The organism is Pseudomonas sp. A125, from assembly GCF_055409485.1.
Map to the genome: position 1 here is coordinate 1 of NZ_JBUZVP010000039.1, position 49,323 is coordinate 49,323.

A 49,323-nucleotide genomic window follows, 5' to 3' on the forward strand; every position below is an offset into this window, starting at 1 on the left:
TTCGAGTTCGACAAGCTCATCCGCAGTATCTACACACTGCGCTACCTGCGCGACCCGCAACTGGAGCGTAATGTTCACCGCTCGCAGAACCGCATTGAGCCCTATCACCAGCTACGCTCGACCATCGCCCAAGTCGGTGGGAAGAAGGAATTGACCGGCCGCACCGACATCGAAATCGAGATCAGCAACCAGTGCGCCAGGCTGATCGGCAACGCGATCATCTTCTACAACTCGGCGATCCTGTCCCTGCTGCTGACGAAGTACGAGGCAGCTGGCAATGCCAAGGCGCTGGCGTTGATCACGCAGATGTCGCCAGCGGCCTGGCGGCACATCCTGCTGAACGGGCATTACACCTTCCAGACTGACGGCAAGTTCATCGACCTGGATGCGCTCGTGGCGGGACTGGAGCTGGGCTGACGGAAATTTCTGGGATTCCGGCGTACAACCCCATACAGCAATCGCCCCCAACCAGGTATGGTCCTGGGACTGCACCTGGCTTCCTGGGCCAGCCAAGGGTACCTACTACTATCTGGTGATGATCCTCGACATCTTCAGCCGTAAAGTCGTGGGCTGGGAAGCCTTTCTGGGGGAGTCTGCAGCTAACTCACGCCGTGTCATTGAACGAGCCGTGCTGGCCGAAAACATGGTAGGCCAGCCTCTGGTGCTGCACGCTGATAACGGCAGCCCCTTCAAAGGCGTCACCTTGCTTGAGAAGCTGAGAGATCTGCAGATCCAGCCTTCGTTCAGTCGACCGCGTGTGAGCAACGATAACGCCTTCTCCGAGGCTCTGTTCCGCACCTGCAAGTATGTGCCGAACTACCCCGTCAGTGGCTTCGCTGACCTATCAGCTGCCCAGCGTTGGGTGCACGGCTTCGTCCAGTGGTACAACTATGAGCACCGCCACAGTGCTATCCGCTTCGTGACGCCGATGCAGCGCCACACAGGAGAAGACAAAGCCATATTAGCCAAGAGACATGCGCTCAACCTTGCAGCCAGAGCTGCGCATCCTGAGCGCTGGAGTGGTGACACCCGCAACTGGCATCCTGTGACATTAGTATCGCTAAACCCAGAGCGCCGAGTAGTTAGGGAGGTAGAGAAAATAGCTGCATAAAAATCAAACAGGGCGACAGATACCTTGACAGTTACCGTAAGAGACATCTATTTTTACACCTGTCATTCATCCAACACAGTCATGGTAGCTAAGCTAGCACCCCACTAACAATATCGCTATCAGCACATACCGCACCCTGTTCGAACTAATGGATTGTGATGGACACACCAAATAACTCACTGCATGAGGCAACCCATGAAAAAGCAATTAAAAATAATTCTGCTCGCGTCCCACCTGGCTCTGTTTGGCGCGGGAGTTGGGCTAGGGATCTATATACTTCCGATTTTGACAGCACAAGAAAACGCCACCATCGCCGAAATTGAAGAAGTGCAAAAGGTGGCAAAGTATAGCGGAGAGTTCAAGAAAGATCAGAAAGGCAGCGACGCCCTTCACTGGGCGAATGGACAACTTTTTGTTACGGATAACGAAATTGTATTTAAAGGTGATGTAGCACCTGGTCCAGACTACAAAATTTACCTGACAAAGAAACAAGCCACCGACAAAGAATCGTTTTTGGACATAAAGAAAGAAGCAATTCTGATTGGCGAATTGAAAAACTTCGGGAATTTCAAGAAAACCATTCCTGCAAGCGTCAACGTCAACGAGTTTACAACGATCCAAATATGGTGCGAGCATTTCTCTAAGTTCATCGGCTCCGCAAAATATCAGTAAACAAGCTTAAACTTGGATCTTGCCTGTTCACGAATAACATGCGCCTCATGCCAATGGAAATTAAAGTCTTGCCGGGCATGAGGCCTCCCCTCCACGTCTAGATTCTTGAAGTCAAAATTGACCTCAACCGACCCTCAGACACTGACTACGATGCCTGCATACCCTGAAGCGGTTCACCAGATGGGCTTGCGACAGAGATAAGTACGCGCCAACCTCAGATGCCGCTAAGGCTCTATACGCCGCCTTATCGGAATGGGTGGAATTTTGCGCGCGAGCGTCTAATGTTATCCAAGAGCGAGGGCTCTGATTAGTCCCGTCTCCCATGAAGATTCGCAGACTAAGACCCCTATTAAATCTGTAACATTTCGCTAGTTAAACGTTCATAGTGGAGATAAATAAAATGATTTCTTTACTGTGGGGTGAAATTAACCATATCGACAATGTTAGACCCATAGACGATGAGGACCTGCCATGTCTAAATGAAATATTTGAAATATTGAAAAAGCACAACTGCATAGACAGATTTGGCGTGGCACTACTGCACAAACACTTTGATCTACAAGAAGATGAGGTGGGGGTTTGGGGAGCAATGGAACCAAAAACCAACGTAAGCCTTACCACCTCCGCTCAGAGCCTTCTTCCTAGGCAATTCCCTCGATTGATCTTCCGTACTTTTCGAAAGTATTGCTTACGGCAATGTGCATCCGAGTTAATGTGGCCCAACACCACAATCTAGGAGCTGAACAATGAGCCAATCTGACCCGCAACACCCATCCCGCCGCATGCTGCTCAAGCGCGGAGCTGCCCTTTCCACATTGGCGATTACTGGAGTGGCCGGGTTAACTGTGCCTTCAGTGTCTTTTGCCGCAGCGCTTAGCAAAGAAGAGCGAGATAAAATGACGCCGGATGAGGTCATTGAAAGCCTGAAATCTGGCAATCTGCGTTTCCGTGAAGGCAAAATGCAGCAGCATGACTATTTGGCGCAAAAGCGCGCCAGTCAAAAGGGGCAGTATCCGTCAGCGGTAATTTTAAGCTGTATTGATTCGCGCGCTCCGGCGGAAATCCTGCTGGATGCCGGTATTGGTGAAACGTTTAACTGCCGTGTGGCTGGCAATGTGGAAAACGAAGACATTCTCGGCAGCATGGAATTTGCCTGTGCTCTGGCAGGGGCCAAGGTAATAGTGGTGATGGGGCATACCTCCTGTGGTGCGGTGAAGGGTGCCATTGCCAACGCCGAACTGGGAAACCTGACTGGATTGCTGAGCAAAATTAAACCGGCAATTACTGAAACGGCATACGCAGGTGAGCGTACGGCTGACAACTATGACTTTGTCGATTCCGTTGCCCGCACCAACATCAAGATGACGCTGGCCGATATCCGTCAACACAGCCCCACCCTGAATAAGCTCGAGCAGGATGGGAAAATAAAAATTGTAGGCGCTATCTATAAGCTTGTGGGTGGAGAGGTTGAGTTCTTTACCTGAGAATAAATAACCGTCAGCCTGGGCATGGCCGCTTTCGATCACAAACAGCTACAGGTCTTCCTCTGGATTACGCAGTGGCCGTAGCTCACCTCGGGCGACTTCTTCCGGTACCGCGAAGGAGTACCGTCCCAACATATTGATATGCTCGAAGATCAGCGGCGACAGCCGAACCAGATCCTCTTCCTGCACCGGGTAGCCGTGCTGCTTTAGCCGTTCCACAGCTGCCGTCATGTAGAGGGTGTTCCACAGCACGATGATGTTCACCACCAGGCCCAAAGCACCGAGTTGATCCTCTTGACCTTCGCGATAGCGCTGGCGAAGCTCGCCGCGTTTGCCATGGAACACGGCACGGGCCAGGCTGTGCCGACCTTCGCCTCGGTTCAGTTGGGTCAGGGTGGCGCGGCGCTTGGACTCATCATCGATGTAGGTCAGTGTGTGCAGGGTTTTCTCGATCCGCCCAAACTCTGCCAGCGCTTGGGCCAGGCGGGTCGGACGATCTCCCGTTTGCAGCGTGCGCATGATGCCGGTCGCCGGCACTCGACCGAGCTTGAGTGAACCAGCTAGGCGTAGTAGGTCATCCCAGTGTTCCGCGATCAGGTCGAGCTTGACCGACTGCCGGGCGAGTCCGTTGAGCTTGCCGTAATCCGCTTCTGGGCGTGTGCGCCAGAAGCGGGTGCCGCCGACATCGGCCAAGCGCGGGCAGAAGTGATAACCGAGCAAACGGAACAACCCGAACACCACATCGCTGTAGGCACCGGTATCGGTCATGATTTGTGTGGGCTGCAATTCGGTCTGTTGTTCCAGCACAACCGCAAGCAGTACCAGGCTGTCGCGCAAGGTGCCGGGTACTGTGATGGCGTTCAGGCCGGAGAACTGGTCGGAAATCAGGTTGTACCAGGTGACGCCCCGGCCGGTACCGAAGTATTTCGGGTTGGGCCCAGCATGCACGGTGCGCACTGGTACGACGAAACGCATGCCATCGGCGGAGGCCACTTCGCCGCCGCCCCAGATCTGAGCCAGCTCCAGTTGGCTTTGCGCCGACACCAGAATGGCGTTGGCTGCTGACAGGGTGTCGTCACGGAGATAGTTCTGGCTGACCCACGACAGCCGATCACGGCGCAGCGCTTGGTTATCGTTGCGGATCAATGGCTCCAGGCCGGTGTTACAGGCGCCTCCCAGCAGCACGGCGCACAGACTTGTCACCAGGTTGTCGGCCCGCGTATTGCGTTCGGATACATGGGTGAAGGCCTCAGCGAAGCCGGTACGGGCCGCGATTTCCAATAGGATTTCCGGCAGATCGACACGCGGCATCAAGTCGGCCACTGCTGCACGCAGTTGCAATAGCGAGTTTGGCTCCTCCAACTTGTCCAGCGCCCCGAGGGACAGCTCGGTTTTACCCTCTGCGCTCTCACTTAGCTGGATGGCCGGGTTGTCGGGAAGTCGGGCGGCAACCGCCTGCCACGTTGAATCCAGCTCAGCAGACAAAGCGTCCAAAGTGGTTTTGGCGTCGATGGTCAAGCCCAGTGAGCGGCAGATGATCGGTCGCGCCGACAGCCATTCTGCGCCATCGAGCAGACCGATACGCGGGTCGGCATAGCGCCAACTGGGTGCAACAAAGACATCGCGGCGGCGTAGGGCCGTGCGTAGTGCATCGAGCGTGCAGAAGACATAGGCGCCCATGTCGAGGGAGCCATCTTCGCGGGTGATGTGGTTCTGCCAGGCCTTGGCAACAATCTCCTGCGGCGCGTCATCCTCGGGCTTCCTGCGAGGTAGATTCAGTTGCAACCAGTCCAGACTAGCCGCCACCCCCTTGCCGGCGGGACTGAAGCCGAAGCGAATATGTTTCAGAAGATCGGGAAGGAAGCGGCGCACACTGCGGTAGCGCTCCTCCAGGGCGAGGTAAAATACATCGTTGGCCGGACGGATCAACGCAGTGACCTCTTCCAGGGCTTTCTCCAGCCTGACACGTGGCAGGTCGTTGAACAGCTGGGAACGGACGTTGTCATCGCTGATCGAGCTATCCAGCACGACCTTGCACGCAGCAGCGAGTGTTGCCGCCGAGCGATCCAGGTCTTTTAGGCTACGCAACCGGGCTTTCTTGTCAGCCTTCTCCGCATTGTTGAAAATATCACGTAGTAGCGCCTCCAGAACTTCCAGCGCATCGTCGTGCGCACTGGCTTCAAGGGAAACCGCGAACGCCACCAGCGTCGCCAACCGGCGCGACGCCGGCAGTCGATTGATGGCCGTGACCTTGGCCGTGTTGGAAAAGCGGGCCAGGGCTGCAATACGGCTGGGCGGGATATGTGCAGCCGGCGGCAAGGCGATACCCAACCCACGCACATCATCCAGCCGACGCAGCGCCCGAATCAGAGCAGGGCCACTGACCATCACCGGGCCGGAGCGTAGTTGATCCAGCCGGGAACTGCGGTTGCCTTCAGCCACCAGAAGCAAGTCTTGTAGGTGTTGTCTCTGTTCCTCGGTCACGCTGCGGCCTAAGGTGTACCAGAGGCGTTCTTCAACGCGGCTACGCAGTTGGGCAATGAAACGCTCTAACTGGGAAACCCCAGGCAATAGGACTTTCTGTGTGAACAGCCATGAGGCGGCTCGTTCAAACAGCACACCAGGCCGATCTGTGCCTGTCCAGCAGAGGGCATACAGCCATCGGCTCAAACGAAAGCCGATGCCAGGGTCTGTAAAGTGGCGATAGCCATAGCGCTCTTGAATATCGGCCGTATGTATCCAGCGACGATGATCGCTGTAACGCGCAAGACAGTCAGGGTCGGCGATTGCCAATTGCCGACAAAGTACATGCAGGACTTCCACCGGCACAGCAACGGGCTTGTCCGGCAAAACACCCACGAAGCGAACGGTAGTCAGCAGAACGGCATAGCCCAGGCGGTTATGGTTGCCGCGTAGTACCTGGACGGCTTCACGGTCTTCATCGCTCAGGTGGAAGTAGCGCTCCAGTTCATCACGGCTGGGTGCCTCGATGTAGCGACCAAAGCCGTCGCGCTGCTCCTGGGTCAGAAAGCCGACCGGCATGGATCACAGTACCTCGGCGCAGAACACCGCGGGGGTGACAATCCGCGTGCGTTCGATATGCCCGCGCTGCAAGAGGCCGGCGCGGCGATCACCGGTCACCAGATAGTCCGCATTGCCCGCCAAGGCCATGGCCAGCAGAAATGAATCATCCGGATCATCGGCTTCAACCTCGATGACCAAGCGCTCCAATACTACTGCGCGTTGCAGGTTGTTGATCATGGCTCCGACTTTGGCAGGCTGCAGGATGGCCTGAAGCTTGGGGTATCGACTAGCGCGCCGAATCTCATCGAGCTGTGCCCGTGAGGTTACTACCTCGAAGCGAGCCGAACGCCAGGCCCGATAGATCACATCAGGGGCCCCATGCGGTGAGATCAGCGCGCTGAATAGAATGTTGGTATCCAATACAACCCGCATCAGCGTTTACGTGCCCAGTCGAGCGCTTCATCAACCGCGTCGGTCAGCTCTGCCTCACTTAGATGGACGTTGAAAGCCTTGGCCTGTTCAGCGCTCAGTTCCAGGATGTGTGCCCGCACCGCCTCTTCGATGAAGCGCGACAGGTCGCCCTTACGGCCACCGCCTTGGCTGGCCAGAAACATGCGAAGCGATTGGTCGGTGTCGGTAGAGACGGCGACGTTCCAGCGAGTGGTGTTCATGACTTCTCCAATAACAGGTGTTTGTGTGTTTATACACCCGTTCCTTGCCGCTTCGCAATGGTTCGATAAAACCCTCGTTTTATAGAACTTTAACGGAAGACCAGCCCTGCTCTGAGTTAAGCCTCATTATGGTTTTAAATACTGGTATCGTTAATCAAGGTTCTATTTTCAATTTATCTGTTGAGTAAACGGTACTTCTGATGAAAATTGGCTATGCGCGGGTGAGTACTCGGGATCAGAACGCAGACCTCCAGATCGATGCTCTGAAAAAGGCAGGCTGCGAGCGGATCTATCAAGACGTTGCCAGCGGCTCAAAAAGCGCACGTCCGGAACTGGATAAATTATTGGTTCATGTGCGAGCCGGTGATGCCGTGGTGATTTGGAAGCTGGATCGTCTGGGACGCTCACTCAAGCACCTGGTCGAACTGGTCGGTGAATTGGCCGCTCGTAACGTTGGCCTGCAAAGTCTGAATGACCCCATCGATACCACTCACGCGCAAGGGCGCTTTGTGTTCAACCTGTTCGCTTCATTGGCAGAGTTCGAACGCGAGTTGATTCGTGAGCGCACACAGGCCGGCTTGTCCGCTGCACGGTCACGTGGTCGAGTCGGTGGCCGTCCGAAGGGGTTGCCAGCTCAAGCCGAAGCGACAGCTATGGCCGCAGAAACGCTGTACCGCGAGGGACGGTTAAGTGTGAGCGCCATTGGCAAGAAACTGCACATCTCCAAAAGTACGCTTTACCGCTACCTCCGGCATCGCGGCATAACGATCGGCGTACCCACAAAAATCTCCCTGCATCTCGACATTACAGTCCCACCGGCAGTGGACGATGCCGAACGGATCGCGACGGTCATATTGCGCCTGGCCGTCGAGAACAACAGCAAGTTCGTGCGTGGCAAAAAGCGGGCAAAAGAGAACATCGAGCGTTACTGCCTGGAACCCTATGGCATGAAGCCACTGGAGTCGGGCAACTACGCACTGAGCATTCCATATCGCAATGATGAGGCATTGGATAAGACGGTACATGATCTGCTGACCGAGATCAGCCAGGAAGCCGAGATGCGCAATTGTTTTATCGAGGCGGATGCCTGGGAAGAGGGCTCTGAGCGGAGGTGGTAAGGCTTACGTTGGTTTTTGGTTCCATTGCTCCCCAAACCCCGAATCGCCCAGCCGCGAAAGTTGCGTTAACCGCTGCGTAGGCTGCTAGCGCGGCGGGCATTTGAGAATGATGAACATGGGACTCGCTTGCAGTATGCACGTCCGTGAGCTCCCAAATATTCGGAGAGGCCTGGTGAACCCCCAGCCCGTTCAAAAGCTCTATCGCGTCAGCCGCATAGTTCGAGTTAGCGATCATTGTTTCTTCCACGGTCAAAGGTATTTCAGTCGTTAGCGGGCCTGGTCGTATATCTCATCACCGGCATCACGGGGGGGAGGTTGTCATTTCGACGCCGCCGTCCCATTCGGCTAACACTTCAGTTCCGCACGCAGAACAGGCTGTAGTGATCTCCGGTGTCAGCTCCATCAGATGCACCTGTCCAGCATGGCCACAGCCAGCGCAGCGGTAAACGTAAAGCACTATTGGTGCAGGAGCATCAGGTGAAACAACGACCCAACATTTCGCACCGTCATAATCGTTGCCACCTTCGGCGAGGAAGACATGGCCATCCTCGTCTACCGCGTAGACGCCTGGCCGCTCATGAGTAGCATCACGCAAGCAGTCTTTCCAGCCATAGACCGCCCCTTGCCACAGCAATACAACGCCACTCTGGTGCTCCTGGTTGCGTGTGCGCCACTCCGTAGCAATACCGCATAGCAGATCAGTAAATTGACTCATGCCTACCTCCTACGAAGCTGCAGGTGATGCCAACACGTGCAAAAGTTTCCCAAACGCAGCCTCCAATAGGTGAGCTTGCGAAGGGTTATCCAGAATGGCACGGCACTGGTCAGGCCCGATAAGTCGCAGCGCCTCAATTAGAGCTTGGTACTCAGCTTTGTCAAAGCGACTTGCGCCTGCATGCGGGATCTCGGTTTCACCAACAAGCGTGGCTGTAAGGGTTACGAAAGGGTGGCTACTCACGATGATTTTCCATCTCTAGGCTGCGGATCTCAGGACTGGTGCCTGAAGCTCCTTGGCAGCAGTCTGCAGGAGGAAGCTTAACGCTTTTGTTCTCAGGTAAGGCCCAGACCAATTTTTTCAGCATCGGGTGCCAGCGCAGCTTGTAGCAGTAGCGTCCGTGAAGACGACTGCTTTTGGTTCCAACGACCTCTGTGAACTCGTCGCCGGCACGAGCCATTCGCTGGCCATCAAATGGACCGCCGATCACGAGCAGCTTTTGGCTCTCATCCCTCGACATGTGATTCATTCGTTTTGAATGATTCAACGACAGAGACAAACATGTCCGTAAACAACAACACAGTCGATATGCACAGGAAACCAAACCCCAGTTGGCTCACCCAATGCAAACCCGTCTGCAGACCGGTTTCAAGCAAGCAAATTGCAAAAACCAGAAAAAGCACCATCGCTATAGTCAATTTCATATTCATTCCTTTGGAAAAGCGGACACTCGTAAATGGTGGTCCTTATACCTCAAAACCCCGCGAATGCAGGGTTCTTAGAGTCATCTTTGAGCTGTCAGTACCAACGCCGTGTCGGACCTGGCTGAAGGCTATCTGGTCCAGTATTGACCTGCTCTATTGAGGCTTTGATATCAACACAGCACCTGTCATTCACAATCCACTGAGGGACCTCCAACACAGCTTGCAGCTCTTTAGTCTGCTCAGTTGCGTACGAAAGAACGTCTTCGAGGCTCGAAAAATGCCCATTTTCAAGAGCAATTTTCAGGTCGCAGATCTCGTACATCCGGCCAGCCATTTCACGCTTATCCTCAGCGTCTGGGGTCATGAGTCTCATCGTAAAATATCTCTCCGTATGGCGCATTACACGTTGCTTGTCAGCGGTGAACCGAGGAGAGGGGCACCGCTGACGTGGGTAAAGGTTGGTCAAGCTGCTGACGGCCCCTCGCGCACGCTGAGCCTGGACACCAGTATCAGCGGGTCGGGTAATGAATGTTCATCCCGAACCAAGAGCGTTTTCCTCTGGGAGAATTCAGCCATGATCAGGTTTCGCTTTTTCAACATAGACGTGATGCTGGATTGAGTAACTTGGATCGTCTTTCCGTTGCAAGGAATCAGCAGGGACTCACCTGGTAGAAGCTCTGCAAGAGCTTGCGAAATATTGCCGCAGGGTATTTTCAAAGTCATGTAACGCTCCTAGACATCGCAGATCCGGGGTAGCCGCCCCGCCTGTAAATTAATGCGTACGTACGTACATACGTATATTAGGCTTTCGCCTTCAGCTTGTCACCAAAAAAGATGTCGATCAGGAGCCGGGTGCCCAAAGCTACAAAAGCGCAATGGAGGCTCGACTCCATCAAGCCGCGCTCAAGCTCCCTCCCGCTAAATTGCAATGCCATCCCATAGAAAATGAGGCCGAAGATTACAATGTAGGCCACGGCCATGCTGAGGCGGCGGATAGTGCGGATCAGGTTCAACACAACTGGGGTCATGGCGACTTCGCTCGTTTAGAAGTGAATTTGGCGGAAATTTGCGATCTGTCCTTTTTCAAGCATGCGTACCGCACCGCTTGTTTGTGGACGAAGGTACTTCAAGTCTTTGATATCGATTTTCAGCTTCCGCGCAGCCTCGTCCCAGTCAGCGGTAGCCAGATTCAGTAACAGAAGGGTGCCAGCGTTCTTGATAAAGTCTGAACTGAAATGAGCAGGCGACTGTCCCGCCAGAAGTATTGCAAGGCCGAATTTACGCATCTCAGTGACGACCACGTTGATCGGATTTGAGGCGTCTTCGTCATTGAATTTTTTGGACTCGTCCAGGACGATCAACCGACGCAGTTTTCCGTGGGACTCCCCACGCTGCATCATCTCCCGGATGATCGCGCGCATCCGGAATCTGACAAACATCTTCAACTCATCCTCGGACTGCGCAAGGGGTTTGATGTTGTGCCGGCGAATCCGCGCATTGCCGAAAGGGGGCGGATTGGGATTGAAAATCCCGGTCGCGATCAGGTTTTCCAGTCGAGTAATGACGCTTAGCATCACATCCTTGCTGTGGTACTTCATCGCGTCATCGAATTCTCGCCCTGTTTGCAGGTTGTTCAAGAACGTTTGGTGTGCCTCCGTCGCTTTGATTTTCGACGTGTCGAGACGCTTCTCCAGGGCTTCAATATCCCCATCGCCATTACGACCTTGCGACTTGGCCAAGTCCGCCCGGCGCTTGTTCATTGCAGCCATTGTTCTGCAGTAGTCCTCAAAGCAGCTCAATGCCTGTTTGCCGTCGTCCTGGTCGTCTATCCCCATCCAGAGGGCTCGCAACTTGCGTTTGGCCAGCCGCACAACATCGGAGAGGGTAGGGTAGACGGCTTTCAGATCTGCCCAGCGCTTGTGTTTGATGATGTCTTTGATTTCGTCATCGGAGGCTTCTCGACGCTGCCAAGTATGTGGCTTATCCACATAGATCCCGCGGGCTGCGTAAGCGTCGGTGAGCAGGTGGCGCAGAACCCCTTCCTGGTTGCCACCAAGCTTTCGGGATGTGCTGTTCATAGCTTCAATCACATCATTCACAGCCCTACGCACGCCCCCGTAGTGGGGGTCTGTGTTCAACACCAGTGGGTTAAACCCATAGCGTGTCGCTTCGCTGAAAAGGACAGTTTCTGCACCTGGTATCTCGATGTCACCGTGATAGTCGAAGATGTCGATTTCCACCTGCTCATCCATGTTGGTGACGAACTCCCGGATCCAGTGCGTCTTGCCTGCTCCGGAGGTTCCTGCAACACCGACGTGATGATTCGACACTGCATCAGGACGCCAATAAATAGGAAGTTCCACCTGGTCCTTGGTGTATTTCCAAAAGTCGTTGCCCAGCTTGATTGCTGTCATCGTGCCCCCTTATTAATCATATGCATCTTCTGGAATTTCAAAATCCTCCCCGTCGTCGCCGAGCATTTCCTCGGGTTCAAGATCGGGTTTCGGTTGGTGAAAATATCCAGTAAGGCCTTGAACTTCCGCTGCATGAAGCGCTTTTCTAGCCGCTTGGAATAACGCGATGCCACGCTGTTCAGCGGGCACGTCGAAACGCTGAATGCTGTCCAGGTGCCGCGCAGTTGCCACAACCTGATCGAGGATCGGGTCTTCGAGGGCTGGGTAGTAGGGTTTCTCGACCCGGCGAAGCTGGGCCGCGATGTAGTCGACAGAGTGGGTATCCTGCTTACTGATGCGCTCAGCACTTTGTGGCAGTCGGCTGAATTCCGGCCGCTCGACCTGCAGGAATCGGTTGATACGGGCAGAAAGTTTGCTGGTTTTCTTGTGATCGTCGGGGATGTAGAAGCTTGATGCTGGGATTACAGCATCTTTAAAAATCAGCATTCCCTCACCAGCCTGCAGTTTTTTCAGCTCCCCAAGCTCGATCTTGTTTCGTCGCTCGATGTTCGCTGCACCCTGCGCTTGGTAGGCACCACCGGTGTTCTGGTCGTAGCCGGTGAGCACGCTGTAGTAAGCCTCTCCACCGGCCTTGCGAATGTAATCGTACGTGTCCTCTGGGTCTTCCAAGGCCAGCACCCATTTCACTTTGGTGTTGGCAAGCATGGAAGGTGCCTCGTCGGCAGCCTCGCCTCGTTTAAGGCCCTGAATATCCTGCACGGCGGCGACCATCATGAAGCCAAGGCTTCGCGCTTGAGCAAACATTACTGCGATGCCTGCAGCGAAGTAATAGGCCAACTCATCGCTGATGATCAGGTACGGATTAGGGGCATTTGTAGCTTTGGTATCCAGGACGTCTGCCCGAGTACCTTCTAAGCGGTAGCCAAGATTTTGGGCCATCATCAGCCGGATTGATGAAATGTACAGCTTGCCCAGCGATGCTGCCTCGGACGCAGATTTTTCGAGAGTCGGGATCATGACTGCGATCAGCCGGTCGTTGAGGAGGACATCGAGCATGTCAATTTCCGGGAATTTGTCCGCAAAAATATGACCGTACGTGTCCATCATCATCGACAGAGTGCGAGCAAACTGGCCGGTCAAATAACCATGCTGGTTGAACACCTCTGCATCCCACTTCGATGGATCACCAGCGAGTTGTGGGTTGAAACCTGGTAGGCCGGTTTCAAAGTAGGCTTTGATCGGCAGGTAGGCCAGCTCAGGGATCAGCCCTTGCTGGCCCTCGATGTAAAATTGGACAAGGTTTTGAAGTGCCAGGTAATGACGGATCACCCCGATGGAGATTTCAAGTTCCCCTTTGGCGCGCTTGTAACAGAGCGTACGCAGCAGCGCATCGATCATGTTGAGAGCTTTTTGCTGCCATTGAGCGCCGTCACCGCTGGCTACGGGTAGCAAGGAAGCCATCAGCTGCAGGAGGAAGTCAGCCGCAGCGTCCCCGAAAGGGTTCATGGAGTTCGATTGAGGCTGATTCATTGCATGAAGACCAGACTCCCTGGCCACCATGTGTTCGAAGGGATCCATACCGCCTGTAAGGTAGTTGAGGATGAGGAAATCGTCCTCTCGGCCATGCCTGCGAGCTAGCGACCAGAGACAGAAGGCAAGATTTGAGTCAGCTTTACCGTCCCCGTACGACGCTCCAGTTCCCCAGCAGATGGCGTTGTAGTACATGCCCATCAGGGTTTCACTTTTGCCCGAGCCCGTGGTGCCTGGCAAAAACAGGTGGGTACGACAATCGGAGTTGTTGAGCCAAAGCTCCCGGCCTTCATCAGCGCTCGCTGCAATTCCGCCCGTATTCGGGGTACGGAGAAAACCGAGGTACATGATGCCCCCAGCAGCTAAGAGCCTGCGAAAAAGCCGCGACTTTGTGAGCAAGCCCCAAAGAAAGTTTTCCTCTACCAGCTCCTCGTAATAATCCGTTCGATCCAAGCCGCCAATGTCTTTGGGCATGCGGATAGGCATGCGAAATTTCTGGTCCTTAAAGGCCATGATTAGCATGGACAAGAAGAGGATCCAGACCGGCCACAAGACTGGCTGATAGAACAGCAGGCCAGCTATGGCTAAAAGTGCAAGCTTGAAGTTGTTCGGGCGATACAGTGCAACATTGAACCTGGTCCAAGAGCTGCGCACGTCCCTTGATATGCGGCCAGGCTTGATCTCGTGTTGTGAGTCGAGAGACATTTGGTGATCTCCTAGGCGGGCAACGCCATACCGATCGTTCTTTCGAACTGAGCGGTAAGAGCTTGTTTGTAGAGGGTTGCCTCACGGACGCGGGCGAGTATTTTGCGTGCCTTTTCAGCAGCGCGGACCTGCGATTCTGGTACGTCCATATCCAAGCCGTGCTTCACGTAGTCGGCCAAAAACCTGCTCAATGGATATGCTGTAGCCAATGCATCGTTCCATGCATCAAGCCCATGCGAAGCGATCAGCTGATCGGGGTCGCTGCCCTCGGGTAGAAAAAGGAACTGGGCTGTTTTACCGTCGCGGATTTCCTCTAAAACAACTGCAGAGGCTCGTAACGCAGCAGATCGGCCAGGCTTATCCCCATCGAAGGCAAATGTCACGGTGTCGGCATTGCTGAATAGCCGTCTTGCCTGAGTATTTGTAAGGGCGGTCCCCATGGGGGCCACCACTCTGCAGTCACCGGCCTGGTGAGCCGTGAGCACATCGAAATAGCCTTCAACGACGATAGCGTGCCGAGCGCTACGAATTGCCGACTTGGCGACGTTCAACGCATACAACTCGTTGCCTTTATGAAAAAGCTCAGTTTCAGGCGAATTCAGGTACTTGGGTGTTCGGTCGGGCTTTTCGATCATGGAACGTCCTGCAAACCCGATCAAAGCACCGCTTTCGTTGTAGATCGGAATCATGATCCGGTTGCGGAAGCGGTCAAATAGACGACCGTCCTCCGCACGGATGGCCAGCCCGCACTCAATGAGTATTTCTGGATCGTGACGCTTAGCCAACAGCTCAACGACGCCGGTCGCGACGGTACCCAACTGGTAGGAAGTAATTGTTTCTTCCGAAAGCCTGCGGGTGGTTGTGAGGTACTGGCGACCTGTGGGACTGCGTTCGATGCCACCCGCGTATAAACGCGACGCGTCTTGCAGGGCTTTGCTTAAAGACGCCAAGCGACTTCGGCGCATTTGCGATTCGGCTGAGTCATCAACCTGTGATTCAGGAACCACGATCCCTGAGTCCGACGCCACAGCGGCAACTGCTTCTTGAAAGGGGAGTTTGTGAAACTCCATCATCCACTTGATCGCATCGCCTTGTGCGGGGCACCCATAGCACTTGTATGTGTTCCGCTCAGGCGATACCTCAAAAGAGGGTGTTTTCTCTCCGTGAAAAGGGCAGCACGCCTTAAATGCCTTGCCTGCCTTTTTAAGGGTGATGTCTCTTCCTATGATCCCCACCAGGTCTGCGTCCTCACGCACACGGGCAAGGAATTCATCGGTGTACCGGATGTACTTGCCCATGAATATCCTCACTGCGCCTTTGTTTGATCCAGCCACTGCGAAATGGCCCGGGCGGTATTCGGAAGGGTCAGCGGAGTTTGTTCGCCGCTGGTGTTCACCACTGTGGGAGTGCCCAAGAAATTCAGCTTGCGGAATATCTGGTCATTGGCCGATACGGCGGCTTCGCCTTCGGGGCAAGTCGGTGCGTCGAGGCGATCACCCTTGACGATCTTTTTCCAGTAATTGGCACGGTCTTCAGGTTTAGCGCAAAGCATTTGGGCAATCGCAGTACTGGACTCAGGCCCGCCGATCACTGATACCGGAAAAAGCTGGATGGTGTAGTCAGCAGCGAGCTTTTCAAGTTCTGGTTCAAAATTGCGGCAATGTGGGCAAGATGGATCAGAGAACACATAGACAGTCCCTTTACCCCCCTGAGAAAGCTGTACAGCGTATTTACCAGCCTTGGTACCTGCATTGATGGCTTGCTTGACGATTGATGGGTCAGCAGCTGGTGGAAGCCCGGGGATGTTACCAAGCTGGAGATTCTGAGGCTGTTGTGGCGGTGCAAAGCCAGGCTGCATTGCACCTGGGTTGAAAGCAGGCTGCTCATTCACCTGGCCCGATGGTCCAGGTGCAGCTTGCGAAGTGATACCGGTCATTCGGGCCGCGTACATGTTCAAACCGAGGGCAAAGATCAGACCGAACGCCGGCAGTAAGCCCCACTTAACGGCACCTTTCACACGGCTGAATATCACACGGCGCCGTGAGTAGCGGTCGAGCGCATGTTGCATTGCTTCAAAAGCATTACCAGCCAGAGCATCGGACCCGAACTCTTCAAGCAAACACTCATGATTTTCCCCTTGTGCAGAGTTGGACCAGAGCAGACGTTTTCCATCCAGGCGAACCTGGAGACTGTCGTTCAACGAAAGTGCCGTAACTGCACGGCGCTCGCCGGTAGATCCAAAGTGGACATGGAGAGACGAATCGTACTGTCGAATTCTGTCGCGATTTTTCATTGTGTTTCTCCTTGTCGGGCGACCAAACCTAGTTTGGCGAGATATTTTTCGACGCCATCAATCGCGTCTTCAATGAATGGCTCGGTAAGGCGATAACCCACGTTTTCCGCGAACTCTTCCCACTGCATCTGAGTGAAAACTGCACCTTGTTCGAGATATGGGGCTTTGCGCAGACCGATGTTCAAGGCATAGAAAAGGTTACGATCCATCCCTTTCAACCAGCGAAACTGGGAAGAGGGCAACTTGCCGCTTTTGGATGCAACCTTGTGCATGGCGAACAGCATCGTTCGGGGGTAGGGGTGTCTGAGGAGCCAGGCCTGAGCGTCAGGATGAGCTGAGTATTTTTTGAATGCTGCGTCAGTTAAACCGAGATCCGGGTACCCTTTTTTCCCTTCAAACGTACCTGTGTGACAAGAGCGGTTGAGGTCGTCCAGGAGCTGCTGGGCTACGCGGATGTCTTTTCCGTCCGAGAGGAGGCGAGCGCCGAACACTGCGAACATTGCACGCTCTGTCGGACTCAATTCGTTGAGTGTCGCGACCGGCTTGCCTAGGAACTCGATCAGGAGTTGTCCGCAGCGTTCACGATCTAACTTGTGATTTACTATCAGTCCTTGCTCAAGCGTCCATTCTTCGGGATGCACAGCGCTGCGATGCTCGACCGGATCATCGTTTAGCAGCAGAGTTTGAGGGTTGCCGTAGTACAGGGAAGGAATGATAGCGGGGGAGTGCTTGGACATGATCCAAGGCAGGGTTTCAACCGTGACCTTCCTGCGCGTTTTGTTCATCGGGTGACGGTGAGCTGCAAGAAAGCCCCTCGCGATGAAGAAAAGCGGTATGGGAATGTAAAAATAACCAGCCTTATTGAGAATGCTCAAAAGCTCGGGGAAAGTAACCCTTGATGGATACATTGCCATACCCGCAGCTTGTGCGCGCCACTCGCGAATCACCTCAGGCATAAATGGCCAATCGAAAACAGCAAGCTGGTACCAAACCCACTTGAGCGACCAGTAGCTAATGGTGCCGTGCCAGCGATGCCAAAACATCCATCCGAAAAATGCGATCAAGCCAATCATGACCAGCCATACGACCCCCATTCCGTCTGATTGATTTTGTCCGTGTCTAGCCATGAGCCCTCCTAGAACTTGAGCGAATTGTTATAAACACGCTGGATGTACGGGTATTTGTACTTCGGAGTCCTGGAGTGGTAATGCCCAACCCCATCCCAAAAGCTGCCATTCGCCTGGTTAATCTCGTAGCGCAAAATGTATGCAGCGGCGCGAGCGGACCAGCAGAAGTTCGTCGTGATCATTTGGGGCGATACGCCGAATTCACGCTCTAATTTCTGAGCCCACACGGTGTTGATCTGGAAAGGACCGTGGTCGACCGTGCCATTTGTGTTCGGGCTCAAAGTCCCTGTACTGCCGCCCTCGGTTATCCAAAGCGCGATCATTCCCCTAAGGGGCAAACTGTAATCTCGCGCCGCTTCAACCAAACAAACCGGTACAGGCGGCTCAGCCACTGGTAATGGAATCATCGTTTCGTCCTTTCTCGATCCCTAGCAATGGGTTATAATTTTCCGTATGGTAGCCATTCTACGGAATCAAGGCAAGTTGAATCAGCCTTATGCAAATCCGCAAAAACGCTGATTTCAGCCTCGTTCAGGAAGGAGTTTTTAATGGAAAAGGTTTTGTGGATTGCCGAGAAGGAATCCCAGCTTTCTCAGGGTATTTATTCGGCCATTCCGGGCCGCACCGAAGATCAGGGGCCGGGCTGGGCACGCAGAGGCGAGCATTGGTTTATCTGGCTCGATGGCCATGCGTTTCAACAAGCTCCACCGGACCACTACCTTCCTGACGACGTGCCTTTGACAGCCGGCAAGAAAAAGGTTTGGCGGATGGCTGATCTACCTATTATCCCTGGAGCTCGGGCATGGAAGCTTTTGCCAGATCCACGAAAGAAGGCTCGTATCGCAAAGCTTAAAGAATTGTTGCAGTGGTGTGATGTTGTTCACCACCTTGGTGATTCCGACGAGGAGGGTCAGTGCCTTGTTGATGAAGCCCTCGAGTACTTCCAATTCAAGAAGCCTGTACGTCGGGTGCTGATCAACGACTACAACGCTACAAAAATCAAAGAGTCACTTGCCAACATTCGGGATAACACAGAACCTCAGTTCACCGGGTGGCGGCGCTGGGGCCTTGCTCGCAGTCGCTACGACTGGTTGCTGGGTATGAATGGCACGAGAGCGATGACCTTGCGCGGCCGTGAGGTAGGACAGCAGGGTTTGCTACCCGTTGGGAGCGTACAAACGCCTCTGCTCTATATAGCCAGGGAGCGCGACAGGCTGATCGAGGAATTCAAGCCTCACGCCTATCAAGTAGTCACCGTACAACTGAAACCAACCGAAGGTCCGGACTTTCAGGCTCGGTGGAAACCGCGGGCTGATCAATCTGGCCTGGATGATGATGGGCGTGTGGTCGACACTCAAGTCTCCAAGTCCATTGCAGAAAAGGTCAAAGGCCAGACAGGTTCTGTTACCGAAAGCGCTGTAGTCGATAAAAGCAAGAAACCTCCACTACCTCTCTCTATGAACGAGCTGCAGATGGAAGGTTTCAGCCGGTATGACTATTCCGCTCAGGAAGTCATGGAAGCGGCTCAGAAGCTGTACGACACATACAAAGTCATGACGTATCCAAGAACGGATGTCAGGCACCTTTCAGAAGCTCATCACGATGAAGCGCCTGCAGTGATAGCGGCAGTGCTGCAAATTCGTCCTGACCTGACCCAGATTGCTGACCTGCTAAACCACTCCCATAAATCGGCTGCATTCGATGACGCGAAAGTTCGCACACCGACCGGGGAGCCAACTCCGCACCACGGCATAGTGCCTTCCATTCCCGAAAAAACAGTGAACCTGGCCGAGTGGACTGAACGAGAGCGAAACGTTTACGACCTGGTTGTTCGGGCATACCTGGCTCAGTTTGCCAGCGATTACAAATATCAGGCCGCAACGCTGCACGTAGATATTGATGGTGAAGCTTTTACGGCCAGTGGTACCACCCCCGTACAATTGGGTTGGAAAGCGATCTATCAAGAGCCACCGCCATTGGATGGTACAGAGCTGGAAGAGGACAACCTTCCATCGTTGACGCTGCCAGCGCTGAGTGAGGGGGATAGCGTCTCGTGCTTGTCTTGCAGCATGGTCGACCAAATGACCACGCCGCCACCGCGATTTGACGACAACATGCTGCTTGATGCGATGAAGAACCTGCACAGGTATGTAGTCGATCCGGAGCTTCGTAAACTCCTCAAAGAAGGTGAGGGCATCGGGACAACCTCCACTCGTGCCGGGATTATTGCGGATATGAAAAAGCGAGAGCTTTTCGTATCTGCGCCGAAGGGCAAGAAAAAACTCATGACGAGCGCGCAGGCCAGAAACCTGATCGATGCTCTTCCCATGAAGGTGAAAGACCCGGCACAGGCTGGCTATTTCAAACAGTCACTGGATAAGGTCGCTAGTGGCACACTCACCCACTCTGAGTTCATGGAATATGCCGAACGATTCGTTCGGGAAGTTGTTGAGGTGGCCAAAGTCGCTGAAATGGCAGATCTTCCCCCTTCACCAGGGGAGCAAATTCCTTGCCCAAACTGCTCTGGCGAGCTACAGAACAAAGGGAAACGTACTGCTTGCAGCCAATGCAAATTTGTCCTCTGGCATGAAGCGTTCGGCAAGCTGCTTGGAGCAAAAGATATTGAAGCCTTACTTAAGAAGGGTGAGACACGACTACTTCAGAACTTAATAGGCCGTGAGAAAAAAACGAAATTCTCGGCGCGCCTGTCATTAGATCGTGCCACCGGCAAGACCAAGCCTCTCTTTGAAAATTCTGGTGCTAATACATCCAAGAGCGAGACATCCTCCAAGGAGCAAATAATACTCGCTCCGCTTAACTGCCCTCGATGCCCGGGCATTCTCGAAGCCACAGGGAAGACGCTTGAGTGTCCATCATGCAAATTCAAAATGTTTTCAGAGTTACTGGGCAGGGCTTTGAATGATGCTGAACTCAAAGCACTCCTCACAGACGGAATTACTGAAAAACTCAGTGGTTTTGTCAGCCCCAAAAACAACAGTGCTTTTTCCGCAAAACTCAAGCTCAACCGTGAAGCTTGGAAGGTTGAGTTTGAGTTTGAAAAGAGGGGTAGCTGACCGTGCCTCAGATTGAGAATGCTATTGCGCACGACCTCAGCTTGGCACCTTTTCTGGATGATTTCAGAGCATTGGTCCTTGGTCATATGAAACGCATGCCCAGTCAAGAATGGACACGGCTACGGGTCTTGTCAGTTATGGGTGGAACGGCAGGATCTGGACTCACAGCAAGCCCTGAAGAGGTATTGCGCACGTCATTCGGCAGTCCCGATCTCAGAATGTCGGACGTCATGAATGCTTTTATGGATTACGCAGAGGTCATTGGAACTATCAATGATGCTCCCGCTTACTATTTCTCTGGGCTTGGATATTACGCCTGGGGGTTGAGCCCTGAGTCATCGCCGATTCTTGATGCCTCGATCACGCACCCAAACTCACCGCCTGGTTGGTGAGAAAGAAAGGAGCAATACATGTTTATACGTTTGTTACCTCTGTTGCTTGCAATCCTTGTTGCTGGGTGCGATCAGTCGAAAAATCAGCATGAGCAGGAAGGCGTGCAACGGCAGCTGATTCAGGGAATGCACGCTGAATTTTTCAAAGTCGCTGATGGCAACAACACCTGGTTTGAGGTTGCAATTTCGGTCGACAATAGCAAAACATTCAGGATGCCGGTTTTCTTCTCTCAAAATGGAAAGCTCGTAAAAGTCACCGATTCACAGGCCCAGTCAATATTTGATAGCTGGCTTAAAGAGCGCGCTAAGAACATTGCGGCATTCGGGTCGCTTGATGAACAAAGCGGCATGAAAGATCCATTCCTCGCGCTTGATGTGAACCGTTGGGAGAAAAAATAATGTTCAACGAAGATGAGATGAAGTTTGTCCCTGCGTATTACGCCGCGAATGGTAAAGGCCAAAGCGTACCCTTCATTGTGTCGTTGATGATGGTCGATGATGAGAGCAAAGCTGCAGTACCACCCGCTGTCTCGGCGTCGATTGACAGAACGCTAAGCATCACAGGAACGGAAGGGGTGGCCTTTGCGAACATTTACAACGTCGAACCACTCGACCTGGTTGTACCGGCTCACATCGACCGGGCGATGAAGATTCTCGGCGCTCTTGTGCTGTTCCGTTGCCAGAGTCCTGAAACTGCCGAAAATCTGATGACGGTGATGAATGAAGCCTACACCCTAACCTTGGTCAAAGATAAGCAGAGCGATGCTGATGCTTAAGCAGCGGATTTGGCGTACCTGTGTGGCGATTGGCAGCTCGATCATTGGGCTTTCTTACGCAGTGCTTGCAGTTCACCACGGGTTCGACGTCCCGGGCGAGCTGGTTCACGCAGCGCTGTTTCTTGCAGCAGGGATTGCTCTGCTTTACCAAACATTCAAACGACAGCACGAGGGCTCCCAGATGCCAGGTCCATTGACCAGCCAGCAGGTTGCAGAATACGAATGCGCGATGGAAACCATCGGGAACGCACTCGCGGCACGATCACAGGCAATCCACGAGGAAAGGTCTAAGGCTGAGCCCGACCTTGAGGCCCTTGCAAAATTGCGACAGGAGCAGGCTGAGCTCGTGCTGGAACGTAGCAAAATATCCATAGATGACGTCGACACCGTACGTCGTGTAATCGCGAACTACGGCGCCCAGGTACGGGCTCAGATTTGAGGACTGGCCATGGACGATCAGAGCAAAGGTTTGAGCGTTAAGGAAGCACAGGCGGTCGTTGATCGATTCTTGGCTGACTATAATGGAAACATCCCCCTGAGAAATCTTGTCAGGGCGAACCAGGAGGATATTTATGGACCGCAAGCATCACGCGAAAAAATCGGAATCCGCATCGACGGAGCCTACCATCCAGGAAGTGGACTTATCACAATTGTCGCTTCCAATATGGGTGACGAAGGGGCCATCGTCCGAACCTTGCGCCACGAGCTCCTCGGGCATTTTGGGCTCAACACCTTCGATCCCGAAGAAAAAAGAGCGCTCCTTTCTCGCGTTCTTGAAACGCGTAACGAATCAACGCTAAGCCATATCTGGGCCTATGTTGATAAAAACTACGCTGATAAAAGCGAGCTGTTCCGTGCTGAAGAAGTCTTCGCATTTGTGGCTGAAGACGAACGCACGTTTCTGGGCCGAGCCTGGGACCGAACCCGTGCAGCTTTACAACAGGTTCTCAAGGCTACAGGCCTGATAGACGACAAGTCACTTTCCATCCATGAGCTTCGTGTCGAGGCGCTGGCCATTGCAAAAGGCATCAAATCCGGCGAAAGGCATCAGCAGACATTCCCTAAAGACGATCAATCGCAGTTCAGGCTTGAGGCCGAAGAGCATCAGCTTATTTTTGAAGACATTGCCCAGCACGCTTTGATGCTCAGCAAACCGGTGCAGCAACCAGTTGCAATCATCCTCGGGGGGCAACCCGGGGCGGGGAAAGCGGCCCTCAGCAGTTATGCCACGACTGAGCTGGGTGGCAACTCAATCAAGATTGACGCTGACGAACTGCGCAAGTATCACCCCCACCTACTCAAGCTGATGCGTGAAAATGACCGTGACGCAGCGGATCTTACGCATCGTGATGCTGCAGGCTGGGCAGTGAAACTCACGAACCTGGCCATTAAAGAGCGCAGGAACCTGGTCATCGATGGAACAATGCGCGATCCAGACAGCCTGGCAAAGCTCTGCAGCAAGCTGCAATCAGCTGGGTACCGGATCGATGCTCGTGTGTTGGCCGTTAATGACCTGGTGAGCCGTCTTAGCATTCACCATCGGTACGAGCTGCAACACGAGGCCAATGGCTTTGGGCGTTGGTCCAACCGAACCAACCACGACCTGGCGTTTGTAGGACTGCCGCTCACTGTTGATCGGCTGGAAACCGCCAATTTGGTCGACCGAATGCACGTGACGAATCGAAGCGGCACAGACATCTACGACAACACACGTATAGCGGGTGGTTGGCAGCAAACCCCCGTCCAAGGCCGAGTTCATGTAGACGCTGAGCGTTCGAGAGCCTGGACGCAGGCCGAGCGATCGTCCTTCGAACTGACCCTTGATCTTGTGCAATCCAAAATGCATCGCCGGCAAGCCAGTGAGGGGGATCTCGCGGAGCTTGCGGCTATCCGCGCGGACTACAACCGCACGCTCGCACCCAGCATTCGTACCAATCTCCCAAACCAAATCAAACCTCGATAAATCCATCAGGGGCCAAGCCATGAAACCAGACGAATTTGCTGCAAAATTAATGAAAGCTACTCCGGATCAGCTTGAAGCCTTGGATGATGCTCACTGGAGGTATATCAGTCTCATTGGGCTTGTTTCGGATGCGGTTCCCGCAGACGTGGTGGAGGCAGACCAAAAGGCATATCCGGATCTCATCAAGCGCAACGGCGCAATGACCGTATTCGACGATGCTGATTGCGAAGTCTTTATGGCGTCGGTCACCGGGCTTCCCGAAGAAATGTGTGCAGCCTGGCGGGACAAAGATTTCTACACGCTGCATGGCGAAACAGCTGATGAGATGGCAGATCGTCAGACAAAACAATCCTAATCTCTCGGGAGGATACTGAATGTCGACCCAAACTCTACCCAACCAATCAGTCACCTGGGCAGAACTCAGCTGTGTCGTTGAAGAGTTCTCTGAATGGCAGCAACGCTCTGATCGAAAATTTTCTGATGAACACACGGAGCTTTTGGCTTACCTGATGGACCAGTTGCAAGCGGAAAGCGAATCACTGATTGGCAATCCGCTCAACCATCCTGTACTCGGGCTGATCAGCCATATGAGCAGCAAAAATAATCGGATGCGTGAGCTCTTGTTTGCCTACCTTGCGATTGTGCTCTCTCAAGATCTAGAACCTGCCCGAAAGCTCATTACTGGACAGCGACTGCAGCTACATCTTCACCCGGAATATGTGGCTGCGACCTGCTGCTACGGCGCCTCTTACAACGCTTAAAATCCCACTGAATTCGCGGACGGTCATCCTCAAATGCCGGTAAGAATTGTACTCTGTTACGCATTTCGTATAATGACTATGATACGAACTAGACGGAGTACTATACGATGCGTAGGAAAAGGCCGTCCCACGATCAAGCCCAATTGGGCTTTGATTTCGCCTTTCAAGAAACCGTAGACGCCATAGAGACCCTCGAAGCCGGTCTCGACATCGATGACGACCAAGGAGAACAGCATGATCACAAATCAAACCCAACCGTTGGAAATCGCAAGCCGGGAACTGAACTCGGAGACAATCAAGGCAATTCGTCAGTCTCCGTCGTTCGGCCCACAGTCTTGGAAAATTCTGGATCGTTGGGCCTTGAACAGCCCCACGCAGTTGAAGCAACTGGAGAGCGAGGGGGAACTGACTCTGCTGGGGAAAGTGTTGGAGCAGCAACGCTTGGAACTGGAAGCACTCCACAGCCTCCCAGCGGAGCACAAAACCGGCCTGACCGAGCACGAAGTGCTGGCCCTGCAGGAAGTGAACACAGAACTTTAACACCAACCGATTACGCGATCACCGCGGCTGACTCGCTGGGTTTAGGTGGGGCAAAAGCCAAGTTTCGGGACAACGTAGAGGCGATCCAGCTACTGCAGCGACTGCGTGAGCAGAAGCGGGCAGCTGTACCAGCAGAACAGGCAATACTGGTCAAATATGTTGGATGGGGTGGGTTGCCTCAGGCGTTCGACCATCGTAATCAGGCTTGGCAGCGGGAGTACCAGGAACTGGGCGCGCTTCTCAGCCAAGATGAATTTGAGAAAGCTCGGCGCTCGACTCAAGATGCCCACTACACCTCTGCTGCTGTCATTGGGGGGATTTATGAGGGCATGCAGCGGCTTGGATTCCCGGGCGGTAAGATCTTCGAGCCAGCTGCCGGCACTGGCAACTTTATTGGCTTGATGCCCGAAGGGATTCGGAAAGAAAGCCACTTTACTGCAGTCGAGCTCGATCCTCTGACAGCGGAGATAGGTAAGCACCTTTACCCTACAGCTACCTATCTCAACCGGGGCCTGCAGGATGTTGTCGTTCCCAGCGGTTATTTTGACGCGTGCGTGGCCAACCCTCCTTTCGGCTCGCAATCACTCTACGATCCCCATCACCGCGAGTTGAGCGGGTACTCCATCCACAACTACTTTCTCGCCAAATCCCTCGACAAGCTCAAGCCAGGTGGCGTGATGGGAGTAGTCGTCAGTCGCTACTTTTTGGATGCAGCGAACGGCAGAGCTCGTGAGCACATCGCTGAACAATCCCACTTCCTTGGCGCGATTCGGTTGCCAAACACTGCTTTCAAAGAGAACGCGCTGACGGAAGTCACGACCGATATTGTGTTTTTCCAGAAAGCGATACCTGGTGAGGAAACTGACAAGCGATGGGTAAATGTCGGCGATATACGAGATCGTGAGACAGGTGCCCCCATCACCATCAACCAGTATTTCATTGAAAACCCTTGGCAGATGGCCGGTCGCATGGTCATTTCACGGAACATGCACCGAGACACCGCTGATTTGATCGGGGAGCCTGGTCGGGATCTGGCCGCTGAGATCTCCGCTCGGTTGGAAGCATTACCACGTGACGTTTACAAAGCTAATTCGTCTCCAGAATTGGTTGACGCTGCAGATGAGAAACCTGAGCTGGTACTTCCTGAGAATCTGAAAGTCGGCTCCTACTTCATCACCGAGGCTGGCCTAATAGCTCGACGCCTTCCCGACCAGTTGGCCAAGACTGATTATCAACTGATCACACCCAAAAACGAGCGTGCAGGCGACCGAATCAAGGGCATGATCGAGGTCAGGAATGCCCTACGGACTTTGATGGCAGCAGAACAATCCGAGGGCATCGAAAGCGACCTCGATCTGCACCGGACTCGACTCAACACGCTGTACGATCGGTTCATTCGAAAACATGGCCATATCAGCAGCCAGGCTAACCGTTTGGCCATGTGCGACGATCCTGAATATCCATTGTTGAATGCGCTGGAAAGCAACTACGACCGGGGCATATCAGCAGATATGGCCCGCAAGCATGATGTGGCCGCTCGTCCCCCAAAAGCTGATAAGGCATCGATTTTCAGCCGTCGCGTGATGACACCTCGTCAGGAAGTTCGGCATGTCGATTCGGCGACAGATGCCTTAGTCGTTTCCATGAACCAGGTCGGCCGTGTTGACCTGGAACGCATGGTTCGCCTTTGCGGTCGTTCCGAAGAAGACATCATTGCTGATCTGCGAGGTTTGATTTATTTCAATCCTGGAAAGGACCGATGGGAGACAGCAGACCAGTATTTAACAGGGAACGTGAAAGCTAAGCTTCGTGGTGCTATCAGGGCTGCAGAGCAAGACCCGCGCTTTTCGCATAACGTAGACGCCTTGCGCCCGGTTCAACCTGCAGACATCGATCCGGTCGACATCTCTGTCCAACTGGGTTCAACCTGGGTACCTGATACCGTCGTCGATAAATTCGTGGTTCACCTGCTTGGTGATGTGCAGAGACGCATCAGCTACCAGGCAGCGCTCGGAAAATGGATTGCTGATATTGGTCAGGGTGACAACACGACGTGTCGTGTTACCTGGGGTACTGAAGCGTACCCGGCAAACAAACTGATTGAAGCGGTACTAACCAACCGATCAATTCAAGTCAAAACCGAAGTCGGCCGAGATGATCGCGGCCAACCCATCATGCAGGTTGACGAAACTCAAACCGCCGCAGCCAACCAGAAAGCAGATGAATTGCGCCAGGCATTTGTTGACTGGATCTGGGAGGACAAAGAGCAGCGGGTGGAGCTGGCCAGGCTTTACAACGACAGGTTCAATACCAATATTCCATCGCGGTACAACGGCTCTCACCTCCAGTTACCTGGTGCATCACTCGACATCACGCTGCGTCCTCATCAGAAGGATGGGATCTGGCGGGGCATTCAAGACGGAACCGCTTTATTCGATCACGTCGTCGGCGCCGGCAAGACACTGGTGTGCGTTGGGACCGTTATGGAAAGCAAGCGGATGGGGCTTCTGAACAAGCCGATGCTTGTTGTGCCCAACCATCTGTTGCTGCAATGGAAAGACGCTATCTACTCACTTTACCCAGACGCTAATGTCCTGGTTGCTGAGAAGTCAGATTTCAAAAAGGAAAACCGCGAGCGCCTGTTTGCCCGTATCGCAACGGGTGATTGGGATGCCGTCGTAGTTGCACATAGCTCGTTCAAAAAAATCGGGATGCCTCAGGACACTCTTGAAAAATTGCTCCAGGAGCAAATTAGCGACCTGAGCAATGCAATCATCGATCTCAAGAACGACCGCGGGGATCGCATCACCATCAAGGAAATGGAGAAGGCCAAAGAGCGGATGAAGGAACGCCTGGAGAAAAAAGCCGATACAGGTGCTAAAGACCAGGCAGTGACCTTTGCAGATCTGGGTGTCGATGCGCTGGTCGTTGATGAGGCTCAAGAATTCAAGAACCTGTTCATAACCACGTCGCTGAGCCGGATTTCCGGTCTGGGGAACCTTACAGGCTCCGAAAAGGCCTTCGACCTGTTTGTTAAATGTCGGTACCTGCAGCAGAAGTACGACGGTCGAGGAGTCTTCCTTGCTACTGGTACGCCTTTGAGCAACACCATAGCTGAGCTTTATACCGTTCAGCGGTACATGCAGTATGACGAACTGAAAGAACGCGGGATCGTACACTTCGATGCCTGGGCTTCTACCTTCGGCCAAGTGGTTACCGGCTGGGAGCTGGATGCCACCGGTGTGAATTACCGACTCAATTCAAGATTTTCAAGATTCCAAAATGTCCCTGAGCTGAACACGATGTACCGAACCTTTGCGGACGTCATCACCAGGGCAGATCTGCAACAACAGGCCGCAGAACGAGGGACACGATTCCCAGTGCCTAGGGTTAAAGGCGGTCGTCCTCAAAACATCATCGTTGAACGCTCCAATGAACAAGCCCAATACATGGGTGTTCAATCCGAGGTACTGGATGATCACGGTAAGCCAATTCATCGTGCTGACGGCGGTGTTATCCGGAGCTGGAACAAGGGTTCGATCATCTACCGTATGGAACACCTTCCACGGGATCCGCGCATCGACAACCCGCTGAAGATCACCAACGATGCCAGGAAGGCGGGGCTAGATTTCCGATTGATCGATCCTGACTCTGATGACTTCATTGGCAGTAAGGTGAATGCCTGCGTGGAAAACGTACACCGCATCTGGGAGGCTTGGGATGCTCGCCAAGGCACTCAGTTGGTATTCTGCGACCTTTCCACCCCCAAAGGAAAAAAGCGACAGGAAACCGCTCCAGAAGCCTCCCTTGATGATGACGACGATGGGGAGGTCATCTCCATGGACGAAATCTTGGCTGGCAACGCATCGTTCAGCGTGTACGAGGAGATCCGTACGAAGCTCATCAACAAGGGCGTGCCGGCAGATCAGGTAAGATTCATCCATGAAGCCAATACAGACCTGCAGAAGTCGAAGCTTTTTGACGAAATGAATCGCGGTGATGTTCGGGTGCTGCTTGGCTCCACCACGAAGATGGGTGCAGGTACTAACGTACAACGCAGACTGGTTGCCCTACACCACGTCGACGCCCCTTGGCGCCCAAGCGATCTTGAACAACGTGACGGTCGAATCGAGCGTCAGGGCAACATGTTCTATGAACAGGATCCAGACGGTTTTGAGATCGAAATCCTGCGCTATGCGACCAAACAGACCTATGACAGCCGGATGTGGCAGACCATCGAATACAAGGCTGCCGGCATCGAGCAGTTCCGGAAAGGGGATGGCCTTCAGCGTGTCATTGACGACGTGGCCAGCGAAGCTGCCAACGCTGCAGAGATGAAGGCCGCTGCAACCGGTAATCCGCTTATTTTCCTCCAAGTCCAACTTGCTGCTGACTTGAAGAAAGTGGAGGCGCTGTTCTCCAACTACAAGCGAAATCAACATGCCCTGGATAGCAGGATTACCTGGCTTGAAGAAGCAGACAAAAGAGCTGACAGATCGGTCGCTCGTTGGAATGGCGAGATCGCCAAACGCGATGCCGGAACAGGTTCCAGCTTCTTGTTCAAAACGGCAGCAAAGAGCTATGGCGAGGACAACAAAGACCAGCTCCTGGGCGCAATCATGGGCAGCATGAAGGTGGCCGTCGACCGCAAGGCAGAGGACACTTTCCAGCGTGCGGCAATCATCCGTGTTGGCACCTACAGGGGATTTGAGATCGACGTCTCCTGCAACCGGAACAAGATTCAGTTCACGGTTACAGGCAACGATTCGTACGAGCCAGATAACCTGGTATATCGAACCGACGACAAATTCAGCCTGCCAGGCTTCATCAGCCGCATTGATAATTTCCTGGACCGGTTTGAAGCTTGGCGAGCTGACGCTGAAAACTCCCGGATTGGGGAGAGGGATGAGCTGGCCAAGGCCAAGATAGAAAAGGGGAAACCATTCCAGCAGCAAAGTCGCCTGGAAAACCTGAGGGATGACTCACGTGATGTGATGACAGAGCTCAAGCTGATGCAAGCTGACGACAACTACGTCTCGACGTGGACGCCGAAGTCGACAGTGCTGCAGGGGAATGCCGCACCAGAAGCTAAGAAAATGCGCGCTTAAACCCAAGCACCCCGCTCAAGGAATGAGCGGGGGTCGGCTTTTCCTACCTACTTCTGTTGTGTTCGATCAACTGGCCAACGGCACCTGGTGTAATGCTGCAATACTTCCTTCAACCCAGCACCTGATTGCTGACTGCCGATTTTTCAGCTTCAAGAGCAACAAAATGATCGATCATTTCCTGGTCGGCACCAGCCCATTCCAAGGCGTCGGACATAGCGTTGAATGCGCGCTGTCGGCTGTCCTTTTTGCTGACACGATGCAGACTATTTTCAACCTCTAGCGTCCAAACGTTGTCCGTTTCACTAACCAGTTTTGACACTGAGATACAGCCGCTTTTGGAAGCAATGAGCATTAGGATACCTGCCGATTTCACGGACGCGTACACCGCACCCTGGTACTGCAAAAGGCCCGTAAAGGGCCGGTGGTATGCAGCGGTTGTTCCTATGATCTGTTGGCTAAATTGCTGATCACGGACATTACGCAACCCATAACCATCCCCCCGGTGACGCAAACTACCAAAAGCGAAAATAGACCGATCGACCTGGGCTCGTCTAAAAAAACGAATGGGGTAAGAAGACCAATCGCGAAACCAGCTGCAATCGGCCAAACATTGCGTTTTTTTTGATCGTTTCCAGACTGATTTTCAGTTTTCAAAACCTCTTCCTCATCAATCTTTTGCATGATCTATTTCTTCAAACGCAGAGCATCAGGGGGGGGGAGGTCGCGATACAGCTGTCCATTGCTCAGCTGCAGCGTTACGCAATCGGGCACCATCGTTACGATGATGCCAGGGCCGTCGAGCTGGCCCTCGGGGATGTCCCAACCCGAAATGGTGCTGGGCGTAAGCTCATACAGCTCATCCGTCTTCAAGTCGCGCAGAACCCACGATTTGTTACCGGTCATTCCTTTATTGCTGACAACGTGAAGCTCGGTTCGCAAACCCTGTGGAAGCTGCGGCAACTGCTCAGTTTTATCACTCATTGGGTTGATCCTTCGTTAGATGCGTATCGTCGGGTTCACATAGATTATTTTCGATTGCTAACGCGATCCTCTGCACTTGCAGCGAAGCTCTGTTAAATCGGCTTGGAACCATACCAAGCATGTCGCACGCTACAGCCGTGGTGTCTTCGTAAAGTTGATGAGGACTCACTGGGATCAAATCATTGCGTATGATTCTGAAACCGTGCTTGCGAAGTTGGCGTATTGCTCGTGTTATATCCGTTGATTCAATGTCCAAGTTACGAAGATCCACTTCGCTTCCTCTGCCCTCGACTTGCTCGGCGCGCAGCTTTAAGGCTAATGCGTTGGCCGCCTGCAATGCACTGCCTAGTTTCAGCTTGGTGTCTGCTGTGATGATTTCAATGCCCGTATTTCCGACAAAATCGACCCAACCTTCTTGTAGAACCCCGTCGATTAGTCTTTTAACCAGGAAACCTGGCTCCCCCGATGCGTGCAAAGCTGTATCAATCGCGACGGGGTCTGAGCTATCTGTAAGAAATACCTTTTCACCTTCAATAACCGAAACTGTGCACCCAGCAGCAATCAAGCCTTCTGCGGCTGCGATGATGATGCTTTTCTCGACGGCTCTGCGAGCAACTAAGTCCATGGTATTTCCTCTCATTGGTGGCAGCGGATTTCTCTATTACCAAAAAGGAGTCATGGCCACGGACTCGCGACGATCAAGTGCTACTTCGTGCTTGTCATGGAAAGATCGGTACGCATCGATGTTCGTTTCGCAAAATCGCTCCAGCGCTTCAGGATCCAGGCGCGGGCTGTAGACATGCGGCGGCTGCTGATCAGCATCTAAGAACTGTAGAGTGCCGTCCTCAAACTCGTGTAGCCAGGCAACTGTCACCAGAGTTTCAACCTCTGTGGTGAATGGCCAATCCCGGGGCCCGTTAGGGTCGAATGTAAGTGATTCAAAAAACTTGATTGCCTTCAGTGCACGATCACTAAGCTGGCCTGATGCGGGAGCTGATACCAAAACGGTTTTGCCGTCCGGGTAAACCTCGAACTGGGCGTTGCAGTCCTCACAGTCTTCGGGCCTTAACGGCAGGTCGTCTTCACGAACGACACTGATCTGCGTGGCCACCGTAGCTGCACAGTTTGGACAAGCCACGTCCATGGTCTGCCCAGCAGGCCATGAGTGTTTTATTAGCAGATCTGCAGTGGTCTGAGGTCGGTTCATGAATCTACTCCACTGACCGCTCGTCATCAGGGAACTGAGCGGACAACCAACGAGCCAAATTCATAGCTTCGGTTTGCCACCGCTGACTCAGCTCCTCCACGAGCAGAAGGTTGTTGTCATCGTTGCATGCCAGAGCTTCATTGCGTGCAATCCGATATTGCTCAATGTCGAGCATGACTTTAGGTGGGAGAGCCAAGATCAGCCCCCCAGCTTCTAACTGCTTGCTTGCCAATTCCTCGATCTGTTTCATGACGGCCACCTCCATGGTTATTACTTCCAGATGTCATTCCAAAACGCAGAGTCCGTAGAGCCGGAGCTTTTGGTGTTTTGCACGGATGGACCGCTGATATTCGTGTCACCGCTGCTGATCACAGTGCCCATTCCCGTGTCGTTGACACCGGTTTGGTTGATCGTGTCAGTCACGGCACCGTTCACCTGAGTCATGACGCCATTGATTTCACCGTTGACCTGGGACACCACGCCGCGCACTTGAGAGCTAGCGATTGAGCACACCTTGTCTTTGATCATCTGCCAGATTGCCGAGAGATCAGGGAAGCTAGTCGTGCCGAATATGCCGGTGATACCACCAATGCATTTCCCCAAGATATCGGATGAGGTTTTCTCAGCTGTTTCGTTAGAGTCCGCCGCTGACTGGTCACGAGACAGACCTGCTTCGCCACCGCGCATTGCCGCTTCACCGCTGCGGCAAGTGGCTGCTTGTACGCCGATGGAGGAACACATAAGAAGCACAACCAGTAGCGTGCGAGTGAGTGGTTTCATTACAGGTCCTCTCGTAACCAGGAAGCGGGCGAGCATTAAGCTCGTACTCGTTTTTTAGTGGATGGCGCCGGGGCTGTTGCGTCGCTTACGGGTCCAGCGGCCGGCACTTCATCTTTTGGGGTGGCGGCTGGCTTCTCGCGCTCCTTGCGAGGCTCAAGAAAGCCCAGCTTTTGGTGGAGCGACTCGTCGACGTGTTTTGTCTCCTTAGCCTTCACAATGGTACCTCCGACGTTAAACAAGACCTCATCAAAGTGAACCTGTTTACCGTCGCCACGGCGATTTACTGCATTGCCGTAGCCGATTTGATTCCATTTGGAATCATCATCAGTGCCTGATTTGCTTGGCTCTGAAAGCGTGATGAAGTTTGGCTTGATTTCGCCCGTCGAAGGATCTGGATGGCGTTCATTCATGAAGGCAAGCACCTGGTGCTTTATTCCATCGACCTTCACGAAGCCCTGCAGGTAGTCGCCTTTACCCTGGTAAAGCAGGACCGTTGTGTCGAATGAGTCATCAGCGAGCTTGGTAACACCCCGAAGGATGAGTTTGGGTTCTTTCTCTGCATTGGAATCGGACTGTGCCATATCGGCCTCCTCTGGATTGAGTTCAATCACACCATCTGCGCTTGGGAACAAGCTCGCCGCGCCGCGCCCGCGCAACTCGTTGTTGTCACCACTGACAAAACCATTCGATTCATCGTTTTGCGAAACCGTTAAAGCCTGCTTCGCAAGCCACTCAACCTCATCGACAGGCGCAGGCATTTGACGGCCAGCCTTGTCGAACCAGATGATTTGATCGACCTTTGGCTCAGGCCCAAGGACTTGGAGATCCGCCTCCATTTCCTCCAAAGACCTGCCCCACGATTCAATGGCCACTCGCTGCACGTCCCACCAGGAATGGGCCTCAACAGGAACCAGGTTGGCCGCGTATTGCAGATCTCGCTCTGAAAAGGGAATGCCAGATTTTTCTGTCAAGCCTGCAGGCCCAGCGGCGTGTTGAGGGAGGCTTTCAGGTGCAACCGACAAGTCTGTAGCGGGAGATTGGGCAAAACGGCTCAGGTCGATTTCAGCTGGTTCACCGTTGTGGGTGAAGTAAAGCGGCGAAGCTGAATTCAGCGTGTGATCCACTAATTCACTGGATGGCTGACCATTTTCTTCCAGAGATGGAGGCTGCTGGACGTAGCGGGTCAAATCAATCTCGGCAGACTGGCCGTTATGTAAGAAATGCAACGGCTCATCAGTGAGCGTCGGCTCACTGCCAGTGGTGGAATTTTCGTCTATTGCTGAGGGCTGTGGAGTCGGTTCACCCACTTCGACAAAGCCACCACTCGCAGCTTGTTGATTGCTTTGAGCTTCAACGGTCTGACGGTGGCTTTCCAGTGACGCGAGGTATTGGCGATCGTACGCATCGATAGCGTCGATAACGGCGTCAATATCGCCTTTCGCCATAGCATCCTGGATGTGCGCTTCGGAGTCGATCACGGCTAATGGGATCGGACCATATTTGCTCTCAGCGTCAGCGAGCATTTCGTTTGCAATTGCGTACCCTTCAGAATCAGCAAGCTGCTTTTGGAAATGGTTGTTGTATCGTCCGAATTCGGCTTCAAACGAAGCCATGAAGGCCGCTCTATACGTTTGCTGAGCCATCAGTCTTTCGACTGTGGCAAAGCCTTCAGCAGTGGTTTCGACACCATTGAGCAGAAGAACAGCATGATCCTCACCACGCATCGCAAGCATTTTCGGATGTGTTTCAAATGCTTCGACAGGCACGCCCATATCATTCAGCCATTTGGCATCATGAGCCTTGATTGCGGATTCGCCTGGCTCAAGTGGGGCAGGTGGGGTCACATCAGCGGGTGCCTTTGCAGTCACTTCAATGCCCCACTCATTGCGGTGGGTCTTACGTTCCTCGTATCGAAGGACTTGCCCTGCTTTGTCCCGGACAGGCACCTCAATGGTTACGTCCTTGCGACCGAGGTTAGTCAGCTCGACTTGATCGCCGCGACCTACGCCGAGTTCTTCGATTACTCGCTCCAGATCCACACCCCAAGTGGTCCTGGATTCACCGTCAGAGTTTTTGAGGGTGACGTAGAAGCTGCGGCTATTTGAGATATCGAACTGGTAAGGCGCGGAGCCAAACTCCAGTAGCTCACCTTTGTAGTGGTTCACTGGCTCAGCTGCAGTCGCAACCGGGATAGTGGCATCGGCTGCGGAATTGGGATTTGCCGAAGCTGATGGTCGGGGTTGAGACGGCTGATTCTGAGTGGCGGCTGGATCAGGTGCCGGCGCATTATCCTGTCCGGGAGCTGAGTCCCCTACAGGCGGCAACCCCATCATCTCCCGGCGCAAAGCTTCTTGTGCTGGATTCTTGAGCTCCACCTGCACATCGTGCTTGATCATCACCTCAAGAGCCCGACGTTTGAACTCGTCCGATCCGGTCAACTCGATAGACCCGCCAAATTTTTGCTTCGCCATGTGTAGCGCCGCAAGAATGGCCAGTTCGTCATCTTGGGCCTTCGCCTCCATGAGGATCTGTTGCCCGTGATCGACGAAAATCGGCTGTTCCTTCAAAAGGTAGAGGACGCTTCCGTCTGCACGCTCACGGTAAGTGATGTCCTTGAGCAGCTCACTGAGAATCACACTCGGATCGGTTTTTGCCGGTTCGTCTCCTGGCGCGCTTGCGTTGCTGAAGCCATTAATCGTTTCAGCTACCTCAGAACGCGAAATTATTTGGTCATAGACCTCTTGGTGCAGTTCCTTTAGCAATTTTGCATATGTATCGTATGCAAAAACATTACGATGTAATGCGGTGACAGCATTTTCTGCGGAATTAGGTTCTACTGAACGCCAGGACGTGATGTCAGCAACGACCCAGTGCCGCAGTAGGGTATCTGGGATTGTGGAGCTTTCACCGTCAGCTTGGCTACTCTGAAACCAAGCTTGATACGCCTCGGCACGATGCCGAATGGCGCCATCCGGAGAGGATTCCATCGCCGTTTGTGGCGAGCTGTGTTTTTCGTACACAGCTTGGCGAAACTCTTGCAGTAAAGCTTCTGATTCAACGCTCATGGGCGCTCCTGCCTCTGTGGAGGTGGTGGGGAGTCCTTTGCCCGTTACGCCGCAAGCTAAGCGTGAAGTTGCGAGCTTCACATTGACCGCTTTCGGGCTGGACCGTGGCTGCTTAAATTTCGTATTGTGTATATTATTCAAAATAGCACGGATTTGGAAGAACCGTGTACAGAGGCCGAGGCAGGCGCTTTACAGCTTCATTTGAGGGGAGCAAATGTCTATCGACACTGATGAGATTCACCCGATCTGTGGGACAGATTTGGAGAGATGGCGAATCGAAAATGGTCTGACCAAGGTTGCGGCAGCGGATGCCTTTGGTCTGCAGAAGGCCAAATGGGAGGAATTGACGAATCCTGAGCAGTCAGCAGAGCAAATAAGTGATCCAGTGATTGCAATGCTGCTGCATCTGTACCGTCAACACCCTGCATCGTCGCCTGTTCAGCCACCGCTGGACATCAGGGAGTTTTATGAGTTTTTAGGGTTACAGGATTCCCCCCAAGATCGAGACGCCTTCGCGACTCTGATTGGAAGATCCCCACCCTCGGTTTATCGTCTAATGTTGCATGATGGCAAGCCAGGTAGGCCGGTGATGCGATGGATCGAAGCGCTCAAGAGACTTGCGCTTACTCCTAAGCAATGCAAACGCTTGATGCAGGATGTAGCGAGCAACGTAGGAGATCGCCAGAAGGTTGAAAAGGTCTTGATTCAGGGTTGGTCAAAACAAGGTGGCATAGGTGAGCACGACTGATAAGCCAGACTCACATATTATTGAGTTATCTAGCGTCTATTTTTTTTCCGGCCCAGCGCCGAGGGCTATTGCCCTCAAAGACTGTGGCGTGCCGACTAACGCACCTATTTCGGGCGCATTTCCAGCGTTGTACGGCTATCAAAGCAAGCAAGATGGTTTCATGGCTGCACGTGCATATGCGGACAAAAACAGACTCCAGTTCACGGTCGTCGATTTTTTGGTTGAACTGGATCAAAAACAGAACCCCAACATGATGCGACCTGACGATATTCCAAATCATGATTTTATATCGTTCGCGAGGATGTCCAGGAGCATGATGGATAACCTCCAGGCAGTGCTCCATGAACGCCTGGCCAAAGAAGGGATCACTCCAAGCAAGCTGGAGTTGGCCAAACCTCATTTGCTGTTGCAGCAAAGGCCGGATCTGGTGTCTTCGCTCATTGAGGCCCCGGGTTGGGAGCATATGAAGGTGATTGCTTATCCAGCAAAATTAACCATTAGCGAAAAGCCATTGACGGTGGGGATTGTCCCCCATTCGCATTGGGATTCAATCAAAGAGGCTTCATGCAGGCTGAATCCCGGTATCCGCATTACCCTAGAGCCGCCGAATCCAAGCCAGGTAGATTCAGCGGTTGCAGGGGTCGGTTCTCCGTCCCTGAAAGATAGGGGACCACGTAGCCGGTGAGTCGTACTGATGCACGACAAAATAAAAAACCGCCTTCGGGCGGTTTTTTTTAGTCTCGAAAACGCTTTCTGAACCACCAGGGCCTGGCGTAGATCACCCCACCACGTAAGAAGCCCAAAAACTTATTCCAACAAACACTGAGGGTCCAACCAAGCTTGGCCAAAATGCCAAACGAGATGATGACACCTACTGCAATGTAGAAGGTGGTCCAGCTCGGAAAATACATCCAACCGAACAATGGCAAGTATGCTGACACCGGAATGCCGAAAGCGGTCAACGGTTCTGAGGCAGCTCTCCAAAGCGAAGGCATAGGTCTAACTCTCCTGCGCGCTCAGCGAGCGCCTTCTGAATTCCTTCATGCCTGCAACACCGACAAAATCATCCTGCAGGATCCTGCCGTCCTGAAGCAGCTTCCAAGCTTTGTCATCAAGAGTGGCCTCGGCCTCCTCAAGCTTGGTCCGTATCAACATTGCCCACTCGTTATACGGGAGGGTTTGCATTTTCGACCTGAACTCCCGATCAAAGACCAGGTACTCTCGAATCGCAGCACGTTTGCCATCAGTCGTTTTAAGAAGCCTTTGCACGATGATAACCCGCAACGCACCAGCGAGCCGAGATGCAATCCCAGATTGTTGCTCAGGTGGGTAGGTTTGAATGGCCCGGTTAATAGTCTCTGCTACAGACTCCGTGTGCATTGTGGCGTAACACGTGTGCCCAGATAAGCTGGCTTCAACCATCGCCTCGATAGAAACACGGTCACGAGCCTCACCAATCCCAATGATACTTGGCTTGCGTCGTACGGCGTTACGCATTGCTTTTGGAAAGTCTTTTATGTCCCGGCCAATTTGCGACTGGGCCGGTTGAGGTCCTTTCCAGTGTGGCCCACCGAGGACGTACTCAATAGGATCATCGAATGTGATGACCTTACGATCAGGCATCACAACGCCGATGTGTCCATAGATACCAGCTTGCAAGGTCGTCTTTCCTGAGCCGGTCGGACCACAGACGACAACCAATCCGGATTCCGGAAAAAGCTCTTCAAACAGATCAGGCTCGATCCCCATTTTATGGATATCGGGGAGGTCGACAGGAATCACACGCATGGTGATCGAGTACGCTTCATCCAGGTTCGCAATGCGGGCCTGAACAAAGTTGGTGCGGAAGCGAAGTGTCAAACCGCGCTCAAGCCCGATATCGCTGCCGGTGATCTCAAGAGCGCGGTCAACGCCTTCGTCGCCTTGCTTTATCAGGCTCTCAATCTCAGGTGACCACAGGGAAGCAATCAAGACTGAAAGCTGCCCCTGTTTCACAGTAGAGACGGATGCTCGAAGCTGCCTGCCATGCAGTTCCGCCCAGATATAGTCGCCGCCTTGCACCAATACGTCTGAAACGCCTTTGTCCGCGCAGTATTTTAGGAATCTGCGAAAGCTGTGTGGACCGAGATCACCCTCGAAATTGAAGGGCTCCAAAACCGGTTGAATCATTGCGCCGGCACCGGAGCGGTAGGCGCCACTACAGGATTCGGTTTTGCTGCATCCTTTTTGACGCTTGGACGCCACTTACCAGGATCCGTAACGAACTTAGCCTTGTCTGTAACCCTACGCAGCTTGTCGCCCAACATCATTTGCTTACTATCACCGGTCACGGTCTGCTGGGATTCAGCTACACGAGTAGTCGTGATCATGTCAGCCTGGAGCAAGGTTGAATAAAGGTGCATGCCGGTGTAATCGCGAGTGAGGCGATGAAAATTCGCTTCAAGAATCGCGTCCGCTTGCTTGTAACCATCAGCCCAACCTTCACGGACTGCCTTTTTCCAGATCTGGTCTTCTGCATCATCCTGCGGTCGAGCTTCAAAAGCCGGGAGCTCTACTGACTGGCGAACGGGTAATCCAACGTAAAGATAGTCCCGCCAGGTGGGAGGGACGCTCACAAAGCGTTCTTCGCGCTCAATCTTGTATACGCGATTAGCGGTACGGATCTGATCCGGGGTAAAAGCTGACAGGTCACGAGCTTCAACGATAACCGGAGGCAGCGTCCCGTTTTTGGCAATCATCGGGGCGAATTTGTACATAGCGTCTAGAGCCGGTTCCCGGCTGTTAAGCCCGTCAACCAGCTCGTGACCACGAGCAGCCATTCCCCCGCGAAAGCCCACTGTATGACCAACGCCCGATAGCAGCTGAGAGCGGATATCGGTCACTTTGGTAGTCGCTTGGGATTGAGGATTGAGCAGAGCGTCTAGATCTGGAGGCGACGTTTCAACCATGGACTTTGTATCGCTACTCGAAGGATCGAGCACAGGCTCCTCTGCAGCGTGCGTGGCGAAGGAAACCATCAAAGGGAGAACCGCGAACATAAACCGTTTCATAGAAGTCCCCCTATTCAGCCTTGGGGCCGGTTGTACTGCAGGACCAGTTTACCTGGGGCCTCAGTAATGACGGCACGGTACCCGATCTGCGCGCGCAGCATGGAAAGAACTGTCTGATACTGCACGCCCTTGACGTCGATGTTCACAGGCAACGGCATGCGTAAGCCCATAAACTCAAAACGCTCGCCGCGGTCTTGTGCGAGCTTCGTGAGCAGCTGCACGGCATCACCTTGCCAGCTGATGGTTACGAATTGTTTGTCGTTCAAATCGGTGTTGGGATTGCGCATCACCACACGACTGTTCAAAGCACCAGCCTGGTACAGGTCGACCTGCGCAGCTTGGATTTTCTGAGAAGCTTCGAGAATTTGCTGATCGATTAAAGCCTGGGCGCTGACGTCAGGCTGCTTGGAAGCACAACCTGTCAGAGCGAGTGCAGCAAGCAACGCGACAAACGGGTATCGGTTCAGGTCCATAGGATTATCTCCGTTGATTTCGTATGAATACTACAATACGGAAAACAGCATAACAACGTTTGTTATGCACGTGGCCCGCGTTTTATAGGCCTGGCCTTCGCCACGGCCTGCTGGTCAGCCAAAGCTTTGAGCCGAGCGTTCAAGGTCGGATCGGCTAGATCACCGGAGTAACCACGTTCAATGAGTGCCTTTAAAGCCGCGTCAACGAATTCGGGGGTACCTTTTATCTCAATAGGCCGCTCCCACCGAGTACGCGTGTCATCAAGTGCATGGGCGAGCAGCTCGTCGTCGAGGAGGCCTCCAGGGAAAGAAACCTTCCCGCCGTGATCCACAAAACCCGGATCTCCTTCACCCCTACGAAAAACTACGGCCCCATCACGGCGGACAGTGCCAGCGGAAAACAAATTTGAACTTGAAGTAGGATCAACATCCCCTGCAAAAATGATCGCATTACCTTCCGTATTCGCTTTGCGTCTATCGCCATAGGTAAATCCACGCAACTGACTAATCGCACCAGGATCGCCGTTAGAAGCCTCACGCTCTACCCACTCACGGAATGTAAGCTTCTTATTCGAAGGATCACTCTTTAATTCGCGACGTAACAATTGGATTTTAGTCTTGAGTTCCTCACGCGACCTTAATGTTTCAAAAGCAAGAATACTGTAGAATGCTTTACGATCAAGTGGATGTTTGATTCGTGACTTTATATCTGCCCGTTGCTGGCGGGCTTGATCGCGGATCATCATAAATTGTTGCTTGACCCACTCTTTATCAATTCGGCGTGTAACAAACGCAACACGGTATGCATCATAACGTGCCCGTGTCGCTTTACGAAGCTGTGCACGCTCTTCACGGCGATTTTGCCGCTCAATAGGATCGCGCTTAGGGCTAGCGAATTTATTGTAAGCAGAGGCGGTCACAAAGTCTTTAGGCAACTCTCGCTCTTGATATTCACCAAGTCGTTTAACCAGACGCGCTAGTGACAACTGCTCGTGCATGTCGCTTGCTTTAATTCCTGTCGCTGAGACATCATCAAAATCAAAGATTGCAAGCCCACGACCTTTAGGACGAATACCCAGTCCAAATTTAGCTAATTGCACATGGAGTGTTTGCCATGTCATTTTTTCTGATTTTAGCAATTTAGCAATTTGCTTACGTGGTTCGCCACGGGCATAGGAGTGAAGACTTTGTTGATCTGCATGACGCTCCATGTCAGCAGCCTTTGTTGGTATCTTGCCCTGCTGTTTTGCCTTACTGGACGCCCACTGAATAATAGGACTTCCATTTTCATGAACAACGACATTAGGTCCATTGTCGTGTTTCAAGCCGTACCGCAACTCCAGCTCACGCATTGCATAATCCAGACGAAAATAATCACGGTCCGGATACACAGCATTGAACGAGTCAGGATGAACTCTATTTACGGTCATATGGAGATGTACGTTATCGGTATCGTGATGAATCGCAAACACGTATTGATGATCTTTCATGCCTACAGCTTCCATGGCATGAAGACCAGAAGCAAAAGCCTGCTCATCAGTTGGAAATTCGTCAGATGGCCAACTCAAAATCACATGGTAAACAGGATCTTTAACTCTGGCATTTTGAGCGGCAACTGCTCTCATCTCAGCTGCAGCTGTTTCAAGACTCAAACAGTTGTGCTGACAGGAAACGCCTGAAGACGATTTCTCGTTGATCGAGTCACCTAACAAAGAGCCTGTTTCTAGTTCGGCTAGAGCTGCTTGTTCATCTGCTCGATTCCTTCGTTGAGAGGCTGAAGCATGAAACGCAATTGCGGTTCGACGGGCTCTGGCTCGTGCCGCAAAGTCAGGATGATTTCTTGTAGCTTGTCGGAGATAACTTGCTGCTGTTGCAAGATGGTTTCGAGCAGCGGCAATGCTTCTTTCATGTTCATCGGAATCTACCTTTTGGAGCTGTTGGTTACCACTTCGGTCAGCGTCTCCTGGAACTTCGTGTTGAGACGTGACATGTCTACGCCCATCGGTATCAAGAGCCCTTCGAGCACTTCCAAGACGCCCTCTGATGGCATCTGCATCAGTAAGGCTAATTCGTCCAGTCGCTCGCAGATTGTTTGCTGCTCTTTCGAGATGCGCTCTAGCAGACTCAAGAATTGCGTTGTCTCTTCGGCTGTAGCCTGGATCGAGCTCATCAGTCAGTTCCTTTTTTTCATCGTCTCGTTGTGTCGCATATTGGACCAAATCGGCAAAACTGGATTTACCATCAGCCCTGCGCGGTGGGACTTTGGCGAGCATTAAGAACCAATCCTTATGATGGCTTGCTTCAGCTCAACAAGAATCTCTGCCAACTCCTTGGAATGCCTGCCCCCGCTTTCGTTGTACAGGTGCTTTTGAAGGCCCCCAAGCCTCCGCAGCTCGTTGAGGATGTGCCCGTCGACCTTGCTACGCGTGCGCCTATTCAGAGCAGTCGCAAGCATGAACTGCCCCACGCTCTGGCCGCAGTCATGGGCTTTCTGCCTAACGATTTCTTCCTCATCCTCAAAACACCTAATAGGTGGCAGGCGGCCGGTTCGACGCCGCTGTTCACTCGTACTCATAAATAGGTCCTTCGCTGTTCAAGGGGTCTCGGGGCGTAGCCCTGAGCAGGGAGGTAGGCCGCGCAAGGGAGTGAAACGACTGCAGCGAGGCCGGTTGTACGTACGCCATTTATGGCGGGAGTACAAACCCTACCCTGTCCTAAATTCTAGACCGCATTTCGTATGCAGGCTATCGTACGGACCTTGACTGCGCAAGAGATGCCCATACAATCGGGGTAAATGCACGTTTCGAGGAAAGGCGAATGGCGATCAGCGTTTCGCAGATTGAGATACTCAAGGGAAAGCTTGAGGAGATGCCTCAGGTGGAAGATCCAGATCGAAAGATTTCAAATCTTGAAGCAATACGGATGATGGCTTCGTCTATTCGAGACTTGCAGTCTCGAGGGTACAGCATCGAGAAAATTACAGAGATCCTCAGGGAGAGTGGATTGGAGATCGCTCCTACGACGCTGAAAAGCTATCTCACGAAGGTGAAGGTTTCTCCAGCGAAGTCGAATTCTCGGTCAACCAATAAACCGCGCCGATCATCAGCAACCACCAGCCGTGGGGACAAGAAAAAAGCATCTGAAAAAGCCGTTCCTGGGGTCGAATCCAAACCAGCGAGCAGCACGAAAAATTCAACCGGAGTAACTCCGGTTCCACCAGGTAGTTTCACACCTAAGGACGATACTGATGAAATCTAAAGAAGCTAAAAAAGGTGATATTTATTTCGTTGGCGGGGGTAAAGGCGGTGTAGGGAAAACCTTCACTACGATTGCCCTCGTTGATGCGCTCGAACAAGCAGGCGTGAAGGTTCTGCTTATTGAATCGGACACATCTAATCCAGACGTTTGGAAAATGTACAAGGATCAAATTGAAACTCGACTGATTGACCTTGATGATGCAAATGGCTGGATTGATCTTGTAAACGCCTGCGATGAGTTCAAAGATCATGTCGTAGTGATCAACACAGCAGCACGAAATAACAAAGGTGTTGTTGCATATGGCGAGACACTGAATAGCACACTCGTGGAGCTGGGCCGTGAATTGACAACGCTATGGGTGATCAATCGTCAGAGGGACAGCCTGGAACTCCTAAAAGAGTATCGAGACGCTCTGCCTGGTACGAAGGTTCATGTGATCCGAAACGGATACTTCGGTAACGAGCAGAAGTTTGAACTCTACAATTTCTCTAAAACACGGGAAATGATTGAAAGTGAAGGTGGAAAATCTCTTTTGCTACCAGATCTTGCGGACAGGGTTAGTGATGATCTCTACAGCAAACGGTTGTCGGTTTCACAAGCAATGATCGAACTTCCTATCGGCAATCGTGCCGAATTATCAAGGTGGCGGCGTGATGCGGCACGAATGATTGGTGAGGTGATCGATGGATGACATCGAAAGTAGTTTTAAAGCGTTACTCGGTCGTCAGCCTTCTGACAAAGAAGTCGAACGATTATACCGTGTGAAAAACGCACTCAACATACGTGATAATGATGCTATGTGGATGATTCTGATGGCTTTGGAATCGTACGACACATTATATAGCAAGTATCCGGCTCTGATTGCAGGCCAGGTAGATGTAGTTATCGAAAAGCAACGTGAACTGATTGCTGAAATAGTTGATGCTGAAAGTAAAAAAGCATTAAGTACACTGTCTTCTGCTGTTGCCCAAACAAGTCAACTTGTTGCTATGAAAGTAGCAGACACTGCCCGTTGGCAAGCCTGGGGTTGGGTGTGTGTTGGATTAATTGCATTCGGAGCGCTGTGCCTAACTGCTGGATTTATTCTTGGCAGCGGCAACATGCCTTTCTGGGCTTCAACTCATCAGTCAAGCAATCCTCTTGAGATAGTTATTTCGATATTGATGAAAGCTCCTGTTGGATGGCTGGTACCACTAATCAGTTCTGCAGTGGTTATCGTAACTCTTGCAAGCAATCGGCAGGTGCGAATCAAAAAACCTATTATTATCAGCTTGATAATGATGGTGGTACTGTCAGTTTTTTGCATACACACGATCATTTAGGGCAACGGGGGCTTTTTATTTAGCCCCCGCGTTCCGTATAATGCCTACAATACGGAAGAAACCAGATATAATGGACACCGATGTCCACGGAGGTGACTATGAAAGGGTATGAGAACATAAAGGCATTCAGGGCTGTTGCGCTTACATTGAAAGGATACAGTGAAGAGGAGACTAGTCACGGGCTTGCTTGGTCATGCAAAGTCTACTGCGATAACAAGAAAATAGGCACAGTCAGCAACACTGGAAATGGTGCTGTTACAGCTTGCGATGTACCTATTGATAAACAAGTCGCTCTCGTGAGCAGCCTTAAATCGAAAGGGTACCAACTGACGCCAAGCCTCGCTGGTCAAGTCTGTACAGAACCAGCCGATCCTGATGAGTGGTTCGTTGCTGCAATAAGTCAAATGGTTGATGAAGTCACGCGCTTACGTCAGTTAAAGCGCTTGGTAAAAACCCATTTGATTATTCGTCAATACTCGTCTGAACATGAGTTTTCGTTTTACAAAGCTGTCCCCAGTGCTGCATCAAAAGCACGACTCACAAGGCAACTGGGTAGTGATTTAATCTGCTTTATGAACGATGAAATTCATGGCCTGTAACCTGTCCGAAGGTGCAGGCATATCCGATCCTAGCCAGTAGTGTTTACCTGCCGATTCCGAGAGGGTTTATGGGCCACGATGACCAGACTGCCGAAACCTCACTTGCCTACATAGCCTACGTAGAAGCCTGGGCATTTAGCAGTTCCTCCGCAGAAGTTCGCCTGAAACACGACGCCTCGACCGGCGAGATCAAAGGGACGATTGCCGTGGTGGCAATGACACGTATCGCGCTTGGAGATCCAGAATTTGAAGAAGCGTTTCCTGAATACGTACACGCAAAATCATAAAAATCTCAGCTAGACGCCAGTCTCGAAAGCTGATCTGAACCTTTCCCTATTTATGGTGATAAAATACGTTATCACCACTTTTAGAGGCAGAAGGGCGCATGGCACTTTTTGACCCCATCCGCGACTATTTCCATAGACGCCAAGCCAAAATTCTGAATGAACAAGCCTCCCGCGTTCACCTGGTGAATCGACGGCAGGAATCCCATCGCGGCAACTTTGTTTTTCCCGGTACCGACTTTGTGGATGACATCGAGGTCGGTGGCCAGCGCGTCGGATATGTCAGCTACGGCATCAATCCGCTGGATGACCGCGTGTACATCAACAAGATTGACATCGAGCTGCAACATCAGCGCCAAGGGTTTGGCTTGGGGGTGCTTTGGTGCCTTTGGCTTAAGCACCAGGTGCCCATCGTGCCGCTTTACCAGTACGGCGCCTCTAACGGATTCTGGAGCCTGGCTCGTCAGCGGTTCTTGGCAGCCGGTGCGCTGATAGAAGATCAACTGCGCACTGACACTGAGCTTGATGCCGCCAAACAGCGCTGGCAGCATCTGGTGCCCGAGCTGGCACACGAGCGGCAGATCCGCGAGATGATGGCCTCGCCGGATTGGCCCGAGATCGAGGCTGGGTTCATAGCGAGGCAGAAGTTATGAGCGAGCTCGTCAGTTCGGGCGGCGCCGGTGGACGTCGACTAACTTCCGCTGAGTTCCAGCAGTTGGCCAGTGTGCCAGCTGCAGTCGAGTGGTTTGCCAATATCGACAACCCACGTACCCGACGTGCCTATCAGAATGACCTGGAAGACTTCTGCAGCTTTGTCGGCCTCACCGGCGCCGATGAGTTCCGTGCTGTTACTCGCGCACATGTACTGGCATGGCGTGCCCAGCTGGAAACTCGGGGCCTGGCCGGGGCCACGATCCGGCGCAAACTGGCCGCGCTGGCCAGCCTGTTCGATCATCTCCTGGAGAACAATGCCGTTGCCGGTGGGAACCCTGTGCATGGGGTCAAGCGACCCAAGATCGAAACCAACGAAGGGAAAACGCCGGCACTCGGTGACGACCAGGCTAAAAGGTTGCTGGACGCTCCTGATACAGAAACCGTGAAGGGAGTGAGGGATCGGGCGATCCTGGCTGTATTGCTGTACCACGGGCTTCGACGGGAAGAGGCGGCAAGACTGACAACGAGTGACCTGGTGGAGCGCCGAGGCATAAAGCATCTTCGGGTGCATGGGAAGGGGAAGAAAATTCGCTTCCTCCCACTCCACCCAGTTGCTGCTGAGCGGATCTATGCGTACCTGGAGCTCGACAGTGCCCGAGATACATCATCGGGACCGCTATTCCGTTCCGTCCGGGGCAAAACCACCGGTGCTGGAGTTACAGCGAATGGGCTTTATACGGTGGTGGCGTATTGGGCGCGTGTTGCTGGCATCGAGGTCGACGGCCTGGGCGTGCATGGGTTGCGCGCTACGGCCGCGACAAACGCCCTGGACCATGATGCTGACATCGCGAAGGTTCAGATGTGGCTGGGTCACGCGAACATCAGCACAACGCGACTGTATGATCGGCGCGGCCAGCGGCCGGAGGATTCACCTACGTATAAGGTTAAGTATTGAGTACGAACTCATAGTCAAGCCGGGAGGCTGACAAAAACTGGGAAGTTAACCGCCGAAGCGCAAACTTCAGCACTTTCGTCGCAATCCCAGCAACCGCGATCATCGTCCCATGCGACAGGACTAATACACCCTGCAGTTTCCATTTCTACTTCACCAGCTTCGTTCAATGTCACGGCATAGACTTCACCATCTTCGAGGAAGATGGCCCCGCCGTCAGGCAGACGTAGCGCCTTGCCCGGTTGGCTATGGAGCACGGCGGTGTAAGCCGAATACATCGCATCAAAGGTCAGATGTTTAGGTGATAGGTTCATAGCTTTTTTCCTTGGTCAGCTTGTCACTGTTACTACCTAATTTCTGAGAGCACCTTGCGGGCAGTATCAGTTGCGTCCAATCCCTTTACCCAAGATTGCTGTATGTGAAAGGTCTGGGCTTCCACCACGCCTGATGCGTCTGAATAGCTGATCTCCATTGATTCAGCGAGCTGCTGGACAACAGCCGTTTCCCATTCGGAATAATTATTCATCGCCTTCTCCATCTTTGAACACACCTTCGCTGCAATCGTCGAGAAGGACCGGCGACTATCAATCCCGGCCCTGCCCTTGCTGTATGTGGTTAAGAAGCTGGCTGCTTGTCACAGGCCCAACTGCCGAGCGCCCAGTTGGTGTTCGCTCCGTCAGGTACCACTGCCAGCTCAAGCGAGCAGACAGCTTGCCCTGGGGCTTTGGTAGTTGCTGTAGCTGTGTACAAATCCTGCTTGGTGATTGTCACGTCTACTACAGAAGCATCGACACCGTAGAACTGGGAAGCGAAGGAGGCAGCGGTCGACGCTGGCGTGCTCTCGTTTGGAGCTTGTGCATGAGCAGCTTGCGCGGTAGCTGTAACGACCTGCAAACGAAAACGTTCCGACCTGCAATCAGCGCCGTTTTCGACCAGGATTAACTGCGACTGTCCGGCCCGGCAAACCAGCGTTAGCTGCGAATGAACCTGCATTGATCCACACCGACCTGCATTCCATCGTCGCCAACCAGCATTAACTGCAAGTCAGAGGATCTTGTGGGTAGGGATCACAGGTTTCGACGCAGACTTAATGCCATGTTTACCAACGAGCGGATTCCCCGGAATTTTTGTCACATTATGAGCTTGATGAATCCTTTGCATGTCTTAAATTAAATAACGGGTTAAGTGACAATTTTTGACGGCCAGAGCTTTCCGACTCAAACTGTCACATAATCGAACGTATATGTGACAGGTACGACATGCTGATAGGCTACATGCGGGTATCGAAGGCGGACGGCTCCCAGGCTACCGATTTGCAGCGCGACGCGCTGATTGCCGCCGGGGTCGATCCAGTACATCTTTACGAGGACCAGGCATCCGGCATGCGCGAGGATCGGCCCGGCTTGACGAGCTGCCTGAAGGCGTTGCGAACTGGCGACACACTGGTCGTGTGGAAACTGGATCGGCTCGGACGCGACCTGCGACATCTCATCAACACCGTGCACGACCTGACTGGGCGCGGCATCGGCTTGAAGGTATTAACCGGGCACGGCGCGGCCATCGACACCACGACCGCCGCCGGCAAGCTGGTCTTTGGCATCTTCGCCGCCCTGGCCGAGTTCGAGCGCGAGTTGATCGCGGAGCGCACGATTGCCGGCCTAGCCTCGGCCCGCGCGCGCGGGCGGAAAGGCGGCCGGCCGTTCAAGATGACCGCCGCCAAGCTGCGGCTGGCGATGGCGGCAATGGGTCAGCCAGAGACCAAGGTCGG

52 protein-coding genes and 2 pseudogenes are annotated in these 49,323 nt (G+C 53.0%); 24 read left to right on the plus strand and 30 right to left on the minus strand.

What is annotated here, in order from left to right; translation table 11 throughout:
• From ACZRN6_RS32710 to ACZRN6_RS32725, 4 genes and pseudogenes are all read left to right on the plus strand, one after another.
• Positions 1-417 (plus strand): Tn3 family transposase (locus ACZRN6_RS32710; protein ID WP_464009746.1); only part of this gene is annotated, 417 nt, incomplete at its 5' end.
• Positions 418-448: 31 nt separating this feature from the next.
• Positions 449-1,111, plus strand: a pseudogene (locus tag ACZRN6_RS32715) (transposase); the annotation flags it as partial.
• A 195-nt stretch (positions 1,112-1,306) separates the two neighbouring features.
• Positions 1,307-1,783 (plus strand): DM13 domain-containing protein, encoded by a 477-nt coding sequence (locus tag ACZRN6_RS32720; RefSeq protein ID WP_464009747.1) that lies wholly within the window; start codon positions 1,307-1,309, stop codon positions 1,781-1,783.
• A gap of 746 nt (positions 1,784-2,529) precedes the next feature.
• The gene (locus ACZRN6_RS32725) at positions 2,530-3,267 is read left to right on the plus strand and encodes a carbonic anhydrase (RefSeq protein ID WP_034011920.1); all 738 of its coding nucleotides are present in this window, start codon (positions 2,530-2,532) and stop codon (positions 3,265-3,267) included.
• A 48-nt stretch (positions 3,268-3,315) separates the two neighbouring features.
• Here ACZRN6_RS32725 and ACZRN6_RS32730 read toward each other — a convergent pair whose 3' ends face one another.
• Genes ACZRN6_RS32730 through ACZRN6_RS32740 form a run of 3 tightly spaced genes read right to left on the minus strand, consistent with a single transcriptional unit; the run spans position 3,316 to position 6,962 of the window.
• The gene (locus ACZRN6_RS32730; RefSeq protein WP_060495417.1) at positions 3,316-6,309 is read right to left on the minus strand and encodes a Tn3 family transposase; all 2,994 of its coding nucleotides are present in this window, start codon (positions 6,307-6,309) and stop codon (positions 3,316-3,318) included.
• Between the two features lie 3 nt (positions 6,310-6,312).
• Positions 6,313-6,723, minus strand: a complete 411-nt coding sequence (locus ACZRN6_RS32735; RefSeq protein WP_034011919.1) for a putative toxin-antitoxin system toxin component, PIN family — start codon at positions 6,721-6,723, stop codon at positions 6,313-6,315.
• Positions 6,723-6,962, minus strand: a complete 240-nt coding sequence (locus ACZRN6_RS32740; protein ID WP_034011918.1) for a ribbon-helix-helix domain-containing protein — start codon at positions 6,960-6,962, stop codon at positions 6,723-6,725. The genes ACZRN6_RS32735 and ACZRN6_RS32740 overlap by 1 nt, the downstream gene beginning before the upstream one ends.
• A gap of 200 nt (positions 6,963-7,162) precedes the next feature.
• Here ACZRN6_RS32740 and ACZRN6_RS32745 point away from each other — a divergent pair, with 200 nt between their 5' ends.
• Positions 7,163-8,080 carry a recombinase family protein gene (locus ACZRN6_RS32745; protein ID WP_047306926.1) on the plus strand — a complete coding sequence of 306 codons (918 nt, stop codon included), beginning with the start codon at positions 7,163-7,165 and terminating at the stop codon, positions 8,078-8,080.
• A gap of 472 nt (positions 8,081-8,552) precedes the next feature.
• On the opposite strand, the pseudogene ACZRN6_RS32750 reads toward ACZRN6_RS32745, so the two are convergent.
• The 11 genes and pseudogenes from ACZRN6_RS32750 to ACZRN6_RS32800 form a co-directional block, all read right to left on the minus strand.
• Positions 8,553-8,795 (minus strand): annotated as a pseudogene (locus tag ACZRN6_RS32750) (antirestriction protein ArdR); the annotation flags it as partial.
• A 506-nt stretch (positions 8,796-9,301) separates the two neighbouring features.
• Positions 9,302-9,499 (minus strand): hypothetical protein, encoded by a 198-nt coding sequence (locus ACZRN6_RS32755; RefSeq protein WP_004666748.1) that lies wholly within the window; start codon positions 9,497-9,499, stop codon positions 9,302-9,304.
• Between the two features lie 94 nt (positions 9,500-9,593).
• Entirely contained in the window at positions 9,594-9,863 is a 270-nt protein-coding gene (locus ACZRN6_RS32760) for a hypothetical protein (RefSeq protein WP_231503403.1), read from the minus strand.
• A gap of 98 nt (positions 9,864-9,961) precedes the next feature.
• Positions 9,962-10,222 (minus strand): hypothetical protein, encoded by a 261-nt coding sequence (locus ACZRN6_RS32765; RefSeq protein ID WP_106118815.1) that lies wholly within the window; start codon positions 10,220-10,222, stop codon positions 9,962-9,964.
• A 77-nt stretch (positions 10,223-10,299) separates the two neighbouring features.
• Positions 10,300-10,527 (minus strand): hypothetical protein, encoded by a 228-nt coding sequence (locus tag ACZRN6_RS32770; RefSeq protein ID WP_106118816.1) that lies wholly within the window; start codon positions 10,525-10,527, stop codon positions 10,300-10,302.
• 15 nt (positions 10,528-10,542) lie between these two features.
• Complete coding sequence (locus ACZRN6_RS32775) at positions 10,543-11,913, minus strand: ATP-binding protein (RefSeq protein ID WP_054998547.1); 1,371 nt, start codon at positions 11,911-11,913, stop codon at positions 10,543-10,545.
• A gap of 12 nt (positions 11,914-11,925) precedes the next feature.
• Positions 11,926-14,148, minus strand: coding sequence for a TraM recognition domain-containing protein (locus ACZRN6_RS32780; protein WP_464009748.1), 2,223 nt, complete (start codon positions 14,146-14,148; stop codon positions 11,926-11,928).
• An 11-nt stretch (positions 14,149-14,159) separates the two neighbouring features.
• Positions 14,160-15,446 carry a DNA primase gene (gene dnaG, locus ACZRN6_RS32785; protein ID WP_106118777.1) on the minus strand — a complete coding sequence of 429 codons (1,287 nt, stop codon included), beginning with the start codon at positions 15,444-15,446 and terminating at the stop codon, positions 14,160-14,162.
• 8 nt (positions 15,447-15,454) lie between these two features.
• Entirely contained in the window at positions 15,455-16,441 is a 987-nt protein-coding gene (locus ACZRN6_RS32790) for a DsbC family protein (RefSeq protein ID WP_016355617.1), read from the minus strand.
• The gene (locus tag ACZRN6_RS32795; protein ID WP_106118778.1) at positions 16,438-17,568 is read right to left on the minus strand and encodes a secretion/conjugation apparatus DotM-related subunit; all 1,131 of its coding nucleotides are present in this window, start codon (positions 17,566-17,568) and stop codon (positions 16,438-16,440) included. Before ACZRN6_RS32795 ends, ACZRN6_RS32790 begins: the two co-directional genes overlap by 4 nt.
• A gap of 8 nt (positions 17,569-17,576) precedes the next feature.
• Positions 17,577-17,975 (minus strand): lytic transglycosylase domain-containing protein, encoded by a 399-nt coding sequence (locus ACZRN6_RS32800; RefSeq protein WP_016355619.1) that lies wholly within the window; start codon positions 17,973-17,975, stop codon positions 17,577-17,579.
• Between the two features lie 141 nt (positions 17,976-18,116).
• Here ACZRN6_RS32800 and ACZRN6_RS32805 point away from each other — a divergent pair, with 141 nt between their 5' ends.
• From ACZRN6_RS32805 to ACZRN6_RS32845, 9 genes are all read left to right on the plus strand, one after another.
• Positions 18,117-20,642, plus strand: a complete 2,526-nt coding sequence (locus ACZRN6_RS32805) for a DNA topoisomerase (RefSeq protein WP_200645971.1) — start codon at positions 18,117-18,119, stop codon at positions 20,640-20,642.
• 410 nt (positions 20,643-21,052) lie between these two features.
• A complete protein-coding gene (locus ACZRN6_RS32810) occupies positions 21,053-21,433 on the plus strand; it encodes a hypothetical protein (RefSeq protein ID WP_016355622.1) in 381 nt (126 codons plus the stop codon).
• A complete protein-coding gene (locus tag ACZRN6_RS32815; protein ID WP_106118772.1) occupies positions 21,433-21,810 on the plus strand; it encodes a hypothetical protein in 378 nt (125 codons plus the stop codon). The genes ACZRN6_RS32810 and ACZRN6_RS32815 overlap by 1 nt, the downstream gene beginning before the upstream one ends.
• A complete protein-coding gene (locus ACZRN6_RS32820; RefSeq protein WP_197044090.1) occupies positions 21,797-22,249 on the plus strand; it encodes a hypothetical protein in 453 nt (150 codons plus the stop codon). Before ACZRN6_RS32815 ends, ACZRN6_RS32820 begins: the two co-directional genes overlap by 14 nt.
• 9 nt (positions 22,250-22,258) lie before the next feature.
• A complete protein-coding gene (locus ACZRN6_RS32825) occupies positions 22,259-23,773 on the plus strand; it encodes a zeta toxin family protein (protein WP_106118773.1) in 1,515 nt (504 codons plus the stop codon).
• A 19-nt stretch (positions 23,774-23,792) separates the two neighbouring features.
• Positions 23,793-24,128: a hypothetical protein gene (locus ACZRN6_RS32830; RefSeq protein ID WP_016355626.1), complete on the plus strand. Its 336-nt coding sequence runs from the start codon at positions 23,793-23,795 to the stop codon at positions 24,126-24,128.
• Positions 24,129-24,147: 19 nt separating this feature from the next.
• Positions 24,148-24,534, plus strand: coding sequence for a hypothetical protein (locus tag ACZRN6_RS32835; protein ID WP_106118774.1), 387 nt, complete (start codon positions 24,148-24,150; stop codon positions 24,532-24,534).
• A 234-nt stretch (positions 24,535-24,768) separates the two neighbouring features.
• Entirely contained in the window at positions 24,769-25,074 is a 306-nt protein-coding gene (locus ACZRN6_RS32840; protein WP_004666766.1) for a hypothetical protein, read from the plus strand.
• A gap of 173 nt (positions 25,075-25,247) precedes the next feature.
• Entirely contained in the window at positions 25,248-30,182 is a 4,935-nt protein-coding gene (locus ACZRN6_RS32845) for an Eco57I restriction-modification methylase domain-containing protein (protein WP_233100705.1), read from the plus strand.
• A 109-nt stretch (positions 30,183-30,291) separates the two neighbouring features.
• On the opposite strand, the gene ACZRN6_RS32850 is transcribed toward ACZRN6_RS32845, so the two are convergent.
• From ACZRN6_RS32850 to ACZRN6_RS32885, 8 genes are all read right to left on the minus strand, one after another.
• Positions 30,292-30,534 (minus strand): hypothetical protein, encoded by a 243-nt coding sequence (locus ACZRN6_RS32850; protein ID WP_122433194.1) that lies wholly within the window; start codon positions 30,532-30,534, stop codon positions 30,292-30,294.
• An 89-nt stretch (positions 30,535-30,623) separates the two neighbouring features.
• Complete coding sequence (locus tag ACZRN6_RS32855) at positions 30,624-30,863, minus strand: hypothetical protein (protein ID WP_106118801.1); 240 nt, start codon at positions 30,861-30,863, stop codon at positions 30,624-30,626.
• A 3-nt stretch (positions 30,864-30,866) separates the two neighbouring features.
• Positions 30,867-31,163, minus strand: coding sequence for a DUF5440 family protein (locus ACZRN6_RS32860; RefSeq protein WP_106118802.1), 297 nt, complete (start codon positions 31,161-31,163; stop codon positions 30,867-30,869).
• Positions 31,156-31,788: a hypothetical protein gene (locus ACZRN6_RS32865; RefSeq protein WP_122433196.1), complete on the minus strand. Its 633-nt coding sequence runs from the start codon at positions 31,786-31,788 to the stop codon at positions 31,156-31,158. The genes ACZRN6_RS32860 and ACZRN6_RS32865 overlap by 8 nt, the downstream gene beginning before the upstream one ends.
• Before the next feature lie 36 nt (positions 31,789-31,824).
• A complete protein-coding gene (locus ACZRN6_RS32870; protein WP_106118806.1) occupies positions 31,825-32,370 on the minus strand; it encodes a hypothetical protein in 546 nt (181 codons plus the stop codon).
• Between the two features lie 4 nt (positions 32,371-32,374).
• On the minus strand, positions 32,375-32,620 hold the full coding sequence (locus tag ACZRN6_RS32875) for a hypothetical protein (RefSeq protein WP_146136091.1): 246 nt from the start codon (positions 32,618-32,620) through the stop codon (positions 32,375-32,377).
• Between the two features lie 20 nt (positions 32,621-32,640).
• Positions 32,641-33,150 (minus strand): hypothetical protein, encoded by a 510-nt coding sequence (locus ACZRN6_RS32880; RefSeq protein ID WP_106118809.1) that lies wholly within the window; start codon positions 33,148-33,150, stop codon positions 32,641-32,643.
• Between the two features lie 35 nt (positions 33,151-33,185).
• Positions 33,186-36,215: an LPD7 domain-containing protein gene (locus ACZRN6_RS32885; RefSeq protein WP_464009749.1), complete on the minus strand. Its 3,030-nt coding sequence runs from the start codon at positions 36,213-36,215 to the stop codon at positions 33,186-33,188.
• Positions 36,216-36,429: 214 nt separating this feature from the next.
• Here ACZRN6_RS32885 and ACZRN6_RS32890 point away from each other — a divergent pair, with 214 nt between their 5' ends.
• Together ACZRN6_RS32890 and ACZRN6_RS32895 are read left to right on the plus strand one after the other, a co-directional pair.
• Positions 36,430-36,963 carry a hypothetical protein gene (locus ACZRN6_RS32890; protein WP_004666778.1) on the plus strand — a complete coding sequence of 178 codons (534 nt, stop codon included), beginning with the start codon at positions 36,430-36,432 and terminating at the stop codon, positions 36,961-36,963.
• The gene (locus ACZRN6_RS32895) at positions 36,950-37,648 is read left to right on the plus strand and encodes a hypothetical protein (RefSeq protein WP_106118762.1); all 699 of its coding nucleotides are present in this window, start codon (positions 36,950-36,952) and stop codon (positions 37,646-37,648) included. Before ACZRN6_RS32890 ends, ACZRN6_RS32895 begins: the two co-directional genes overlap by 14 nt.
• Positions 37,649-37,697: 49 nt before the next feature.
• Here the strand turns inward: ACZRN6_RS32895 and icmT are convergent, their stop codons facing one another.
• From icmT to mobA, 6 genes are all read right to left on the minus strand, one after another.
• Entirely contained in the window at positions 37,698-37,958 is a 261-nt protein-coding gene (gene icmT, locus ACZRN6_RS32900) for an IcmT/TraK family protein (RefSeq protein ID WP_057415738.1), read from the minus strand.
• 4 nt (positions 37,959-37,962) lie between these two features.
• Positions 37,963-39,132: a plasmid transfer ATPase TraJ gene (gene traJ, locus ACZRN6_RS32905; RefSeq protein ID WP_016355638.1), complete on the minus strand. Its 1,170-nt coding sequence runs from the start codon at positions 39,130-39,132 to the stop codon at positions 37,963-37,965.
• The gene (locus tag ACZRN6_RS32910) at positions 39,129-40,013 is read right to left on the minus strand and encodes a type IV secretory system conjugative DNA transfer family protein (RefSeq protein WP_016355639.1); all 885 of its coding nucleotides are present in this window, start codon (positions 40,011-40,013) and stop codon (positions 39,129-39,131) included. The genes traJ and ACZRN6_RS32910 overlap by 4 nt, the downstream gene beginning before the upstream one ends.
• Positions 40,014-40,027: 14 nt before the next feature.
• On the minus strand, positions 40,028-40,486 hold the full coding sequence (locus ACZRN6_RS32915; RefSeq protein WP_016355640.1) for a DotD/TraH family lipoprotein: 459 nt from the start codon (positions 40,484-40,486) through the stop codon (positions 40,028-40,030).
• Between the two features lie 62 nt (positions 40,487-40,548).
• Positions 40,549-42,759: a TraI/MobA(P) family conjugative relaxase gene (gene traI, locus ACZRN6_RS32920; RefSeq protein ID WP_198832865.1), complete on the minus strand. Its 2,211-nt coding sequence runs from the start codon at positions 42,757-42,759 to the stop codon at positions 40,549-40,551.
• Complete coding sequence (gene mobA, locus ACZRN6_RS32925; RefSeq protein ID WP_016355642.1) at positions 42,759-43,061, minus strand: plasmid mobilization protein MobA; 303 nt, start codon at positions 43,059-43,061, stop codon at positions 42,759-42,761. Before mobA ends, traI begins: the two co-directional genes overlap by 1 nt.
• Positions 43,062-43,303: 242 nt before the next feature.
• On the opposite strand from mobA, the gene ACZRN6_RS32930 reads away from it, so the two are divergent.
• The 7 genes from ACZRN6_RS32930 to ACZRN6_RS32960 all read left to right on the plus strand — a co-directional run bounded on the left by ACZRN6_RS32930 (position 43,304) and on the right by ACZRN6_RS32960 (position 47,558).
• On the plus strand, positions 43,304-43,744 hold the full coding sequence (locus ACZRN6_RS32930) for a hypothetical protein (RefSeq protein WP_106118764.1): 441 nt from the start codon (positions 43,304-43,306) through the stop codon (positions 43,742-43,744).
• Entirely contained in the window at positions 43,734-44,435 is a 702-nt protein-coding gene (locus ACZRN6_RS32935; RefSeq protein ID WP_122433201.1) for a nucleotide-binding protein, read from the plus strand. The genes ACZRN6_RS32930 and ACZRN6_RS32935 overlap by 11 nt, the downstream gene beginning before the upstream one ends.
• Positions 44,428-45,066, plus strand: coding sequence for a hypothetical protein (locus ACZRN6_RS32940; RefSeq protein WP_106118769.1), 639 nt, complete (start codon positions 44,428-44,430; stop codon positions 45,064-45,066). Before ACZRN6_RS32935 ends, ACZRN6_RS32940 begins: the two co-directional genes overlap by 8 nt.
• Positions 45,067-45,164: 98 nt before the next feature.
• Complete coding sequence (locus ACZRN6_RS32945) at positions 45,165-45,665, plus strand: hypothetical protein (protein ID WP_122433202.1); 501 nt, start codon at positions 45,165-45,167, stop codon at positions 45,663-45,665.
• Positions 45,666-45,733: 68 nt separating this feature from the next.
• Positions 45,734-45,952, plus strand: coding sequence for a hypothetical protein (locus ACZRN6_RS32950; RefSeq protein WP_106118768.1), 219 nt, complete (start codon positions 45,734-45,736; stop codon positions 45,950-45,952).
• A 98-nt stretch (positions 45,953-46,050) separates the two neighbouring features.
• Positions 46,051-46,602, plus strand: coding sequence for a GNAT family N-acetyltransferase (locus ACZRN6_RS32955; protein WP_071667625.1), 552 nt, complete (start codon positions 46,051-46,053; stop codon positions 46,600-46,602).
• Complete coding sequence (locus ACZRN6_RS32960) at positions 46,599-47,558, plus strand: tyrosine-type recombinase/integrase (protein ID WP_047741493.1); 960 nt, start codon at positions 46,599-46,601, stop codon at positions 47,556-47,558. The genes ACZRN6_RS32955 and ACZRN6_RS32960 overlap by 4 nt, the downstream gene beginning before the upstream one ends.
• A gap of 14 nt (positions 47,559-47,572) precedes the next feature.
• Here the strand turns inward: ACZRN6_RS32960 and ACZRN6_RS32965 are convergent, their stop codons facing one another.
• A complete protein-coding gene (locus tag ACZRN6_RS32965) occupies positions 47,573-47,869 on the minus strand; it encodes a hypothetical protein (RefSeq protein ID WP_047741491.1) in 297 nt (98 codons plus the stop codon).
• A 32-nt stretch (positions 47,870-47,901) separates the two neighbouring features.
• The gene (locus ACZRN6_RS32970; RefSeq protein WP_217648984.1) at positions 47,902-48,081 is read right to left on the minus strand and encodes a hypothetical protein; all 180 of its coding nucleotides are present in this window, start codon (positions 48,079-48,081) and stop codon (positions 47,902-47,904) included.
• 733 nt (positions 48,082-48,814) lie between these two features.
• On the opposite strand from ACZRN6_RS32970, the gene ACZRN6_RS32975 reads away from it, so the two are divergent.
• On the plus strand, positions 48,815-49,323 hold a 509-nt coding region (locus ACZRN6_RS32975), incomplete at its 3' end, for a recombinase family protein (protein ID WP_464009750.1).

What these genes read in the sequence shown, in the direction of transcription:
- ACZRN6_RS32915 (WP_016355640.1), bottom strand. Translation starts at nt 40,486, where the DNA reads ATGGACCTGAACCGATACCCGTTTGTCGCGTTGCTTGCTGCACTCGCT.
- ACZRN6_RS32890 (WP_004666778.1), top strand. Translation starts at nt 36,430, where the DNA reads ATGTCTATCGACACTGATGAGATTCACCCGATCTGTGGGACAGATTTG.
- ACZRN6_RS32910 (WP_016355639.1), bottom strand. Translation starts at nt 40,013, where the DNA reads ATGAAACGGTTTATGTTCGCGGTTCTCCCTTTGATGGTTTCCTTCGCC.
- ACZRN6_RS32730 (WP_060495417.1), bottom strand. Translation starts at nt 6,309, where the DNA reads ATGCCGGTCGGCTTTCTGACCCAGGAGCAGCGCGACGGCTTTGGTCGC.
- ACZRN6_RS32720 (WP_464009747.1), top strand. Translation starts at nt 1,307, where the DNA reads ATGAAAAAGCAATTAAAAATAATTCTGCTCGCGTCCCACCTGGCTCTG.
- ACZRN6_RS32965 (WP_047741491.1), bottom strand. Translation starts at nt 47,869, where the DNA reads ATGAACCTATCACCTAAACATCTGACCTTTGATGCGATGTATTCGGCT.
- ACZRN6_RS32875 (WP_146136091.1), bottom strand. Translation starts at nt 32,620, where the DNA reads ATGAAACAGATCGAGGAATTGGCAAGCAAGCAGTTAGAAGCTGGGGGG.
- ACZRN6_RS32955 (WP_071667625.1), top strand. Translation starts at nt 46,051, where the DNA reads ATGGCACTTTTTGACCCCATCCGCGACTATTTCCATAGACGCCAAGCC.
- ACZRN6_RS32780 (WP_464009748.1), bottom strand. Translation starts at nt 14,148, where the DNA reads ATGTCTCTCGACTCACAACACGAGATCAAGCCTGGCCGCATATCAAGG.
- ACZRN6_RS32755 (WP_004666748.1), bottom strand. Translation starts at nt 9,499, where the DNA reads ATGAAATTGACTATAGCGATGGTGCTTTTTCTGGTTTTTGCAATTTGC.
- ACZRN6_RS32945 (WP_122433202.1), top strand. Translation starts at nt 45,165, where the DNA reads ATGAAAGGGTATGAGAACATAAAGGCATTCAGGGCTGTTGCGCTTACA.
- ACZRN6_RS32860 (WP_106118802.1), bottom strand. Translation starts at nt 31,163, where the DNA reads ATGAGTGATAAAACTGAGCAGTTGCCGCAGCTTCCACAGGGTTTGCGA.
- ACZRN6_RS32940 (WP_106118769.1), top strand. Translation starts at nt 44,428, where the DNA reads ATGGATGACATCGAAAGTAGTTTTAAAGCGTTACTCGGTCGTCAGCCT.
- ACZRN6_RS32870 (WP_106118806.1), bottom strand. Translation starts at nt 32,370, where the DNA reads ATGAACCGACCTCAGACCACTGCAGATCTGCTAATAAAACACTCATGG.
- ACZRN6_RS32850 (WP_122433194.1), bottom strand. Translation starts at nt 30,534, where the DNA reads ATGCTCATTGCTTCCAAAAGCGGCTGTATCTCAGTGTCAAAACTGGTT.
- ACZRN6_RS32930 (WP_106118764.1), top strand. Translation starts at nt 43,304, where the DNA reads ATGGCGATCAGCGTTTCGCAGATTGAGATACTCAAGGGAAAGCTTGAG.
- ACZRN6_RS32790 (WP_016355617.1), bottom strand. Translation starts at nt 16,441, where the DNA reads ATGAAAAATCGCGACAGAATTCGACAGTACGATTCGTCTCTCCATGTC.
- ACZRN6_RS32740 (WP_034011918.1), bottom strand. Translation starts at nt 6,962, where the DNA reads ATGAACACCACTCGCTGGAACGTCGCCGTCTCTACCGACACCGACCAA.
- icmT (WP_057415738.1), bottom strand. Translation starts at nt 37,958, where the DNA reads ATGCCTTCGCTTTGGAGAGCTGCCTCAGAACCGTTGACCGCTTTCGGC.
- ACZRN6_RS32885 (WP_464009749.1), bottom strand. Translation starts at nt 36,215, where the DNA reads ATGAGCGTTGAATCAGAAGCTTTACTGCAAGAGTTTCGCCAAGCTGTG.
- traI (WP_198832865.1), bottom strand. Translation starts at nt 42,759, where the DNA reads ATGCTCGCCAAAGTCCCACCGCGCAGGGCTGATGGTAAATCCAGTTTT.
- ACZRN6_RS32775 (WP_054998547.1), bottom strand. Translation starts at nt 11,913, where the DNA reads ATGACAGCAATCAAGCTGGGCAACGACTTTTGGAAATACACCAAGGAC.
- ACZRN6_RS32805 (WP_200645971.1), top strand. Translation starts at nt 18,117, where the DNA reads ATGGAAAAGGTTTTGTGGATTGCCGAGAAGGAATCCCAGCTTTCTCAG.
- ACZRN6_RS32950 (WP_106118768.1), top strand. Translation starts at nt 45,734, where the DNA reads ATGGGCCACGATGACCAGACTGCCGAAACCTCACTTGCCTACATAGCC.
- ACZRN6_RS32970 (WP_217648984.1), bottom strand. Translation starts at nt 48,081, where the DNA reads ATGAATAATTATTCCGAATGGGAAACGGCTGTTGTCCAGCAGCTCGCT.
- mobA (WP_016355642.1), bottom strand. Translation starts at nt 43,061, where the DNA reads ATGAGTACGAGTGAACAGCGGCGTCGAACCGGCCGCCTGCCACCTATT.
- ACZRN6_RS32760 (WP_231503403.1), bottom strand. Translation starts at nt 9,863, where the DNA reads ATGACCCCAGACGCTGAGGATAAGCGTGAAATGGCTGGCCGGATGTAC.
- ACZRN6_RS32935 (WP_122433201.1), top strand. Translation starts at nt 43,734, where the DNA reads ATGAAATCTAAAGAAGCTAAAAAAGGTGATATTTATTTCGTTGGCGGG.
- ACZRN6_RS32835 (WP_106118774.1), top strand. Translation starts at nt 24,148, where the DNA reads ATGTCGACCCAAACTCTACCCAACCAATCAGTCACCTGGGCAGAACTC.
- traJ (WP_016355638.1), bottom strand. Translation starts at nt 39,132, where the DNA reads ATGATTCAACCGGTTTTGGAGCCCTTCAATTTCGAGGGTGATCTCGGT.
- ACZRN6_RS32745 (WP_047306926.1), top strand. Translation starts at nt 7,163, where the DNA reads ATGAAAATTGGCTATGCGCGGGTGAGTACTCGGGATCAGAACGCAGAC.
- ACZRN6_RS32820 (WP_197044090.1), top strand. Translation starts at nt 21,797, where the DNA reads ATGCTGATGCTTAAGCAGCGGATTTGGCGTACCTGTGTGGCGATTGGC.
- ACZRN6_RS32725 (WP_034011920.1), top strand. Translation starts at nt 2,530, where the DNA reads ATGAGCCAATCTGACCCGCAACACCCATCCCGCCGCATGCTGCTCAAG.
- ACZRN6_RS32735 (WP_034011919.1), bottom strand. Translation starts at nt 6,723, where the DNA reads ATGCGGGTTGTATTGGATACCAACATTCTATTCAGCGCGCTGATCTCA.
- ACZRN6_RS32795 (WP_106118778.1), bottom strand. Translation starts at nt 17,568, where the DNA reads ATGGCTAGACACGGACAAAATCAATCAGACGGAATGGGGGTCGTATGG.
- ACZRN6_RS32880 (WP_106118809.1), bottom strand. Translation starts at nt 33,150, where the DNA reads ATGAAACCACTCACTCGCACGCTACTGGTTGTGCTTCTTATGTGTTCC.
- ACZRN6_RS32810 (WP_016355622.1), top strand. Translation starts at nt 21,053, where the DNA reads ATGTTTATACGTTTGTTACCTCTGTTGCTTGCAATCCTTGTTGCTGGG.
- ACZRN6_RS32815 (WP_106118772.1), top strand. Translation starts at nt 21,433, where the DNA reads ATGTTCAACGAAGATGAGATGAAGTTTGTCCCTGCGTATTACGCCGCG.
- dnaG (WP_106118777.1), bottom strand. Translation starts at nt 15,446, where the DNA reads ATGGGCAAGTACATCCGGTACACCGATGAATTCCTTGCCCGTGTGCGT.
- ACZRN6_RS32765 (WP_106118815.1), bottom strand. Translation starts at nt 10,222, where the DNA reads ATGACTTTGAAAATACCCTGCGGCAATATTTCGCAAGCTCTTGCAGAG.
- ACZRN6_RS32800 (WP_016355619.1), bottom strand. Translation starts at nt 17,975, where the DNA reads ATGATTCCATTACCAGTGGCTGAGCCGCCTGTACCGGTTTGTTTGGTT.
- ACZRN6_RS32865 (WP_122433196.1), bottom strand. Translation starts at nt 31,788, where the DNA reads ATGGACTTAGTTGCTCGCAGAGCCGTCGAGAAAAGCATCATCATCGCA.
- ACZRN6_RS32830 (WP_016355626.1), top strand. Translation starts at nt 23,793, where the DNA reads ATGAAACCAGACGAATTTGCTGCAAAATTAATGAAAGCTACTCCGGAT.
- ACZRN6_RS32770 (WP_106118816.1), bottom strand. Translation starts at nt 10,527, where the DNA reads ATGACCCCAGTTGTGTTGAACCTGATCCGCACTATCCGCCGCCTCAGC.
- ACZRN6_RS32855 (WP_106118801.1), bottom strand. Translation starts at nt 30,863, where the DNA reads ATGCAAAAGATTGATGAGGAAGAGGTTTTGAAAACTGAAAATCAGTCT.
- ACZRN6_RS32840 (WP_004666766.1), top strand. Translation starts at nt 24,769, where the DNA reads ATGATCACAAATCAAACCCAACCGTTGGAAATCGCAAGCCGGGAACTG.
- ACZRN6_RS32825 (WP_106118773.1), top strand. Translation starts at nt 22,259, where the DNA reads ATGGACGATCAGAGCAAAGGTTTGAGCGTTAAGGAAGCACAGGCGGTC.
- ACZRN6_RS32960 (WP_047741493.1), top strand. Translation starts at nt 46,599, where the DNA reads ATGAGCGAGCTCGTCAGTTCGGGCGGCGCCGGTGGACGTCGACTAACT.